The following is a 56,767-nucleotide window of genomic DNA, read 5'->3' as shown; positions in this document are numbered from 1 at the left end:
GACCATGACCCCGCCGGTCTCCAGCGCAGCGTTCCAGGTCAGGCCCCAGTCCGAGCGCAGGATGTCCGCGCTGCCCTCGAAGCCGACGCGCTCGTTGCCGTAGACGTCGGTGGCGGAGCCGTTGAACTCCAGGTCGATGGAGAGCGGGCGCGTGACGTCCTTGATGGTCAGGTCGCCGGTGACGCGGTACGCCTCGCCGCCCAGCTGCTCGGCGCGCGTCGAGCGGAACGTCATGAGCGGGAACTTCTCGGCGTCGAAGAAGTCGCCGCTGACCAGGTGGCCGTCGCGGTCGGCGATGCCGGTGTCGACGCTCGCGATCTTCACGTCGATGGCGGCGGAGGAGTTGGCCGGGTCGGTGCCGTCCAGGGTCAGCGTGCCCTCGTGCTCGCCGAAGGAGCCGCGCACGTTGGTGACCATCGCGTGGCGGACCGTGAAGCCGATGCTGCTGTGGGCCGGGTCGATGGTGTAGGTGCCGGTCAGGGCGGCCAGTGCGGGGTCCACCGCGGGGGCCTCGGCGACGGCGGTCGGGGTGGCGGCGGTCGACTTGCGGGTGAACAGAGCCATGGCTCCTCCTCGGGGGACGTGTGCGAGCGGTGCTGCGCGGGTGTGGCACAGGTGCGTCGTTGTGTCGTTGGCCTTGTTTAACCTTCAACGAGATTGACTCTAATCCCATCTTGTTCAAGTTTCAACCTTTGCCTGTGCCGGGTGGGTGTCGCCCTCTGGCGGACGCGCGTAGAACTCGGGCACCATCTCCCTGTCCGGCGTGCGCGGCCCGTGCCCGTACGTCCTCTGTTTTGTCATGAGCAGGAGGAAAATCCCCATGGTGAACCGCCCACGACTCCGCTCCGCCCTCACCGCCCTGGCCCTCGTCCTCGGCGCGCTCTTCGTCCCCGGCGTCGGCGCCCTCGGCAGCGGCGCCACCGAGGCGCACGCCGTCACCAAGCTGACCCACGCCCAGGCGACCTCCAGGTTCAGCTCCTCCGGGATCACCTGGTCGTCCTCCGGCAACTGCTCCAACCGGAACGTCCCCACCTGCACGTCCTTCGACCAGCTCAACCTGCCGACCGCCCAGGGCGCCCAGACGCTCAGGAGCGCCACCGGCTGCGCGCTCAGGATCACCGGCGGTACGGAGACCGGCCACGCCGGCGGCACGTACTCCCACTGGAACGGGTACAAGCTCGACTTCGCCAAGAGCACCTGCCTGAACAACTACGTCACGGGCGTCTTCACCTACATCGGCGTACGCGGTGACGGGGCCCGCCAGTACCGGTCCGGCTCCGGCAACATCTACGCCGACGAGGGCAACCACTGGGACGTGACCTACTACAACTGCGGAGGCTGCTGAGCCGATGTGTGGGGCCGCCCTGGCGTACAGGGCGGCCCCACACACGTACCCGTTCAGCCGACCGGGTCCACCGTCGGCCCCTCCCGCTCCAGCAGCTCCCGCGCGAACTCCTCCCACTGCGCGTACCGGTCCGGGTACGCCGACCGCTGCACCGCCTGGCACGCCTTGCCCGGCTCCATCGACTCCCAGCCCTTGATCTGGAGCAGTCCGGGATTGCTGGTCGGCGACGGCAGCCCGTAGAAGGACTTCGACGCGGTCGGGACATGGGTGATCTGCTCCGGCGTGCCCCAGCCCATGCTCGGGCGCTGCTGGAAGACGCCGAGCGAGTCGTGGTCCACCGGGGTCGTGTAGTTGACGAACGTCGACTCCTGCATGGCCGTCATCAGGGCGATCACCTGGCCCTGTTCCGGGATGTCCGCCCCCTTCCCGACGCCGATGACCGTACGCGCGTGCGCGAGCTGTTCCGGGCCCAGATCGGACGGGTCGGCGAACGCCGCGCGCAGCTCGCTGTCCGGGGCCGCCTTGAGGAGGTGGGCCGTCGCGGTGTCCAGGCGGCCCGTCGGGGCGAGGCCGTAACCCCGCTGGAAGGCGCGCAGGCCCTCGGCGGTCGGCGGAGGTGTGGGTGCGGAGGCGTGGGCGGCGGCGGGGGCCGTCAGCAGGAATACGGCGGCGAGCACCGCGAGCGTACGGCGGGGGAGCCTGTTCTTTCGCATACGGAACGGTTCCGGGATGCCGGAAGGAATGTCAAGGATGTCGTGAACAGTATGAATTGACGGTGTGTCGAGAGCGCACCCCCCAAGCCGACCCCCCGACAGCCGCCGCCACCCTCCAACGCGCCGCCTCCGCCTCGATCGGCGACGTCGTGGCCACCGTCCTGGACCGGCAGCGCAACAAGGTCACCGTCCGGGACGTCCCGGACGGCACCCTCCCCAGGTGACGCCCCGCGCCGGGCCCTCTGTGACGCGGGCCCGGCGCGAGGTGTTCACCCAAGGGGTCAGGAGCCCACGCTCACCGTGAAGCGGCGCGGGTTCCCGTCGTGCGCCGCGCCCGAGACGTCCGGCTCGCCGTCCGGGCGGACATCGTCGTACGGGAACGCGTAGCCGATCGGGCTGTTGGCGTGCACCACGCGGGACCAGTGGTTGGTCACCTGCGTCTTGTAGTAGTCCGACACCGACGTGCCGTTCGGCTGGCTCGGGTGGCTCAGCATGATCGACCGGTTGAAGCCGGCCGCCAGCCGCGCCAGGATCGCCTTCTTGTCGTCGGAGTCGCCCGGGTTGTTGGTGAACGGCCCGTGGTTGCAGGTGAAGATGTCCTTCGTCTCCGGCTTGGTGAAGGTGTGGCCGCCCTCGAAGGTCAGGGTGTCGCCGCTCACCCGGCCCGCCAGCGTGCCCCGCCCGCCCTGGAGGTCGATCCGCAGGTCCTCCGAGCGGTACTTCTCCCACACCTCGTCGATCTGCGCCTCGAACAGGCCCCGGAACGGCATCTCGGCCGGCCGGTCGAAGTACGGCGCCATGATGTTCTGCGGTGAGACCACCCGCAGCACCTTGCCGTCGTCGCCCCGGGTGACCAGCTGGTCCCACGGCTGCCCGTCGGCGGCGGCCTGGGCGATGAGGTCCTCCGCGATCCGCTCCGCGGCGCCCTCGGGATGCGGGGCCACGACGTGCGTCCCGTCGCCCTCCAGCGTGATGCCGATCGGGAGTGCGGTGATCAGGTCCACGTAGCTGATGTTGGAGTACAGCTGCTCGGTGTTGAAGGTGAACTCGGCGAACGCCCAGGTCCGCCCGTAGTTCGGGTCCGTCGGCGTGGCGAAGGCGGGCTCCACCAGCGAGGGGCCCGGGTTGAGGAAGAAGTCCAGCTTGTCGTCGCGGACGAAGTAGACCCGCGCGCCGTACATCTGCGGCAGGGTCAGCACCACCGGGGCCGCGCCGGCCGCGTTGAGCGGGATCGCGCAGTCCACCGGGAGCGGGGTCTGCGGGGCGCCGGGGGAGTCGGGGCGGTAGACCTCGCCGTTCGGCCGGAGCAGCACCCAGCGGTCGGTGCCCAGCTCATGGCCGGTGACGTACGCGTGCACCGTGCCCGGCAACGACTTGTTCTCCAGGGCGATTTCGCAGGTGGCGGGCGCGGCAGAGGCGCGCGGGCTGAGGGCGGTGCCCCAGGCGGGGTACGTCAGCGCGGCGGCCGAAGCGGCGGCGCCGGTCAGGAACATTCGGCGTGAAATCACGAGGGAACTCCCGAGTGTGTGGGGGCCGCAGACAGGTTGCGGGGTCAGGCCGTGGGGTGGGTGGGGAGAGACCGGACAGTGGGGGTGTCTGCGGGAGTGCGCACCACTCTCGCCAGGGGTGGAGCGGCCGTCAAGACTTATGGCTGAGAGCGCTCTCAAAAACTCCGGGTCTTCACAACTCGACGCCCGGAAGCGGTACTTGCCGGAACCGAGCGGGTGCGAACCGTAACCGTAAGGAGGCGGTGGCAACCGTACGGAGGCGGTGGCGGACAAGAGGTGAACGGGACGCCGGTCGTGGTCGGCGCCCAGGCCACTTGGACTAACGGACCACGGTTGTTGGACGGAGACGGCCCTCGGGACCGGCATGCGTTGACGGTGTCCCGACACGGCGACTACTCAAGGGCCATGTCGCCAAGATTCCCCTCCGCCGGCCCGGTCTCCGTGGCCTCAGCCGTCGCCTCGGCCGCCGTCCTGGCGCTCGTGGCGACCGCCGCCCTCCCCGCCGCAGCCGCCGGTCCGCCCTCCGCACCACCGGCCGGAGCGGCGAAGGCCGCAGCGGCAACGCCCGGTGCGTCGGCCGCCACCATCGGCTCCCCCCACCTCACCGTCGCCGTGGCCCGCGACTTCCCGCGCGTCCTGTCGTACACCGACCGCGCCGGCGGCAAGAGCCTGCTCGGCAGTACGCGGCCGGTCACCGCGATCACCCTCAACGGCACCGCCCACCCGGTGAAGCTCAAGGCCGGGCCGAGGATCAAGGGCTCCTCCGCCCGCTACACCCTCGCCTTCCCCGGCCTGCCCGGCGTGGAGATCGACGCCTCGCTCACCGTCTCCGGCCGGACCACCACCTTCAAGGTGACCGCCGTCCGTGACACCGCCGCCTTCCGGGTCGGGACCATCGACATCCCCGGCCACGACCTGATCTCGGTCGGCTCCACCGAACCCGGCGCCGCCACCGCGTTCACCACGCTGGACCCGGACTCCACCCGGACCGCCGACGTCTTCGCCAAGGTCACCGCCGCCACCCAGCCCGACCCCGCACCCCTCGGCGCCACCTACGCGATCCTCAACACCTCCTCCCTCGCCGCCGCCGTCGAGTCCAACTCCTCCTACGACAAGCCCTCCGGACCCACCGGCGGCGACGACGCCCGCTTCTGGCACCAGGCCCGCACCGAGGCCGACGGCAGCGTCCGGGTCGGCGTCGGCTCCGGCCAGTGGACCTACCGGGGCGAGGGCGCGCCCAAGCCGGAGAGCGGCGAGAACCTGCCGTGGGCCAAGGTCGTCATCACCCCGGACGCCAACGGCGACCGGTCCGTCGACTGGCAGGACGGGGCCGTCGCCTTCCGCTCCATCGGCATCACCGCGCCCGGCAGCGAGCAGACCGCCGAGCGGGTCGTCACCCACATCCCGTTCAACTTCGCCAGCCAGGCCACCCACCCCTTCCTGCGCACCCTCGACGACGTCAAGCGGATCTCCCAGGCCACCGACGGTCTCGGCCAGCTCGCCGTCCTCAAGGGGTACGGCTCCGAGGGCCACGACTCCGCCCACCCGGACTACGGCGGCAACCACAACAAGCGGGCCGGCGGGCTCAAGGACCTCAACACGCTGCTCAAGCAGGGCAAGAAGTGGGGCGCCGACTTCGGCGTCCACGTCAACGCCACCGAGTCCTACCCGGAGGCCAAGGCCTTCAGCGAGCAGCTCGTCGACAAGGCCAAGCCCGGCTGGAACTGGCTCAACCAGAGCTACTACATCGACCAGCGCCGCGACCTCAACAGCGGCGACCTGGCGAAGCGCTTCCAGCAGCTGCGCGACGAGACCGACAAGAACCTCGACTTCCTCTACATCGACGTCTACTACAGCCACGGCTGGATCGCCGACAAGACCATCCAGGCCGTCCAGAAGCAGGGCTGGACGGTCGGCACCGAGTGGGCCGACAAGTTCGAGCGCGCCTCGCTCTGGTCGCACTGGGCCAACGACCTGAACTACGGCGGCGCCACCAACAAGGGCCTCAACTCGCAGATCATCCGCTTCATCCGCAACGGCGAGAAGGACATCTGGAACAACCACCCGGTCCTCGGCCAGAGCGTCCTGGAGGAGTTCGAGGGCTGGACCGGCGAGACTGACTGGAACGCCTTCACCGCCGCGATCTGGCAGAAGAACCTGCCCGCCAAGTACCTCCAGCAGCAGAGGATCACCCGCTGGAACGGCAACGACATCACCTTCACCGAGGGAGTGCGCGGCACGGTCGAGGACGGCAAGCGGACCTTCTACGACCAGGGCCGCAAGGTGCTCAGCGGCACCGACTACCTGCTGCCGTGGGACGGCGGGAAGAAGCTCTACCACTACAGCGAGACCGGCGGCACCAGCACCTGGCGGGTGCCGGGCAAGGGCCCGTACACGGTGTACGCGCTGACCGACAACGGCCGCGCGAAGACCGCCACCGTACGCCCGTCCGCCGACGGGCAGATCACGCTGACCGCCACCGCCGGACAGCCGTACGTCCTCTACCCCGACCAGGCGCCGCGCGCGGCCGACCCCGGATGGGGCCAGGGCACGCCGCTCAAGGATCCCGGCTTCAACGACCGTACGCTGAAGGGCTGGACGAAGACCGGAACCGTCGTACGGGACACCGACGACCAGGGCCGCAACAGCGCCGCCCTCTCCGGCACCGCCACCGCCGCCCTCTCCCAGCCCGTCACCGGCCTCAGGCCCGGTGCCCGCTACACCGCCTCCGCCCTCATCGAGGTGGAGCCCGGCCAGTCCCGTCGTACGGTGCTGAGCGCGGGAGGGAAGTCCGTCGCCGTCGAGCGCTCCACGGCCGAGGACTTCGTCGCCGCCTCCGACTGGCACGGCACCCGCTTCCAGCGCGCCAAGGTCACCTTCACCGCGCCCGCCGACGGCCGCACCACCCTGCGCGTCGAGGCGGCGCCGGGTTCTGCGGCGACGGTCCGCGCCGATGACGTACGGATCGTCGAGAACGCGCCCGCCACCCGGCCCGGCACGCTCGTGTACGAGGACTTCGAGGCGGTCGACCAGGGCTGGGGTCCCTTCCTCAAGGGCGACGCGGGCGGCTCCACCGATCCCCGCACCCACATCTCGCAGCTCAACGCCCCGTACACGCAGTCCGGCTGGAACGGAAAGCTGATCGACGACGTGCTCGGGGGGAAGGAGTCCCTCAAGTCCCACGAGGAGAACACCGGGCTCGTCTACCGCACCGCCCCCTGGACCGTCCCGATGAAGGACGGTCACCGGTACGAGATCGCCTTCGACCACCAGTCCAGCCACGCCGGGGCGTACGCCTGGGTCGACGGCTACGACCGGGTCGCCGACGGCAAGGCGTCGTCCACCGAGACCCGCTCCACGCCGATCGGGCAGCAGCGCACCACCGGCCGCTTCACGCACACCCTCACCGCCGGCTGCGGCGACACCTGGACCGGGCTGCGGAAGCTGGCCGGGGCTCCGGAGGGCGCGGACTTCGTGCTCGACGCCTTCACCGTGACCGACCTGGGCCCCGCGCCCGCCGGACGGGAGGCCGTCTGCGGCACGCTCGGTGTGGCCGCCGACGCCGAGACGCTGGAGCCGGGTGGACCGAACACCGTGAAGGCGACCTTCGGCAACGACGAGGCGACCGCCGCCACCGGTGTGAAGCTGGCGCTGACCGTGCCGGAGGGCTGGCGAGCCGAGCCCGCCGGGGCCGTCGCCTTCGACTCCGTCGCTCCGGGCGCGAAGGTCACCGGCAGCTGGCGGGTCACGCCGCCGGTGGACACCCCGTACGCCACGTACCAGCTCGGCGCGCAAGCCACGTACGCCGCCCAGGGCTCCCCGCGTACGCTCGGCGCGCAGACCTCCGTACGCACGCTGCCGCCGCCGCCCACCGAGGACAGCTGGGCCAGTGACCTCGACTGGACGGCGTCCAGGAACGGCTGGGGGCCTGTCGAGCGCGATCAGTCCAACGGGGAGACCGGAACCGGCGACGGCAGTCCCTTGCGCATCGGCGGGGTCACCTACGCCAAGGGGCTCGGCACCCACGCCCCGGCTACGGTCCGCTACTACCTGGGCGGGAAGTGCACCTCGTTCACCGCGGAGGTCGGGGTCGACGACGTCCAGGCCACGCGCGGCAGCGTCCGGTTCTCCGTCTCCGCCGACGGCACGGAGAAGGTGACGTCGCCGGTGCTCGGGGCCGCCGATCCGGCCTGGAAGCTCACCGCCGACACCACCGGCGCGCGGTACGTCGAACTCGTCGTCGACGACGGCGGTGACGGCAACGGCAACGACCACGCCGACTGGGGCGACGCCCGCTTCCACTGCGGGGTTTGAACCGCCGGCCAACAGCGGTCGCGGTGCGGTGGAGCCGAGCTGAACAATGCTGGGCCATACTGAGGGGGCCTTCGGGCCCCCTCAGCGGCGTGTGGCCCACGGCACACCGAGCCCTTTGTAGGGTTCACACAACGGAGAGCGGCGTTTCGCTGGTGGATCGCGTGCCCGGCGGGATGGTTCTGTTCACTCCCACCACGAAACCGGGCAGGAGACTGTACGGAGTCGACGGCACGATTTCTGGGTCGGGGTTCGTAGGGTCGATGCATGACCGTTGTGGACGAAACCCAGGGTGAGCAGCCGAGCGACGCGCGTGGCCGGGTGGCCGAACTGCTGGCCCTGCGCGAGCAGGCCCGGCGCGGCCCCAGCGAGCGCGCGACCCAGGCGCAGCACGCCAAGGGCAAGCTGACCGCGCGCGAGCGCATCGAGCTGCTGCTGGACGCGGGCTCGTTCAAGGAGGTCGAGCAGCTTCGCCGCCACCGGGCGACCGGGTTCGGCCTGGAGGCCAAGAAGCCGTACACCGACGGTGTCATCACCGGCTGGGGCACGGTCGAGGGCCGCACGGTCTTCGTCTACGCGCACGACTTCCGGATCTTCGGCGGCGCGCTGGGCGAGGCCCACGCCACGAAGATCCACAAGATCATGGACATGGCCATCTCGGCCGGTGCCCCCCTGGTCTCGCTCAACGACGGCGCCGGCGCCCGTATCCAGGAGGGCGTCTCGGCGCTCGCCGGCTACGGCGGCATCTTCCAGCGCAACACGCGCGCCTCCGGTGTCATCCCGCAGATCAGCGTGATGCTCGGCCCGTGCGCGGGCGGCGCGGCCTACAGCCCGGCGCTCACCGACTTCGTCTTCATGGTCCGCGAGACCTCGCAGATGTTCATCACCGGACCGGACGTCGTCAAGGCGGTCACCGGCGAGGAGATCACCCAGAACGGCCTCGGCGGCGCCGACGTGCACGCCGAGACCTCCGGCGTCGCGCACTTCGCGTACGACGACGAGGAGACCTGCATCGCCGAGGTCCGCTACCTCATCGGGATGCTGCCCTCCAACAACCGCGAGAACCCGCCGACGGTCGAGAGCGACGACCCGGCCGACCGCCGCGGTGACGTCCTGCTCGACCTGGTCCCGGCCGACGGCAACCGCCCGTACGACATGCACCAGGTGATCGAGGAGCTCGTCGACGACGGCGACTACCTGGAGATCCACGAGCGCTGGGCCCGCAACATCATCTGCGCGCTGGCCCGCCTGGACGGCCAGGTCGTCGGCATCGTCGCCAACCAGCCGCAGGCGCTGGCGGGCGTGCTGGACATCGAGGCGTCCGAGAAGGCCGCTCGCTTCGTCCAGATGTGCGACGCCTTCAACATCCCGATCATCACCCTTCTGGACGTCCCCGGCTTCCTGCCCGGCGTCGACCAGGAGCACGGTGGGATCATCCGGCACGGCGCCAAGCTGCTGTACGCCTACTGCAACGCCACCGTGCCCCGGATCTCGCTGATCCTGCGCAAGGCCTACGGAGGCGCGTACATCGTCATGGACAGCCAGTCCATCGGAGCCGACCTCACCTACGCCTGGCCCACCAACGAGATCGCGGTGATGGGCGCCGAAGGCGCCGCCAACGTCATCTTCCGCCGCCAGATCGCCGACGCCGAGGACCCCGAGGCCATGCGCGCCCGCATGGTCAAGGAGTACAAGGCCGAGCTGATGCACCCCTACTACGCGGCCGAGCGCGGCCTGGTCGACGACGTCATCGACCCCGCCGAGACCCGCGAGGTGCTCATCGCCTCGCTCGCCATGCTCCGCACCAAGCACGCCGACCTGCCGTCCCGCAAGCACGGCAACCCCCCGCAGTAGTCGCCCCTCCGCAGCGGCGCGATCCGCCGCACGGTCCACGACACCTGCCGAGAAGACGGAGACACCCCACCATGAGCCTGACTTCCGCCGAGTCCGTCCTGCGCGTCGAGAAGGGTCACGCCGACCCCGAGGAGCTGGCGGCCATCACCGCCGTCCTGATGGCCCGCGCCGCCGCCCAGCCGTCCGCCCCCGCCCACCGCGGCCGCGACACGGCAGGCTGGCGCCGCCTGGAGCGCACGCCCGGCTTCCGCGCGCCGCACAGCTGGCAGGGCTGACCCGCCGCACGCCTGGTACGCGAAGGGCCCCGCACTCCTCAGGAGTGCGGGGCCCTTCGCGTACGTGCCTTTAACGCAGGCGGGCCATCAGGGCGTGCTCGACCAGCGTGATGAGCGCGCTCTTGGCGTCGGCGCGGTGGCGGGCGTCCGTCGTCAGGATCGGGGTGTCCGGTCCGATCTGGAGTGCTTCGCGGACTTCGTCGGGGGTGTAGGGCTGGTGTCCGTCGAAGCCGTTGAGGGCGATGACGAAGGGGAGGCCGCTGTTCTCGAAGTAGTCGACGGCGGGGAAGCAGTCGGCGAGGCGGCGGGTGTCGACGAGGACGACGGCGCCGATGGCGCCGCGGACCAGGTCGTCCCACATGAACCAGAAGCGGTCCTGGCCCGGCGTACCGAACAGGTACAGGATCAGGTCCTGGTCCAGGGTGATGCGCCCGAAGTCCATGGCCACCGTCGTGGTGGTCTTGTCCCCGGTGTGGGTCAGGTCGTCGATGCCCGCGGACGCGGACGTCATCACGGCTTCGGTGCGCAGCGGATTGATCTCCGAAACGGCACCGACAAACGTGGTCTTACCCACGCCGAAGCCCCCTGCCACCACGATCTTCGCCGAGGTAGTGGAGCGGGCCGCTCCGCCGCTAGAGCTTGCGAAGTCCACTGAGCACCCTTTCGAGCAGTGTCACATCTGGCTGGCCGCCGGCGGCCTCGTCGCCGCCGGGCTGATGGATGGCGACGAGTCCGGCCTCTGCCAGGTCGGCGACGAGGATCCGGGCAACGCCGAGGGGGATCGAGAGAAGGGCCGAAACCTCGGCGACCGACTTGATCTCGATGCAGAGCCGGCAGATCCGCTGGTGCTCGGGCAACTGCCCTTGCAGCCGGGACGGATCGGCCGTCGTGCTGACCAGCGCCTCGATGGCGAGCTGGTAACGCGGCCGGGTCCGGCCGCCGGTCATGGCGTACGGACGGACCAGCGGGTTGTGCGCCGCCGGCTTGGCGGGCTCGGGGGCCCACCGCTGCTGCACCGGCTGGACACGCTGTTGCTGCGGCGCGTCGTACCGCTGCTGGGGCTGTTGCTGCTGCGGCCACGGCGAACCCGGCTGCTGCTGGGGCCACTCGGACCCCTGCGCACCATGGGCGCCGTGCTGCTGCTGCGGCTGCTGGTATGGCTGATATGCGTTCCCCGGGGCCTGGCCGCCGGATGCTGCGGGGTAGCCGAAACGGTTGTCGCCGTGCTCACCCGGAACCCTCTGTTCACCCTCGTAAGAGTGTCCGCCTGTGGGTGCTGCCACGTTTCCTCCTCCGACTGCCGGTCGCCGATCCCAGTGGGGCCGCGCCACCGCACCTTATGGCCCGGTGGCGAGAAACGCACTGTCTGTCTACTAGTTAAGAAGACTTCCCTGAAGTTCGGCGCGGAGGTCCGGGGTCAGGACACTGCCCGCGCGGTCGACCAGGAGGGCCATTTCGTACCCGACCAGACCGATGTCCGCGTCCGGGTGGGCGAGAACGGCGAGTGACGAACCGTCCGAGATGGACATGATGAAGAGGAATCCCCGCTCCATCTCCACCACGGTCTGGTTCACCGCTCCGCCCTCGAAGATCCGCGAGGCGCCCGCGGTCAGCGACGTCAGACCGGAGGCCACGGCCGCCAGCTGGTCGGCGCGGTCGCGCGGGAATCCTTCGGACATGGCCAGCAGGAGTCCGTCGGCGGAGACCACCACCGTGTGCGACACCCCGGGGGTGTTGTCCACGAAGTTGGTGATCAACCAGTTGAGATTCTGCGCCGCCTGGCTCATCGGGCTCACACTAACGCTCCTGGTTGTAGGTGGTACTGGTGTCCGACCCCGCGTTGCGTCCCCGCTGGATGCCCCGCCGCAGGTTGCTCAACCTGCCGCGGACGTCCTCGGGGGCGCGGGAGACCTGTGGGCCGCCCTGCTGGGTCTGCTCCGCAGTGCCCTCGACCAGGTTGGCCTTGGGCACGCGCCGGGGGAGACCGGAGGGGGTGATTCCGCCCGCCTTCGGCTCACGGAGCTTCTCGGCCCGCTCCCAGCGCTCGTCATTCGTCGAGCGCCAGTCGTCAGTGCCTTCCCCGTCCGTCTGCGGGTCCTGCCGCTCTTCCTGCCGCGGCTGCGGCTGCGGAGCCGGAGCGGGCCGGTCGTTGCCGCGGCCGCTCGGCTGCCAGTGCTGCGCCCCGCCGCGGCGGGGCAGACCGGCATCGGTCAGCTCGTGGCCGACATTCGGGGCGGACCCCGGACGGTCGAAGCCTACGCGCTCCTGTGACGGTGCGGGAACACTCGGAACAGATTCCGCCTCAGCCTGCCGAACCGGCTCAAAAGTGTTCTGAGAACCGCTCTGAACAGGCCAGTCGTCCTGGTGGGACTGGTCGGTCGAGGCAGCGTACCGGTCGGCGGCGTACGCGTCCTGAGGGTTCTCCGGAGCGGCATATGCCGCTTCCGCGTACCCGTTCCGCGGCTGCTCCTGCTGCTGCGGGAAGCCGTTCTCGGAGCCGTAACCCTGCTGCTGCTCGTAGGAGTCGGCGTACGGGGTCTGCTGGGCCTGCTGGGTGGAGGTCTGGCCGTACTGGTCCTGGCCGTAGGACTCCTGGGCGTACCCCTGCGCGCCGTTGCCGCCGTACGGGTCCTGTCCGGAGCCCTGCGCGTCGGCGTACGGCTCCTGGGCGTACTGGTCCTGGCCGTAACCCTGCTGCTCCTGCGAGCCGTCCGGGAACGGGGAGCCGGGGCCGGTCTGGGCCTCCAGCGCCGCCCGGCGCTCCTCGCGCATCAGCGAACGGTTGACCGGGTCCAGCTGGGCCGGGTCCGCCGGGACCTCGTAGCGGGAGTCGTCGAAGCCGAGCTCCGCCGCCGTACGCATCTGGCCGGGTTGCGGCGCCGGGTCGAAGGCGCTCTGCTGCTCGGGAATGATCGAGGAGACGGTGAAGTCGTCCTGCCCGTGCAGGGTCTCGCCACCGCCACCGTGGGTGATCGCGTCCGGGAGCATGACCAGCGACGTCGTCCCGGCCTGCTCGCCCGAGGGGCGCAGCTGGACCCGGATGCCGTGCCGGTCGGCGAGCCGGCCGACCACGAAGAGGCCCATGCGCTGGGAGACGGCGGCGTCCACCGTCGGCGGGTTGGCCAGCTTGTGGTTGATGTCGGCGAAGTCCTCTGCGGTGAGGCCGATGCCCTTGTCGTGGATCTCGACCATGACGCGGCCGTCGGGCAGCCGGGTCGCGGTGACGCGGACCTTGGTCTGCGGCGAGGAGAACGTGGTGGCGTTCTCCAGCAGCTCGGCCAGCAGGTGCACGAGGTCGGTGACGGCCCGGCCGTGGATCTCGGCCTCGGGGACGCCGGACAGCTCGATGCGCTCGTACGACTCCACCTCGGAGGAGGCGGCGCGCAGGACGTCGACCAGCGGCACCGGCTGGTCCCAGCGGCGGCCGGGCTCCTCGCCGGAGAGGACGAGCAGGTTCTCGCCGTTGCGCCGCATACGGGTCGCCAGGTGGTCCAGCTTGAAGAGGCTCTCCAGCTGGTCCGGGTCGGCCTCGTTGTTCTCCAGGTCGGTGATGAGGGTCAGCTGGCCCTCGATGAGCGACTGGTTGCGGCGCGAGAGGTTGGTGAAGATCGCGTTGACGTTGCCCCGCAGCATGGCCTGCTCGGCGGCGAGCCGGACGGCCTCGCGGTGCACCTGGTCGAAGGCGCGGGCGACCTCGCCGATCTCGTCCTGTGTGGTGATCGGGATCGGCTGCACCCTGGTGTCGACCCGGCCCGGATCGGTGCGCGAGAGCTGGTCGACGAGGGAGGGCAGCCGCTGCTCGGCGATGGAGAAGGCGGCGGTCCGCAGCTGGCGCATCGACCGGCTCATCTGGCGGGCCATGAGCCCGGCCAGGACGAAGGCGGCCAGGAGCGCGATGACGACGATGAGACCGTTGACGATGGCGTCGGACTTGGCCTCGGAGGAGATCTTCGCGGCCTCGTCCACCGCCTTGTCGACGAGGTCCTTCTCGACGGTCGCGTACCCCTCGAACTTGGCGGTGGCGGCCGCCATCCAGGTCTCGGGCGTGATGCCCTTCTTCGCCAGCTCCTCCGGGTCCTGGCCCTTGCCGATCTCCTGCACCATGCCGTCGAAGACCGAGCCGTCGATGCTCGGCGGCGCCACGAAGTCCTGGTCGGCGGCGTCGGCCTGCTCACGGGCGGCCTTGAGCTGCCTGGCGCCCTCCTCTGCCTTGCCCGCCATGACCTGCTTGAGGCGGTCCACGTCGGCCTGGGTGCCGCCGGCGTTGAACTCGGCGAGCGCGATCTGCTCCAGGTAGTTGTACGAGCCGAAGGCCTTGACCTGGTCGTTGTAGACGGCGGGCTTCTTGCTCGGGCGCACCAGCAGGTGCATGCCGATCGAGCGCTGAAGCGATTCTGCAGCCTTGGACAGCTCGATCGCGTAGACGGTACGGCCGTAGCTGGTGACGTTGCCGGTGCCGAGGCCGAGCTCGTTGGCGAACTGCATCAGCGAGTGCTGGACCTGGGTGTAGCCCTCTTCGGTCTTCACCGGGTCGAGCGCCTGCGAGTAGGCGGCCTTGCGGAGCTCGGGGAGCCCCGGCTCGTCGACCTTGAAGAGCTTGAGACGGCGCTCCAGGCCCGGCTTGGCGGGCATGTCCTTCACCGAGGCGTCGAAGGCCGCACGCGCCTCGTCCGTGGTCGCCCGGGTCTCCTCGACGATGTCGGCGTCCCGGTCGCCGGAGAGCAGCGGCTGGGCGGTGAGGTCCCGCTCGTTGAGCAGGGCCTGGCCGTAGTCCGAGGCCGCGCGGACGATGCGCGCGATCTTCTCGGCCTCCTGGGCCTCGCTCCAGGTGTCGATGGACCCCTTCACCTGGAAGCCGCCCATGATCAGGCCGATGATGACCGGGATCAGGAGGATCGCGTTCAGGCGGGTGGCCACCCGCCAGTTGCGCGGGGAGAACCGGCTGGTGCTGCCGGCGGCCGGCTCCGGCTCGGGTGCCTGTGCGGGCGACGTCGCAGCGTGCGACGGCGGGGTGAAGTTGCCCCGCTCGGGCTGCGGCGCGGAGCCCTCGTTGCTTCGCCTCACTCGACCAACAACCTCTCGGCGTCGGCACCTACGTTGTGCCGGATTATTCGTTCAGGGCCGTGACTACTCGGGAGTTCGACGAATTGCAGCACGGGGACGGGCCCCCTTCCAAACACTCGGAATCGATCATTCCGAGTGGCCCACGCCTCAGATAAAACGGGCATAAAGAGCGAGCCCCGTCAAAAGGCGGGGCTCATGTGAGCGCAGTGGCACCAGGTGGATGCGTCGGGTGGTGGCGCGGGGGCAATTCTCTGTCGAAATGTTATGAACGCGGGGGCGGATCGTGTCAAACGACACAGGCCGCCCCCGCGTGACTACAACAACTTCCGTATGGCAAAAACGACTTACGCCTACTTGTCGGGACTACTTCAGGCGTGCCATCAGCGCGTGCTCGACCAGGGTGATCAGGCCGCTCTTGGCGTCCGCGCGGTGGCGGGCGTCCGTCGTGATGATGGGGGCGTCCGGTCCGATCTGGAGTGCTTCGCGGACTTCGTCGGGGGTGTAGGGCTGGTGTCCGTCGAAGCCGTTGAGGGCGATGACGAAGGGGAGGCCGCTGTTCTCGAAGTAGTCGACTGCGGGGAAGCAGTCGGCGAGGCGGCGGGTGTCGACGAGGACGACGGCGCCGATGGCGCCGCGGACCAGGTCGTCCCACATGAACCAGAAGCGGTCCTGGCCCGGCGTACCGAACAGGTACAGGATCAGGTCCTGGTCGAGCGTGATACGGCCGAAGTCCATCGCGACGGTGGTCGTCGTCTTGTCCCCGGTGTGGGTCAGGTCGTCGATGCCCGCGGACGCGGATGTCATGACGGCCTCGGTGCGCAGCGGATTGATCTCCGACACCGCACCGACGAACGTGGTCTTGCCCACGCCGAAACCGCCCGCCACCACGATCTTCGCGGAGGTAGTGGCGCGGGCCGTCCCGCCGCTAGAGCTTGCGAAGTCCACTGAGCACCCTTTCGAGCAGTGTCACATCCGGCGCGCCGCCGGCCTCTCCATTGCCCGGCTGGTGGATGGCCACCATGCCGGCTTCCGCCAGGTCCGCCACGAGGATGCGGGCGACGCCGAGCGGCATCGACAGCAGCGCGGAGACCTCTGCCACCGACTTGACCTCACGGCACAGGTGGCAGATCCGCTGGTGCTCGGGGAGCAGTGTCCCCAGATGCGCCGGGTCCGCGGTGGTGCTGACCAGTGCCTCTATCGCGAGCTGGTAACGCGGCCGGGTCCGGCCACCGGTCATGGCGTAAGGACGAACCAGCGGCTGGTCGCCTCCCTCGTCGTACGACGCGTGGTGCAGTGCGCCGTACGGATCGGGTGAGGCGGGTGGCGGGGTCATGAATCCTCCGGGCGTGACAGCAGGTTCTCGGCTTGCCATCTGCAAGGGGCCGGTGAGGGGACTAAGGCGGCCTGGCGGGTGAGGGTTGTGGGCATTACCTGAGGGGATCGTGTCGTGAATCCGCAGGACGGCCGCTTAATGAAGCAGACTGCCCTGGAGCTCGGCGCGGAGGTCGGGCGTGAGGACGGTGCCCGCACGGTCGACCAGGAGGGCCATCTCGTAACCGACCAGACCGATATCGGCGTCCGGGTGGGCGAGAACGGCGAGTGAGGACCCGTCGGAGATGGACATGAGGAAGAGGAATCCCCTCTCCATCTCCACAACGGTCTGGCTGACGGCGCCGCCCTCGAAGATCCGGGACGCGCCGGCGGTCAGCGACGTCAGACCGGAGGCCACGGCCGCCAGCTGGTCGGCGCGGTCGCGCGGGAATCCTTCGGACATCGCCAGCAGCAGGCCATCCGCGGAGACCACCACCGTGTGGGACACCCCTGGGGTGTTGTCCACGAAGTTGGTGATCAGCCAGTTCAGATTCTGCGCGGCCTGACTCATGGGGCTCAACTAACGCTCCTGCTGGTGAGTGGGGCCGAGATGGATACTGCCGGTCGACGGGCCGTTGTTGGCCTGCCGTCCCTGCTGGATGCCCCGGCGGAGATTGGTCAGACGACCGCGTACGTCATCGGGCGCACGCGAAACCTGAGGTCCGGACTGGTGATTCTGCTGCTGAGCGGTCCCCGGAACCAAATTGGCGCGGGGAACACGGCGGGGCAGCCCGGAAGTGGTGACCCCGCCGGCGGCCGGCTTCTTGACCCGTTCGGCCTGGCGTACGAGTTCGTCGTTGGGCGAGGCGCGCCACGAGCTGGTCACCGGAGCCTCGGCCGCACCACGCTGCGGCATGGGCGGAACGGGTACGCCGGTGGGCTCGGGAGCGGCCGGCGCCTGCGGCTCGGCCGCCTGCTGACCGCCCTGGCCCGGACCGTGGAACCAGTTGGTCTCCAGGGTGTCGTACAGCGGCGTACGACCGTCCCCGGGTCCGGCCGGCGGCAGGGCCTCCGGCTGCTGCGGGAGCGCGGGACGGTACGGGGCCTCGCCCGCCGGGGAAGCCGACGGACGCGGGGCACCGAAGCCGTTGCCCTCCGGGCCGCGCTGACGCGGCGCGGGCAGACCCTGGTTCTGGTTCTGCTGGAGCGGCGCGTTGAAGTCGGGCCGGGCGAACTGCGCGGTGGCCGCCGGGTCCTGGGCCTGCTGGCCGTAACCCTGGTTCTGGGCCGGTGCGTTGAAGTCCGGCCGGGCGAACTGCGAGGTGGCGCCCGGGTCCTGGTTCAGCGGCGCGTTGAACGCCTGGTCCTGGCCGGGGCCCGCCGGCCGGGCGAACTGCCCGGTCGCGTCGTGCTCCTCGTGGCCGCGCGGGGCGTCCGCGCCCCAGTTGGCGGCCTGGGGGCGCTGCTGCGGGTTGCCGCCGGGCAGCTCGGCCCGGGGACCGCCGGTCGGCGGCAGCTGACGGCCGGGGCCGCCGGGCTGCTGGAAACCGCCCTGGCCGCCGGGGCCGTTCTGCTCGTGCCGGGCCTGCTGGGGCTGCGGCTGGTGCCGGCCCTGCTGACCCGGACCCTGCTGGCCCTGGTACTGGCCCTGCTGCCCCTGCTGGTTCTGCGGGGCGAACACGTTCGAGCGGCCGTTCTGGCCGGGGGCGGCCGGAGCGCCGTGACCGAACAGGTTCGGCTGACCCGTGTCCGTACGGCCGGGAGCGTCGCCCTGGCCGCGGGCGCCGAGCCGGGCGCCGTTGCCGAAGGCGCCGGAGAGGCCGCCGCCCTGGCGCTGGGGCTCCTGGCCCGGGAAGGGCTGGTTCGGGTTGCCGGTGTTCTGCGGGCGGCCGGAGGCGTTGTCCCGCGCGGGGAGGGCGGCGCGCGGGCCGGAGCCCGCACCGACCTGGCCGCGCTGGCCGCCGGGGCCGGAGCCGAGGCTCTTGGCGCCCGGGCCGCCCGGCCCGCCGCCGATGCCGGGGCGCTGACCGCCGGCCGCGCCGTTGCCGGCGAGGAGGCCGCCGGGAGCGGAGCCGTTCTGCTGGCCGGAACCCTGCTTGGACGGGGGCTGCTTGCCACCGTGGGCGACATCGACGGGCAGCATGACCAGCGCGGTCGTGCCACCGGAGTCGGAGGGGCGCAGCTGGATGCGGATGCCGTGACGCAGCGACAGCCGGCCGACCACGAACAGACCCATGCGGCGCGAGACCGAGACGTCCACGGTCGGCGGCTGTGCGAGCCGCTCGTTGATCGCCGCGAGGTCCTCGGGGGAGAGACCGATACCGGTGTCGTGGATCTCGACCAGCACCCGGCCGTCGGGCAGCGCGTGACCGGTGACCCGGACCTTCGTCTGCGGCGAGGAGAACGACGTGGCGTTCTCCAGCAGCTCGGCGAGGAGGTGCACGAGGTCGTTGACGACGCGGCCGGCGACCTCGGTGGCGGGCACCGCGGAGAGCTCGATGCGCTCGTACTGCTCCACCTCGGAGGCGGCGGCACGGAGCACGTCGACCAGCGGGACGGGGCGGGTCCACCGGCGGCCCGGCTCCTCACCGGCGAGGACGAGGAGGTTCTCACCGTTACGGCGCATACGGGTCGCGAGGTGGTCGAGCTTGAAGAGCGAGGAGAGCTGGTCCGGGTCGGCCTCGCGCGACTCCAGCTCGGAGATGAGCGAGAGCTGGCGCTGGATGAGGCCCTGGGAGCGGCGCGAGAGGTTGGTGAACATCGCGTTGACGTTGCCTCGCAGGAGGGCCTGCTCGGCGGCGAGGCGGACGGCCTCGCGGTGCACGTCGTCGAAGGCCGCGGCCACCTGGCCGATCTCGTCCCGGGAGTGCACACCGACCGACTCGACGGAGGTGTCGACGTCCTGCGGGTCGGTCTCGGAGAGCTGCTTGACGAGCTCGGGCAGCCGGTCCTGGGCGACGCGGGTGGCGGTGTCCTGGAGGCGGCGCAGCGAGCGGATCATGGAGCGGGCCACCACGAAGGCGCCGACGAGCGAGACACCGAGCACGATGAGGATGACCGCACCGTTGATGATCGCCTCGCGCTGGGAGGCCTCGCGCAGTTCGCGCGCCTTGGCCTCCATGTCGCTGAGGAGGGTGGTCTCGATCGTCTTCATCGCGTCGATCTTGGTGGACGACTGGTCGTACCAGTCCATGTACGAGCGCACCTTCGCCCCCTCGATCCCGTTCGGGGTGTCGAGGATGTGCTTGGCGTACATGTTCGCCGCGTTGATCTCGGGGTTGTTCCCGTTGTCCAGCGGCGCCATCAGGTCCACCGCGCTCTCGCCGGTCGACCCGTAGATCGACTTGAACGAGCTGATCGCGCGGGTTTCCTTGTCGAGCGCGTTGGAGCCGAACTGCTTGTCGTTCTCGTTGAGGTGCGGTTCCTTGACCGACCCGCCGGGCAGCGCGGCCGCGATGATCGCGCGCTGGATCGAGGCGTACTCCTTGGCGGAGGAGAACGCCGCCAGCGCACGGGTCCGCTTGATCATGTCCGGGTTGCTGGTCGCCTGGGCCATGTCCTGGGACAGGCTGAGCAGCGAGGTGATCAGCTGGCTGTACTGGTCGATGGTGTTGAGGGACGGCGCGCCGTCCTCGTACGCCGACTTGCGGATCGACCGGATGTCGCCGAGCTGCGAGGCGATCTGGGCGACGCTCGCGTGGATGCTCTCCAGCGCGTCGTCGTTCTCGAAGTCGCCGATCTCGTTGGTCGCGTCCAGGAACGCGTCCTTCGCCCGGTCGGTCTTCTCGCGCGGCTGGGAGACCTTGTAGTCGGTCGCCTTGGAGCCGTTGGAGAGCGGACCGGCGGACTGGTCGCGCTCCACCTGGAGGGCCTGCGCGAGCGAGGTCGCCTGCTTGGTCATCTGGGTCAGCAGCTGCATGTGCTCCAGCTGCTGCATGTCGGTCATGGACTCGTTGATCCTCAGACCGCCCAGGCTGGTCGCTGCGACCACGGGGAGGGCGAGGAGGGAGACCAGTCGCGTACTGATGCGCCAGTTACGGAGCGCTATTCGCGACCCCGTATCGGCCGGGCCGCGGGAAGCGGAAGGCGTGCTCGGCTCGGCTCCGCCGCTCGGCGCGGAGCCCGTGGGCTTGGCTCGGTCGCTGTTGTCGCCGGCAGCGGCCGGCCCGGGGTTCTGGGCGTGCTGGGGCGAGGAACCGCGGTCGGTCCCGCCGCGCGGCTCCTGTTCCGCCGGAGCGCTGCCATCCCTCTTGAAACGTCCCTGCACTAGCGTCGCAACCTCTGGACCAGGCGTTCCACCCGCGAACGGACAGAACGGTGTCGGCGTCGTGGGGCGCTGGACGCGCCCCATGGTGGTCGTTGAGTGACCGGCGTACTTCCCCCTCCCGCCGCCCCTCGGCGCTGCGTCGCGCCCCGGTGCGCCGGCCTCAAACCCGCGGCGGTGCGTGGAATTCCAGCACAGTGCAGGATCTCCAACAAGGGCCATGTACCGGGCTGTGACCTGGGTGACACGTTGTGATGAGCGAGTAACAAGCAGTGGAGAGTGATCGTGGGTAAAAAGGACGATCGGGGAGGAGTCGCTTAGGGGCGGAGGGTGTCCCAGTCGCGATGATCAGGAGCGGAATGATGGATTCAGGGAGGTAATGTCCGTTTCTCCCGCCATGATTGCCTGCCCGGAATGGCCTAATTGTCGATTAGTTCGTGAGCAAACTCACATGATGATCGTCGCCTCATCGCGGCTCCGGTGGGGAATCGGATGTTTAGCCTGACGCTTTACAGGGATGGCGAATCCGACAAGCAGGCGCCGCCGAGGCGGTGCCCCTCACCGACAGGGTCCTGACGGCAGATGAAGACGACGACGATCCGCAACATTGCCAACCCCCGGCGCACCACGCTGGCGCACCTCCAGGACGCCGAGGCCCTGCAGACGCCGTTCCTGCCGGAGCACGCCGCCGAACTGCCCACCGTCACGGCCAACCCGCGCCGCACCATCCTCATGGAAGCCCCGGTCGCGACCGCTCAGTAGCACCCCGTCGTACGCGTGGCTGTCCCCCTCATCGGCGTTAGCCTGGAGCGTCAGTCTTCAGCCAGCCAGCAAGTGAGGGGCGACAGCATCCCGTGCGCATCGCCAGGTTCTCCATCGACGGCAATGTCGCCTTCGGCGCCGTCGAGGGACAGGGCACCGTGGAATCCGGTGACCTCGTCCTCGACATCATCAAGGGCATCCCGTACGCCGACTTCGAGCTCTCGGGCACCAAGGTCCCGCTGAACAAGGTCCGGCTGCTGCCTCCGGTGCTCCCCAACAAGGTCGTGGCCATCGGCCGCAACTACGCGGAGCACGCCGCCGAGCTCGGCCACGAGGTCCCCGACGCGCCGATCACCTTCTTCAAGCCCACCACCTCGGTGATCGGCTCCGGCGACGCGATCGAGTACCCCTCCTTCTCCAGCGACCTCCACCACGAGGCCGAGCTGGCCGTGGTCATCGGCCGCATGTGCCGCGAGGTCCCGCGCGAGCGTGTCAAGGACGTCATCCTCGGCTACACCTGCGCCAACGACGTCACCGCCCGCGACGTGCAGGCACGCGAGAAGCAGTGGGCCCGCGCCAAGGGCTTCGACACCTCCTGCCCGCTGGGCCCCTGGGTGGAGACCGACGTGGACCCGCACGACCTCACCATCCAGGCGACGGTCAACGGCGAGCAGCGGCAGCTCGGCCGTACGAGCGACATGGTCCGCTCCGTCGAGGACCTGATCGTCCACATCACGGAGGCCATGACGCTCCTCCCGGGCGACGTGATCCTCACGGGCACCCCCGCAGGGGTCGGACCCCTGCACGTCGGCGACGAGGTCGCCGTCACCATCGAAGGCATCGGCACTCTCACCAACAAGGTGATCAAGCGTGGCTAACGCACCTGTACGCGTCCGTTTCTGTCCCTCCCCGACCGGCAACCCGCACGTGGGCCTGGTCCGGACGGCGCTGTTCAACTGGGCCTTCGCCCGGCACCACCAGGGCACCCTGGTCTTCCGGATCGAGGACACCGACGCCGCGCGCGACTCCGAGGAGTCCTACCAGCAGCTGCTCGACTCGATGCGCTGGCTCGGCCTGGACTGGGACGAGGGCCCGGAGATCGGCGGCCCGCACGCGCCCTACCGCCAGTCGCAGCGGATGGACCTGTACAAGGACGTCGCCGAGAAGCTGCTCGCCGCCGGGTACGCGTACGCCTGCTACTGCACCACCGAGGAGCTGGACACCCGCCGCGACGCCGCCCGCGCCGCAGGCAAGCCCTCCGGCTACGACGGCCACTGCCGCGACCTCACGGCCGAGCGGAAGGCGGCGTACGAGGCCGAGGGCCGCACCTCGATCGTCCGCTTCCGGATGCCCGACGAGGCCATCACCTTCACCGACCTGGTCCGCGGCGACATCACCGTCCAGCCGGAGAACGTCCCGGACTACGGCATCGTCCGCGCCAACGGGGCCCCGCTCTACACGCTGGTCAACCCGGTCGACGACGCGCTGATGGAGATCACCCACGTCCTGCGCGGCGAGGACCTGCTCTCCTCAACCCCGCGCCAGATCGCGCTGTACCGGGCGCTCATCGAGCTGGGCATCGCCAAGGAGACCCCGGCCTTCGGCCACCTGCCGTACGTCATGGGCGAGGGCAACAAGAAGCTCTCCAAGCGCGACCCGCAGGCCTCGCTCAACCTCTACCGCGAGCGCGGCTTCCTCCCCGAGGGCCTGCTGAACTACCTCTCGCTGCTCGGCTGGTCGATCGCCGAGGACCGCGACATCTTCTCGGTGGACGAGCTGATCGCCGCGTTCGACATCGAGGACGTCAACGCCAACCCGGCCCGCTTCGACCTCAAGAAGGCCGAGCACATCAACGCCGAGCACATCCGCATGCTCGATGTGAAGGACTTCACCGAGGCCTGCGGCCCCTGGCTGAAGGCCCCGTTCGCCCCCTGGGCCCCGGAATCCTTCGACGCGGAGAAGTGGACGCGGATCGCCCCGTACGCCCAGACCCGGGTCACGGTGCTCTCCGACATCACGGACAACGTCGACTTCCTCTTCCTGGACGAGCCGGTGGAGGACGAGGCGTCCTGGACCAAGGCGATGAAGGGCGAGCCGGCCGCGCTCCTGACCACGGCCCGCGCCAACCTGGAGGCGGCCGACTGGAGCGATGCGGAGTCGCTGAAGAACGCCGTCCTCACCGCCGGCGAGGCGCACGGCCTCAAGCTCGGCAAGGCCCAGGCCCCGGTCCGCGTCGCCGTCACCGGCCGTACGGTCGGCCTGCCGCTCTTCGAGTCCCTGGAGATCCTGGGCCGCGAGAAGAGCCTGGCCCGCATCGACGCGGCGCTCGCCAAGCTGGCCGCGTAAGCGCACGAAGCACCCCGCGGAGGGCCGCAGCCGACCGGCTGCGGCCCTCCGGCTTTTACCGCTAACGTGACGTACATGCCGATCCGAGCCGTGCTCTGGGACATCGACGACACGATCTTCGACTACGCGGGCGCCGACCGCGCCGGCATGCGGCTCCACCTGGAAGGCGTGGGACTGCCCGAGGCGTACGCGACGGTCGACGAGGCCCTCGCCGGCTGGAAGGCGATCACGGTCCGGCACTGGGCGCGCGTCGCGGCCGGCGAGACGGACTTCCTCGGCCAGCGCCGGGACCGGGTGCGGGAGTTCCTCTCGCGGCCGCTGACGGACGCCGAGGCCGACGCGTGGTTCGCCGGCCACCTGTCCCACTACGAGGCCGCCTGGGCGCTCTTCCCGGACGTGCTGCCCGTCCTGGACCGGCTGGTACCGGCCTACCGGCACGCGATCCTCTCCAACTCCAGCACCGACCACCAGCACCGCAAACTCACCGCGCTCGGCGTCCGGGACCGCTTCGAGGTGATGGTCTGCGCGGTGGAGCTGGGAGTCTCCAAGCCCGAGCCCGGCGCCTTTCACGCGGCCTGCGAGGCGCTCGCGCTGGCGCCGCACGAGGTGGCGTACATCGGTGACGAGCCGGACATCGACGCGAGCGGGGCCGTGGCCGCCGGGCTGACCGGGATCTGGCTCGACCGGCGGGGGAGGGGCGGGCGGACGGACCTCGTGACGATCACCGGCCTCGACCAGCTCCCGGGCCTGCTGGCGGGAGATACCCGTTTTGGAGCGCCGGACACCTTCGGGTAATGTTCTTTCTGCGCCGCCCGAGCGGGCCGAAAGATCCGGCCGGGAAGCGCAGACAGAAGTGAAGCCCCCACCAGGGGTTGCATTTCAGTGGGCTATGGTGTAATTGGCAACACTACGGTTTCTGGTACCGTCATTCTAGGTTCGAGTCCTGGTAGCCCAGCGCAGTACCGAGCAAGACCAGCAGTATCCAGCAGGACAAGCCCCCGTTGTGTAGCGGCCTAGCACGCTGCCCTCTCACGGCAGTAGCGCCGGTTCGAATCCGGTCGGGGGTACAGATCCTTCCCGCGAGAACATCATGGGTCGCACCCATCGCTCTCGATGCAGGATCGCTAGGGCCCCCGTTGTGTAGCGGCCTAGCACGCTGCCCTCTCACGGCAGTAGCGCCGGTTCGAATCCGGTCGGGGGTACTTGTCACACCATGGGCTATGGTGTAATTGGCAACACTACGGTTTCTGGTACCGTCATTCTAGGTTCGAGTCCTGGTAGCCCAGCGCAAGTCAGCAGTAACCACGCCCCCGTTGTGTAGCGGCCTAGCACGCTGCCCTCTCACGGCAGTAGCGCCGGTTCGAATCCGGTCGGGGGTACAACAGAGCGGTACGGAAGGGCCCTTCACCTCGGTGAAGGGCCCTTCCGCTTGTCCGGGCCGGGGCGCTCCGACCCAAGTCGCCTACCCCACACCGCTGTTGGCCGGGAAAGAAAAAGGGCCGCCACGGCGCTGGGGCGGCCTTCCGGAACAGGGGGAGAGGTGGTGCGGTGCGGGCGGGTCAGCCCGTGCGGCGCAGGGCCTCGCTCAGGCGGGCCGCCGAGTCGATGACCGCCTGGGCGTGCATCCGGCCCGGGTGGCGGGTGAGGCGCTCGATGGGGCCGGAGACCGAGACGGCGGCGACCACCCGGTTCGACGGGCCGCGCACCGGGGCCGAGACCGAGGCCACGCCCGGCTCCCGCTCGCCGATCGACTGGGCCCAGCCCCGCCGCCGTACGCCGGAGAGCGCCGTCGCCGTGAACCGGGCCCCCTGGAGGCCCCGGTGCAGGCGCTCCGGCTCCTCCCAGGCCATCAGGATCTGGGCCGAGGAGCCCGCCTTCATGGTGAGCGTCGAGCCGACCGGCACCGTGTCCCGGAGTCCGGACAGCCGTTCCGCCGCCGCCACGCAGATGCGCATGTCGCCCTGCCGGCGGTAGAGCTGCGCGCTCTCGCCGGTGATGTCCCGCAGATGGGTGAGTACCGGTCCGGCCGTCGCCAGCAGGCGGTCCTCGCCCGCCGCGGCCGCCAGTTCCGACAGCCGGGGGCCGAGGATGAACCGGCCCTGCATATCCCTCGCCACCATCCGGTGGTGTTCCAGTGCCACGGCCAGACGGTGGGCCGTGGGCCGTGCGAGCCCGGTCGCCGCGACCAGCCCGGCGAGGGTGGCCGGACCGGACTCCAGGGCGCTCAATACCAGAGCTGCCTTGTCGAGAACGCCGACGCCGCTAGAGTTGTCCATACGACGATACTCCCGTCTCACTCTGTGAAACGCAAGTTCAATTTTCAGCGGAAGTTGCGAACCTGTAGAGGCGGCCCCACAACGGCCCGCGGCCACCGCCCCGCACGGGGATCCGGACGGCGGCGCACCGAATCTCTAGTTGGGCCGGCGAAGACGCCGGCCGGAGGGAAAGCGATGGGTAGGACACTCGCGGAGAAGGTCTGGGACGACCATGTCGTCCGGCGCGCGGAGGGCGAGCCCGACCTCCTCTTCATCGATCTGCACCTGCTGCACGAGGTGACCAGCCCGCAGGCCTTCGACGGTCTGCGCCAGGCCGGACGTCCGGTGCGGCGCCTCGACCTCACCATCGCCACCGAGGACCACAACACCCCGACCCTCGACATCGACAAGCCGATCGCCGACCCGGTCTCCCGCGCCCAGTTGGAGACCCTGCGCAAGAACTGCGCGGACTTCGGCGTACGGCTGCACCCGCTCGGCGACGTCGAGCAGGGCGTCGTGCACGTGGTCGGCCCGCAGCTGGGGCTGACCCAGCCCGGCACCACCGTGGTCTGCGGTGACTCCCACACCTCCACGCACGGGGCGTTCGGCGCGCTGGCGTTCGGTATCGGCACCAGCCAGGTGGAGCACGTCCTGGCCACCCAGACGCTGCCGCTGGCCCGCCCCAGGACCATGGCCATCACGGTCGACGGCGAACTGCCGGAGGACGTCACCGCCAAGGACCTGATCCTGGCGATCATCACCCGGATCGGCACCGGCGGCGGCCAGGGCTACATCCTGGAATACCGCGGCTCCGCCATCGAGAAGCTCTCGATGGAGGCCCGGATGACCATCTGCAACATGTCGATCGAGGCCGGTGCCCGCGCGGGCATGATCGCCCCGGACGAGACCACCTTCGCCTATCTGGAGGGCCGCGACGCCGCCCCCAAGGGCGAGGAGTGGGACGCGGCCGTCGCGTACTGGAAGACCCTGCGCTCCGACGACGACGCGGTGTTCGACGCCGAGGTCGTCATCGACGCCACCGAGCTGGCCCCGTTCGTCACCTGGGGCACCAACCCCGGCCAGGGCGCGCCGCTCTCCGCGCACGTCCCCGACCCCGCTTCGTACGAGGACGCCTCGGAGCGCCATGCCGCCGAAAAGGCCCTGGAGTACATGGGGTTGACCGCCGGGCAGCCGCTGCGCGAGATCAGCGTGGACACCGTCTTCGTAGGTTCGTGCACCAACGGCCGCATCGAGGACCTGCGCAACGCCGCCGCGATCCTGGACGGCCGCAAAGTCGCCGAGGGCGTACGGATGCTGGTCGTGCCGGGCTCCGTCCGGGTCGCTCTCCAGGCCGTCTCCGAGGGCCTGGACAAGGTCTTCACCGGGGCCGGCGCCGAATGGCGGCACGCGGGTTGCTCGATGTGCCTCGGTATGAACCCCGACCAGCTGGCGCCCGGCGAGCGCTCCGCCTCCACCTCGAACCGCAACTTCGAGGGCCGGCAGGGCAAGGGCGGCCGCACCCACCTGGTCTCGCCCCAGGTCGCCGCAGCCACCGCCGTGCTGGGCCATCTGGCCTCGCCCGCCGACCTGTCCGACACCCGTACCCCCGCCGGAGTCGCATAGCCATGGAAGCCTTCACCACACACACCGGCCGGGCCGTCCCGCTGCGCCGCAGCAACGTCGACACCGACCAGATCATCCCCGCCCACTGGCTGAAGAAGGTCACCCGCGACGGGTTCGAGGACGGGCTCTTCGAAGCCTGGCGCAAGGACCCGGACTTCGTCCTCAACCGCCCCGAGCGCCAGGGCGCCTCGGTCCTGGTGGCCGGTCCCGACTTCGGTACGGGCTCCTCCCGCGAACACGCGGTCTGGGCCCTGCAGAACTTCGGCTTCAAGACCGTCATCTCCGCCCGCTTCGCCGACATCTTCCGGGGCAACTCGCTGAAGAACGGCCTGCTGACGGTGGTCCTGGAGCAGAAGGTCGTCGACGCGCTGTGGGAGCTGAGCGAGACCGACCCGAACGCCGAGATCACCGTCGACCTGGAGACCCGCCAGGTCCGCGCCGAGGGCATCACCGCCGACTTCGAGCTGGACGAGAACGCTCGCTGGCGCCTGCTCAACGGCCTCGACGACATCAGCCTCACCCTTCAGAACGAAGCGGACATCGCGGCTTACGAGGCGGCCAGGCCGTCCCACAAACCGCGTACAATTGACGCCTGAGCAGCGCTTTTCCATGACTGCGCCCCCTGCCTCCAGGCAGGGGGCGCAGTCGCTTGTTGAGCCCCCCTCGGGCGACAACTCGCCCCAGATGGCACAATCGGTGCATGGAACGCGACAGCCAACTCAAGCTCTATGGCCAAGTCGCCGACCAGTTGAAGGAAGCGCACGCGAAGGTGCGTGCACTGCAAGTCCCGGAGGGCGTACGGATGGCGCTCTCCCGGAAGCTGCTGGTCGTCACGGCCGCGGCGAAGCACGATCTCCCGGACGCGGCAAGGCGTCTGGACCGGTTGATGAAGGACCTCGATGAGGGCCGATTCCCCGAAGGTAACTGACACGTGGAACTGCGCATCGGTCGACTTCGTTGCGGCACTAGGGTGATTAGCCCGTTTCGTGTTTGATTTGCGGTATATATCTGCCTAACGTGCGAAAAAGCCTGAACACTTTCGTTCCGGCAATGTCTCCGAAGGGGAAGACGTGAACAAGGCGCAGCTCGTAGAAGCGATTGCCGACAAGGTCGGCGGCCGCCAGCAGGCCGCAGACGCCGTCGACGCGGTACTCGACGCGATCGTCCGTGCCGTTGTCGCCGGGGACCGTGTCTCGGTCACCGGCTTCGGCTCGTTCGAGAAGGTCGACCGCCCCGCCCGGTATGCCCGCAACCCGCAGACGGGTGAGCGCGTCCGGGTCAAGAAGACCTCGGTGCCCCGCTTCCGCGCGGGTCAGGGGTTCAAGGACCTGGTGAGCGGCTCCAAGAAGCTCCCCAAGAACGACGTGGCCGTGAAGAAGGCCCCCAAGGGCAGCCTCTCGGGCGGATCTTCCGCCGCCCGCACGACGGTCAAGGCCGCCGCCGCCAAGAAGTCGGCCGCCAAAAAGGCCACGGCGAAGAAGGCCACCGCGACCGCCAAGAAGACCGCGCCCGCCAAGAAGACCACGGCGAAGAAGGCCACCGCCACGGCGAAGAAGGCCACGCCGGCCGCGAAGAAGGCGGCCACGGCGAAGAAGGCCACCGCGACCGCCAAGAAGACCGCGCCCGCCAAGAAGGCCACGGCGAAGAAGGCGCCCGCGAAGAAGACCACGGCGCGCACCACCACGGCCAAGAAGGCCACCGCACGCAAGAAGTGAGACCGGGCAACCGCTCGCTTCGAGGAAACGCGCCGGGCCGGGCTCCCCTCCGGGGGAGCCCGGCCCGCGGGCTGTCCGGGACCCGTTTCGCCCCTCGCGCGGTCCGCGACCCCCGTACGGTCTAGAACGTCTGCAGCGTCACCAGCGTGATCCGCAGGGCGGCGCCCTGACCCTCGCCCTCGATCCGCACCCGCTGCCCCGGACGCAGCAGCAGCAGGCCGCCCGCGTCGAAGGCCGGGGCGTCGAACCCCACCGGGGTGCCGTCGTCCAGCAGCACACTGCCGGTCCGGGTCTCGGGGTCGTACGTGTACGAGGTCGCCTGCATGGGCGGCAGCCTATCGGTCCGGCGTCAGGGCCTCGCGTTTGAATCAGGGCCGGGCCCGCGGGCTCCGGCACGCGCATCCGCGGCGTTGTCGTCACTCACCGACGCTCCGCGCTGCCTCAATCCTCCGCCTTGCAGCTGCACGCACCGGAGCCCGCTCCCTGATCCGGCCTGACCCAAACGCGAGGCCCCATGGCCGGCGCGAGAGCGAGCCGCTCCGTGTGCGGCCCCGTCCCGAGGGCCAGGGCCACCGCCAGGTCCTCGCCCGTATCCACGTCCCGGCGCACCGAGTCGACGCCGGGCAGCGTTATTTCCACCGCGCCCGAAGCGAGGTGCCGGGCGGCGGAGGGGCCGCCGAAAGCGGGGCGCAATTCCGTGTCCCCGGCGCAGGACAGAAATGTCGTTCCGATTCCCGCCGCGTCACGGAGAAATGCCCTGGGAAAAGTGGAGGCAAAATCGAGCACGCGAGCCAATTCGCCGGCGCGCAGAGCCGGCAGATCCGCGTTGAGGGCCGCCACCGGGGCGGCGGGCGTGAGGGCCCGCACCGAACGGGCCCCGTACGCCAGCGCGGCGTTGAGCCCGGCAGCCGGAAGGTCCGCCACGATCCGCGCGCCGAGCGCCGAAAGGGCCGCGCCGGCCGCCTGATCGCCCGTGACGACCACCACATCCCGCACCCGGTCACAGGAGAGCGCCGCCGCCACCGTGTCCTGGGCGAAGGCCAGCGCCAGGCGCGGCCGGGCGAGCTCGCCCGCGGCCCGCCCCAGGCGGCTCTTGGCCCGCGCGAGCGGCTTCAGCGGAACGACCAGGGACCAGGACCCCGCCGGATCGGTGTTCGTGGCGATCTCCCCCTCCGTGACCATGAGGACTTATTCTCGCCTGCCGGTACGACAACCCGGAGGTCCGGGCCCGGGAGTGAGGCGTACGGTGTTCTCGACAGAGGAGGGGCCTGGGGCGAGACTTGACCGTCGGTAGCCGGTAACAGGTCGAGAGTTCCGATGAGGTCCTTAGAGGAAGGTGTCCGAGTGTCCCGCCGCAGAATCGGCTTCTGGTACCGCCTGGCGGCGGTTATCGCCAAGCCGCCATTGGTGGTTCTGTTCAAGCGCGACTGGCGGGGGATGGAACACATTCCGGCCGGCGGCGGATTCATCACCGCCGTCAATCACAACTCCTATCTGGACCCGCTCTCCTACGCGCACTTCCAGTACAACACCGGACGCGTGCCCCGGCTCCTGGCCAAGGCCGGCCTCTTCCGCACCCCCTTCGTCGGGATGATGCTGCGCGGCACCGGCCAGATCCCCGTCTACCGCGAGACGACCAACGCGCTGGACGCCTTCCGGGCCGCCGTCGACGCCATCGAGCGCGGCGAGTGCGTCGCCTTCTACCCCGAAGGCACCCTCACCCGCGACCCCGACATGTGGCCGATGGCCGGCAAGACCGGCGCGGCCCGGGTCGCGCTGATGACCAGGGCCCCGGTCATCCCGGTCGCCCAGTGGGGCGCGAACCTCGCGATGCCGCCGTACGCCAAGGAGAACAAGCTCCAGCTGTTCCCCCGCAAGACGCTGACGGTCCAGGCGGGTCCGCCCGTCGACCTCAGCCGTTTCTACGATGTCGAGCCGACGCCCGACGTCCTGCGCCAGGCGACCGAGGTCATCATGGCCGCGATCACCAGCCAGCTGGAGGACGTCCGCGGGGAGAAGGCCCCCGCCGAGCTCTACGATCACCGCAAAGCCCGTGCTGAACAACGGCGCAGGGCGCAGGGAAAGGGATCCACGTGACGCACCCCGTAAAAGCAGCCGTCTTCGGAACCGGCTCATGGGGTACGGCGTTCGCCGTGATCCTCGCCGACGCGGGCTGCGAGGTCACCCTCTGGGGACGCCGCGCCGAGGTCGCCGAGACCGTCAACACCACGCACACCAACCCGGACTACCTGGCGGGCATCGAGCTCCCCGCCTCGATCCGCGCCACCACCGACCCCGCCGAGGCCCTGCGCGGCGCCGAGTTCGCCTTCCTCGTCGTGCCCTCCCAGACACTGCGCGCCAACCTCGCCGCCTGGGCCCCGCACCTGGAACCCGACACCGTCCTGGTCTCCCTGATGAAGGGCGTCGAGCTGGGCACCGCCGAACTGATGAGCGAGGTGATCGCGGACGTCACCAAGGTCTCCGCCGACCGCATCGCCGTCGTCTCCGGACCCAACCTCGCCAAGGAGATCGCCGAGCGCCGCCCCGCCGCCGCCGTCGTCGCCTGCGCCGACGAGTCCGTCGCCCAGCGCCTCCAGGCCGCCTGCCACACCCCGTACTTCCGGCCGTACACCAACACCGACGTCGTCGGATGCGAGCTCGGCGGTGCCGTGAAGAACGTCATCGGCCTCGCCGTCGGCATCGCGGACGGCATGGGGCTCGGCGACAACACCAAGGGCTCCCTCATCACCCGGGGCCTCGCCGAGACCACCCGGCTGGGCGTGGCCATGGGTGCCGACCCGCTGACGTTCTCCGGACTCGCGGGCCTGGGCGACCTGGTGGCCACCTGCTCCTCGCCGCTCTCCCGCAACCACACCTTCGGCACCAACCTCGGCCGCGGCATGACGCTCCAGGAGACGATCGCCGTCACCAAGCAGACCGCCGAAGGCGTCAAGTCCTGCGAATCGGTCCTCGACCTGGCCCGACGCCACGGCGTCGACATGCCCATCACGGAGACCGTCGTCTCCATCGTCCACGAGGGCAAGTCACCGGTCGTCGCCGTCAAGGAGCTGATGTCGCGGAGCGCCAAGGCCGAGCGGCGCTGACTCCTCCCTTACCAGCAGGTACGCTCATCGCGATATGAGCAGCGAGAACCTCCCCCAGAGCCCTGAGCGCCCCGAGAGCCCTGAGCAGCAGCGCCGCAAGCCGCGTGTGGCTGTCGTGTTCGGCGGCCGCAGCTCCGAACACGGCATCTCGGTCGTCACGGCCGGCGCCGTCATGAAGGCCATCGACCGGACGAAGTACGACGTCCTGCCGATCGGCATCACGACGGACGGCCGCTGGGCGCTGACCGCGGACGATCCCGAACGCATGGCCATCGCCGACCGCAAGGTCCCCGACGTGGACCGGCTCACCGAGTCCACCGAGGGAAGCGTCGTGCTCTCCGTGGACCCGAGCAGCCGCGAGGTCGTCTACACCGAGCCCGGCTCGGTGCCCAAGGCGCTCGGCGAGGTCGACGTCGTCTTCCCCGTCCTGCACGGCCCGTACGGCGAGGACGGCACCCTCCAGGGGCTGCTCGAACTCTCCGGTGTGCCGTACGTCGGCGCGGGCGTCCTCGCCTCCGCCGTCGGCCAGGACAAGGAGTACATGAAGCGCGTCTTCCTCTCCTTCGGGCTCCCGGTCGGACCGTACGAGGTCGTCCGGCCCCGAGAGTGGGACCGCGACCCCGCCGCCGTACGCAAGCGGATCGTGGACTTCGCCGGTGAGCACGGCTGGCCGCTCTTCATCAAGCCCGCGCGCGGCGGCTCCTCGATGGGCATCACCAAGGTCGACGACCTCTCCGGCCTCGACGCGGCGATCGAGGAGGCCCGCCGCCACGACCCCAAGTTCCTGGTGGAGTCGCTGCTGCGCGGCCGCGAGATCGAGTGCGGCGTGCTGGAGTTCGAGGACGGCCCGCGCGCCAGCGTGCCCGCCGAGATCCCGCCGGTCACCGCGCACGAGTTCTACGACTTCGAGGCGAAGTACATCGACTCCGCCGCCGGTCTGGTGCCCGCGCCGCTCACCGCGGAGGAGACCGCCGAGGTCCAGCGGCTCGCCGTCGCCGCCTTCGACGCCACCTCCTGCGAAGGGCTGGTGCGCGCCGACTTCTTCCTCACCGAGGACGGCACCTTCGTCATCAACGAGATCAACACCCTGCCGGGCTTCACCCCGATCTCCATGTACCCGCGCATGTGGCAGGAGAGCGGCGTGAGCTACCCGGAACTGGTCGACCGGCTGATCCAGGCCGCGTTGACCCGCTCCACCGGACTGCGCTGAGAGACCCGGAAGGCCGGGACGGCGGTGGCCGTCCCGGCCTTCGGCCATGGGGCATCCGTCTTCGGGGACGGGGGAGCGCCGCAGCGCAGTACGATCGCCCCGTCAGCGCGCGGAGAGCACGGTGCGGGGGCGGGAGAACCGCGGTCACAGTCCGCGCGTCCCGCGCGCGGCACCGGACGGGGGTCAGAGGTGGACGACCGGACAGGTCAGGGTGCGCGTGATGCCGTCCACCTGCTGCACTTTGGCGACCACCATGCGGCCGAGCGCGTCGACCGTGTCGGACTGGGCCCGCACGATCACGTCGTACGGACCGGTGACGTCCTCTGCCTGGATGACTCCCGGAATCTTGGAAATGGTCTCGGCGACGATCGACGCCTTGCCCACCTCGGTCTGGATGAGGATGTACGCCTGTACCACGGAACCTCCAGGGCGGCCACGAGGATCATGTGGGGGAAAGGGACGCCACGTTATCGCGTCGCCGAGGGTGACGGGGAGACCTATGGGCCGTGTGACGTCCACAGCGTGGCGTGCGGAGTGCGGAAGTTGACGTATCCCTTGACGGTACCGACGGTCCTCCCGACGGTACCGACAGCAGTGACGGCTCGCGACCGGGGGCCCGGACGGGTGTCCGGGGCGATAGATGAGAGGTGAGACTCGGTGAAGGGAACCGTGGGCGAGTTGGGGGAGTTCGGGCTCATCAGAGAGCTCACGTCCCGGCTCACCACCACTCCGGCGGTACGGCTGGGGCCCGGCGACGACGCCGCGGTCGTGGCCGCTCCCGACCGCAGGGTCGTGGCCAGTACGGACATCCTGCTGGAAGGGCGGCACTTCCGCCGCGACTGGTCGACGGCGTACGACGTCGGCCGCAAGGCGGCGGCGCAGAACCTCGCCGACATCGCCGCCATGGGCGCCGTGCCCACCGCGCTGCTCCTCGGCCTCGTCGTCCCCGCCGACCTCCCGGTCACCTGGGCCGCCGAGCTGATGGACGGGCTGCGGGACGAGTGCCAGGTGGCGGGCGCGGCCGTGGTCGGCGGCGATGTGGTCGGCGGCGACACCATCACCGTCGCCATCACCGCCCTCGGCGACCTGCGCAACCACGAACCGGTCACCCGCGCCGGCGCACGCCCCGGCGATGTCGTCGCCGTCACCGGCTGGCTCGGCTGGTCCGCCGCCGGGTACGCCGTGCTCTCCCGAGGCTTCCGCTCGCCCCGCGCCTTCGTCGAGGCCCACCGCCGCCCCGAACCGCCGTATCACGCGGGCCCCGCCGCCGCCGGACTCGGCGCCACCGCGATGACCGACGTCAGCGACGGCCTCGTCGCGGACCTTGGGCACATCGCCGAGGCCAGCAAGGTCCGGATCGACCTGCGCTCCGGCCTCATCGACATCCCCTCGCAGATGTCCGACATCGGCCAGGCCGTCGGCGTCGACCCGCTCCAGTGGGTGCTGACCGGAGGAGAGGACCACGCGATCGTGGCGACCTTCCCGCCCGACGCGAAGCTCCCCGCCCGCTGGAAGGTGATCGGCGAGGTCCTGAACCCCTCCGCCCTGCCCCAGGTCACCGTGGACGGGGCGCCCTGGACCAGCAAGGGCGGCTGGGACCACTTCGGCGCGATCGAGGACACCTACTAGGACGTCGCGGGAGAGCACAGGGCTCACGCGTGAACCTATGGCTCGCGCGTGCGCGTACTAGATTGCTGCGTATGCCCATACGTACCGCTGCACCGCCCCGCGTCCTCACCGTCGCCGGATCCGACTCCGGCGGCGGTGCGGGGATCCAGGCCGACCTGAAGACCATGCTCGCCCTCGGCGTCCACGGCATGAGCGTGCTCACCGCCGTCACCGCGCAGAACTCCCTCGGCGTCCAAGGCGCGTGGGAGCTGCCGGTGGACGCCGTCCGCGCCCAGTACCGCAGCGTCGTCGACGACATCGGCGTCCAGGCGGTGAAGACCGGAATGCTCGCCTCGGCCGCGCTCGTGGAGACCGTCGCCGAACTCCTCGCCGGGACCGACGCCCCGGTCGTCGTGGACCCGGTCGGCGTCTCCAAGCACGGCGACGCGCTGCTGGCCGCCGAGGCGCTCGACTCCGTACGGACGAAGCTGCTGCCCGTCGCCACGGTGGCCACCCCGAACCTGGATGAAGTGGCGCAGCTCACCGGCGTTCAGGTCACCGACGAGGACGGAATGCGCCGGGCCGCGGAAGAGATCCTCGCGTTCGGACCGAGGTGGGCGCTGATCAAGGGCGGGCACCTGCCCGGCGAGGCGGTCGACCTGCTCACCGACGGGAGCGCGGAACACTGGCTGCGCGCCCCCCGCCACGACAACCGGCACACCCACGGCACCGGCTGCACCCTCGCCTCCGCCATCGCCGCCGGGCTCGCGCTCGGCCAGGACGTGCCCACGGCGGTGGAGGGCGCGAAGGAGTACGTCACCGGCGCGATCCGGGCCGGATTCGCGCTCGGCGGCGGCATCGGCCCGGTCGACCACGGCTGGCGGACCCGTTCAGCCGGGTGACCGGCTCGCAGAGCACAGCAAAAAGCCGGTCCACCGAGGTGGACCGGCTTTTTGGGCAACCGGAAGGCTGCGCTACGACGGAGACGTCAGCGCGCGACCTTGCCGGCCTTGATGCACGAGGTGCAGACGTTGAGCCGCTTCGGCGTCCGACCGACCACGGCACGCACGCGCTGGATGTTGGGGTTCCAGCGACGGGACGTACGGCGGTGCGAGTGCGAAATGCTGTTGCCGAAGCTCGGCCCCTTGCCGCAAACGTCGCAGTTGGCAGCCACGGGTCACTCCAAAGACTTCAGATGCACTTACAGTGAATTCCGGCGCGCCGGAATCATTGAATGAAGTGGCGGTACCGGAGGAATGGCCCGACTCTCATCGGGCAACCGAAGCAGCATACAACGCCTGCTTCGGAGATACGAAACTACCACGGGTTGGCCCACCGCCCTCCCGCCCCCTGTCCCTGCCCGGGCCCCGGCAGGCGGGCTAACCTGCGGTGCAGCCCGTTGCCACGGCCGCTTCAAGGAGGACCATCGGTGCCGCAGCTCCCCGACGATCTGGACGCCGTCGCGGTGCGCACCTGGTGCTCACTGGCCCTGGAGGCCCTGGGCAGGGAGCGCGCGGAGATCGACGCGATCAACGTCTATCCCATCGCCGACGGGGACACCGGCACCAACCTCTATCTGACCGTCGAGTCCGCCGCCGCGGCCGTCGAAGCCGTCTTCGCCGCCCATGAGACCGGCACCACCGCGCCCGCCACCGCCGACGCCGTACACGCCATGGCGCACGGCGCCCTGATCGGCGCGCGCGGCAACTCCGGCACGATCCTGGCCCAGCTGCTGCGCGGGATGGCCGGAGTGCTGGCCGACGGCGGTGACGCGGCCCATCTGCGCCTCGCCCTGACCCGGGCCGCCGCCGTCGCCCGGCAGGCCGTCGCCCACCCGGTGGAGGGGACGGTGCTGACCGTCGCCACGGCCGCCGCCGAGGCCGCGCAGGGCGAGGAGCGGGAGGTGCGCGCGGTGGTGAGCGCCGCGTACGAGGGGGCGCGCGCGGCGCTGGCGAGGACCCCGGAGCAGCTCGCCGTGCTCGGCCGGGCCGGGGTCGTGGACGCCGGAGGCCGCGGACTGGTGGCAGTCCTGGGCGCACTGGTGGAGGCGATGACCGGGCAGGCTCCGGTACGAGGGCCTCGTACCGGGACCGGGAAGGCGGCCGCGCCCGTGGACGGCGGGTCGGTGGTGGGGGTTCCGGTGGACGGCCTGCCTGCGGGGGAGAGGCCGCTCGACTGTCCCGAGGACGCGGACGGCGGGCCCGCCTTCGAGGTGATCTACCTCCTGGAGGCCCGCGACGAGCAGGTGGACCGGCTGCGGACCCGGCTCGACGCGCTCGGCGACTCCCTGGTCGTGGTCGGCGGCGACGGGCTCTGGCACGTGCACGTCCATGTCGACGACGCCGGGGCGGCCGTGGAGGCGGGCGTCGAGGCCGGGCGGCCGTACCGGATCCGGATCACCCACTTCGCCACCGAGAGCGGCCACGACGTCCGCGTCCAGGCCGAGCCGGCCCAGCGCGCGGTGGTCGTCGTGGTCCCCGGCGACGGCCTGGCCGGGCTCTGCACCGAGGCCGGCGCCACCAGCGTGATCGCCCGCCCCGGCGAACCCCCCGCCAGCGGGGAACTCGTCGACGCCATCCGCCGCGCCCACGCCCGCGAGGTGGTGCTGCTGCCCAACGACGCGGCCCTGCGCCACACCGCGGCCGCCGCCGCCGAACAGGCCAGGACCGAGGGGGTCCGGGTCGCGCTCGTCCCGACCCGCGCCGCCGTCCAGGGCATCGCCGCCCTCGCCGTCCACGAACCGGACCGCGGCTTCGACGAGGACGTGGTCGCCATGACCGCCGCCGCCGGCGCCACCCGCTACGCCGAACTGGCCGTCGCCGAGCACCGGTCGTGGACCATGGCGGGCGTCTGCCAGGCCGGGGACGTCCTCGGCCTGATCGACGGCGACGTGGCCGTGATCGGCGCCGACGTCCCGGCCACCGCCCGCACGGTGCTGGACCGGATGCTGGCGGCCGGTGGCGAACTGGTCACCCTGGTCCTCGGCGAGGACGTCCCGGACGCGTTGGCCGACGCGCTGGAGGAGTACGTACGCGAGGGCCACCTCGCCGTCGACACCGTGGTCTACCGGGGCGGCCACCAGCGCGCACCGCTGCTGATCGGCGTCGAGTAGCGGACCTACCGCCGTGCCCGGCCGACGGTTGTCAGTGCCGTGGTGTGCAATGGACCGCGTGTCCTCGTTCGATGAACCTCTGAAAAAGCTGCTCGGCGGAGCCACCGCGAAGGTGATGGCCGAACACCTCGACCTGCACACGGTCGGTGATCTGCTGCACCACTACCCGCGGCGGTACGAGGAGCGCGGCAAGCTGACCGCGCTGGCCGACCTCCCGCTGGACGAGCACGTCACGGTCGTCGCCCAGGTCGCCGACGCCCGGATCCTGATGTTCAACAACGGCCGGGGCAAGCGCCTGGAGGTCACCCTCACCGACGGCAGCGGCCGCCTCCAACTGGTCTTCTTCGGCCACGGCGTCCACAAGCCGCACAAGGAGCTGCTCCCGGGCCGCCAGGCGATGTTCGCGGGCAAGGTCTCCGTCTTCAACCGGAAGATGCAGCTGGCCCACCCTACGTACCAACTGCTCGACGCCTCCGACGCCGACGAGGCGACCGAGGCCGTGGACGCCTTCGCCGGACGGCTGTTGCCGATCTACCCGGCCTGCAAACAGCTCGACTCCTGGCGGATCGCCAAGGCCGTGGACGCCGTGCTGCCGAGCGCGCGGGACGCGGTGGACCCGCTGCCCGCCGCCCTGCGCGAGGGGCGCGGCTTCACACCGCTGCCCGAGGCCCTGCTGAAGGTCCACCGGCCGCAGACGAAGGCGGACATCGAGGACGCCAAGGCCCGGCTCAAGTGGGACGAGGCGTTCGTCCTCCAGGTCGCCCTGGCCCGCCGCCGGTACGCCGACACCCAGCTGCCCGCCGTGGCCCGCCGCCCGGTCGCCGACGGCCTGCTGGACGCGTTCGACGCCAAGCTGCCGTTCACCCTCACCGAGGGCCAGGAGAAGGTCAGCAAGGAGATCTTCGACGACCTGGCCACCGAGCACCCGATGCACCGCCTCCTCCAGGGCGAGGTGGGCAGCGGAAAGACGATGGTGGCCCTGCGCGCCATGCTCGCCGTGGTCGACGCGGGCGGCCAGGCCGCGATGCTCGCGCCCACCGAGGTCCTCGCGCAGCAGCACCACCGCTCGATCACCGAGATGATGGGCGAGCTGGCCGAGGGGGGCATGCTGGGCGGCTCGGACCGGGGCACCAAGGTCGTCCTGCTCACCGGCTCCATGGGCATGGCCGCCCGCCGCCAGGCGCTGCTGGACCTGGTCACCGGCGAGGCCGGAATCGTCATCGGCACCCACGCGCTGATCGAGGACAAGGTCCAGTTCCACGACCTGGGCCTGGTCGTCGTCGACGAACAGCACCGCTTCGGCGTCGAACAGCGCGACGCCCTCCGCTCCAAGGGCAAACAGCCGCCCCACCTCCTCGTCATGACCGCCACCCCCATCCCGCGCACGGTCGCGATGACGGTCTTCGGCGACCTGGAGACCTCCGTCCTGGACCAGCTCCCGGCCGGCCGCTCCCCGATCGCCAGCCATGTCGTCCCCGCCAAGGACAAGCCGCACTTCCTCGCCCGCGCCTGGGAGCGCGTCCGCGAAGAGGTGGAGAACGGCCACCAGGCGTACGTGGTCTGCCCCCGGATCGGCGACGACGCGGAGGAGGAGGGCAAGAAGGGCAAGGCCAAGAAGAAGGCCGCGGAGGACGAGCCGGAGAAGCGGCCGCCGCTCGCCGTTCTGGAGACCGCCGACGAGCTCCGCAAGGGCGCGCTGGCCGGGCTGAGCGTCGAGGTGCTGCACGGGCGGATGCACCCGGACGAGAAGGACGACGTCATGCGCCGGTTCGCCGCCGGTGACGTCGACGTCCTGGTCGCCACCACTGTCATCGAGGTCGGCGTCAACGTCCCCAACGCCACCGCCATGGTGATCATGGACGCCGACCGGTTCGGCGTCTCCCAGCTCCACCAGCTCCGCGGCCGCGTCGGCCGTGGCTCGGCGCCCGGGCTCTGCCTGCTGGTCAGCGAGGCCCACGAGGCGAGCCCCGCCCGCGCCCGCCTCTCCGCCGTCGCCGCCACGCTCGACGGCTTCGAGCTCTCCCGTATCGACCTGGAGCAGCGCCGCGAGGGCGATGTGCTCGGCCAGGCCCAGTCCGGGGTGCGCTCCTCGCTGCGGATGCTCACCGTCATCGACGACGAGGAGGTCATCGCCGCCGCCCGCGAGGAGGCCGTCGCGGTCGTCGCCGCCGATCCGGAGCTGGAGCACCTGCCGGAGCTGCGGACGGTGCTGGCCGCGCTGCTGGACAAGGACCGGGAGGAGTACCTGGACAAGGGCTGAGCGCACGGGGCCGCCCTGCCGGTGCGGGCCGCACGCCATATCGTGGACGGACAGCCCGTACCCGCCGCGTACGGACAGCCCGTACCCGTCGGCGTACGCAGGGCACGCGCCCGCCGCGAGCCCCCGCACACGCCCCCGACCCCGAGGACCCGACACCCATGACCCGCGTGATCGCCGGATCGGCCGGTGGACGCCGCCTGGCCGTACCGCCCGGCACCGGCACCCGCCCCACCTCCGACCGTGCGCGGGAGGGCCTCTTCTCCACCTGGGAGGCGCTGCTCGGCTCGCTCGAAGGCGTCCGCGTCGCCGATCTGTACGCCGGATCCGGTGCCGTCGGCCTCGAAGCGCTCTCGCGCGGCGCCGTTCACGCGCTGCTCGTCGAGGCGGACCAGAAGGCGGTGCGCACGGTCCGGGACAACGTCCGCACCCTCGGCCTGCCCGGCGCCGAGGTACGCACCGGCAAAGCCGAGCAGATCGTGACAGGACCCGCGCCCTCGGACCCGTACGACATCGTCTTCCTGGACCCGCCGTACGCCGTCACCGACGACGATCTTCGCGAGATCCTGCTCACACTCCGTGCTCAGGGGTGGCTCACGGACGATGCGCTCGTCACGGTGGAACGCAGCACCCGGGGCGGAGAATTCGGCTGGCCCGCCGGATTCGAGCCACTGCGGGCCCGTCGCTACGGCGAGGGAACGCTTTGGTACGGTCGCGCCGCCGCTACGTGCGAAGACGCACGATGACCGGACCGGAGAGCGAGGGAATCACAGTGCGCCGCGCCGTCTGTCCGGGGTCTTTCGACCCCATCACCAACGGACATCTCGACATCATCCAGCGAGCCTCCAGGCTGTACGACGTGGTGCACGTCGCGGTGATGATCAACCAGTCCAAGAAGGGGCTGTTCACCGTCGACGAGCGGATCGACCTGATCCGCGAGGTCACCGCCGGCTTCGGCAACGTCGAGGTCGAGTCCTTCCACGGCCTGCTGGTCGACTTCTGCAAACAGCGGGAGATCCCGGCGATCGTGAAGGGCCTGCGAGCCGTCAGCGACTTCGACTACGAGCTACAGATGGCCCAGATGAACAACGGCCTCTCGGGCGTCGAGACGCTCTTCGTGCCGACCAACCCGACGTACAGCTTCCTGTCGTCCTCGCTGGTCAAGGAGGTCGCGACCTGGGGCGGCGACGTCTCCCACCTGCTGCCGCCCACCGTCCACGAGGCGCTCACGAAGCGGCTGGGCGAGCGCTGAGAACCTGACGGGCCGTCACCAGGTGTCGGGCGGTGGCCGACTGGCCTTACAGTCGTCCCGTCCGTCTCCAACGGAGCAGCAGCTTCAACAGAGCAGCAGAGAGTGGCGAGCACACGGTGGACGTGCAGAAGAAGCTCGACGAGATCGTCGAAGCGGTCGGGAACGCCCGCGCCATGCCCATGTCGGCCTCGTGCGTGGTCAACCGCGCCGAGCTGCTCGCCATGCTCGAAGAGGTGCGCGAGGCCCTGCCCGGCTCCCTCGCCCACGCCCAGGAGCTGATCGGTGGCCAGGAGCAGTTCGCCGAGCAGGCCCGCCAGGAGGCCGACCGGATCATCCAGTCCGCCCATGCCCAGCGCTCCTCGCTGATCGCCGAGACCGAGATCGCCCGCCAGTCGCAGAGCGAGGCCGACCGGATCCTCTCCGAGGCCCGCCGCGAGGCCGAGGAGGTCCGCGCCGAGGCCGACGACTACGTCGACAGCAAGCTCGCCAACTTCGAGGTCGTCCTCACCAAGACCATCGGCTCCGTCGACCGCGGCCGCGAGAAGCTCCTCGGCCGGGGCCAGGGCCTGGACGAGCAGGGCTACGAGGACCCCGACTTCACCGAGGCCCCCGAGCGCAGCGCCGACCCCGAGACGCTGAAGCAGCGGGCCGACGCGTACGTGGACGCCAAGTTCGGCGCCTTCGAGGCGGTCCTCGCCAAGACCCTGGAAGCGGTCGGCCGGGGCCGCCAGAAGCTGCACGGCCGGGTCGCCTCCGACGACCTCGGGGCCCACATGGCCGCCCAGGACGCGGCGGGCGCCCAGGGCCACACCAGCGACGCCGACTACCTGGCCGGCCTCGCCGAGCTGGCCACGCCGGAGCCGCCGCAGGCGCCTGCGCAGCCGCTCTACCAGGAGCAGCCGCAGCACGCTCAGGCCGAGCCGGGCTACGCGCAGCCGGAGTACGGACAGGCCGAGTACGCGCAGGCGTCGTACGGCTACCAGGAGCAGCAGGCGCAGGACCCGTACGGCTACCAGCAGGTGCCGGATCCGTACGCGGCCTACCAGCAGCCCGCCTACGACCCGAACCAGTACGCGCAGCAGCAGCCGCAGCAGGCCCAGCCCGACTACGGCTGGCAGCAGCAGCCCCAGGTGCCCGCCCAGCAGAACCAGGGCGCACTGGACGAGACCAGCCTCTTCGACACCAGCATGATCGACCTGGAGCAGCTGCGCCGCTACGAAGAGGGCCGCTGACCGCAGGGGCTCCGGCCAGGGGCTCGGGGAAGGTTCTGGGCCGATTGGGTGCTGAGCGGTCCGTCCAGTATCCTGAATCCTCGGTCGCACATAGGTCCGCGATCTCGGCTGCCCGCTTCGTCTGCGAATCGGGACGATTTGACTCCGGACCGTAGACGGTGACCCCTCCCCTCAGCAGCAAGCGCGACACCCATGATCCGAAAGCAGGAGAAGCCCTGAACGGCAACCTCGACCACCGCAACCCTCTCGTGTTCGATACGCGCGAGCTGGGTCGGCGTCCTGGTGCCATGAAGCGGCTCTCCCGCACGGTGGACGCACCCGGTTCACCGGTCCTCGGGATCGACGGCGTCATCGGTGTGCCGGAAGGCGCGCCGCTGGAGCTGGACCTCCGGCTGGAGTCGGTCATGGAAGGGGTCCTCGTCACAGGGACCGCCCGTGCGAGCGCCGAGGGAGAGTGCGTAAGGTGTCTGGAGCCGCTGACCGTCGAGGTCGACGCGGATTTCCAGGAGATGTTCTCGTACCCTGACGCCGATGACCGGGGCCGCCCTGCGGACCCGGCCGACGACGCCGAGGACGACGAGGACAGGTTCTTCCTCGAGGACGGCTTGTTCGACCTCGAGTCAGTGCTGCGTGACGCGGTAGTGCTCGCACTGCCCATGCAGCCGGTGTGCAAGGAGACCTGTGCCGGTCTGTGTTCCGAATGCGGAATCAGGCTGGACGAGAACCCGGACCACCACCACGACGCCGTCGACATCCGTTGGGCGGCACTGCAAGGACTCGCCGAGACCGTTCAGGACGGCGAGAAGGACAACATGGGCGGCGCCGAACCTGGCGTCGACGAGAAGCAGGAGAAGTAGCCGTGGCTGTTCCGAAGCGGAAGATGTCGCGCAGCAACACGCGCCACCGCCGGTCGCAGTGGAAGGCTGCGGTCCCCACCCTGGTTTCGTGCGAGCGTTGCCAGGAGCCGAAGCTCCAGCACATTGCGTGCCCGAGCTGCGGCACCTACAACAAGCGCCAGGTCCTCGAGGTCTGAGCGGCTGGTGAGAGGCCCGATGTCTGAGTTGTCCAGCGCCAAGAAGCAGGCAGACAACGTCAACACAGCCTCGTCCCACACGCTTCTGGAAGGGCGGCTCGGGTATCACCTCGAGTCCGCCCTTCTGGTGCGTGCGCTGACCCACCGTTCGTACGCGTACGAGAACGGCGGTCTGCCCACCAACGAGCGGCTCGAATTCCTCGGGGATTCGGTGCTCGGCCTGGTGGTCACGGACACGCTGTACCGCACCCACCCCGACCTGCCCGAAGGCCAGCTGGCCAAGTTGCGGGCCGCGGTGGTCAACTCGCGGGCGCTTGCGGAAGTGGGCCGCGGCCTCGAACTCGGCTCCTTCATCCGGCTCGGCCGCGGTGAAGAGGGCACGGGTGGCCGGGACAAGGCTTCCATCCTCGCCGACACACTGGAAGCAGTGATCGGCGCGGTCTATCTCGACCAGGGCCTCGGCGCGGCCTCGGAGCTGGTCCACCGGCTCTTCGACCCGCTGATCGACAGGTCCTCGAACCTCGGTGCCGGCCTGGACTGGAAGACCAGCCTCCAGGAGCTCACCGCGAGCGAGAGCCTCGGAGTCCCCGAGTACCTCGTCACGGAGACCGGCCCGGACCACGAGAAGACCTTCACTGCTGCTGCTCGCGTCGGTGGTGTCTCGTACGGCACCGGCACCGGCCGTAGCAAGAAGGAAGCGGAGCAGCAGGCGGCCGAGTCCGCCTGGCGTGAGATCAGCGCCGCCGCTGAGGCACGGCAGGCCGCGGAGAAGTCCGCCGCGGCCGACGGAGGGGCCGCCGACACCCCTGCCGACCCGTCGCCCGATACGGACGCCGCTCCGGCCTGAAGCAGAACCCCGAACCCCTCGGTGCGCACGCGCACCGAGGGGTTCTCCCTGTCCCGGGGAGCCGGTCCCGCGCCCCCGTACTACCGTCGTCGTGTCTGGAGTGGTGCACCGTGCCCGAGCTGCCCGAGGTCGAAGTCGTACGCCGGGGCCTGGAGCGCTGGGTCAGCGGCCGGACCGTCACCGAGGTCGAGGTCCTGCACCCGCGCTCGGTCCGCCGGCATCTGGCGGGCGGGGTCGACTTCGCGGCCCGGCTGCGCGGGGTCCGGTTCGGTACGGCGATGCGGCGCGGCAAGTACCTCTGGGTGCCGATCGACGAGGCCGCCTCCTCCTTGCTGGGCCACCTCGGCATGAGCGGCCAGCTGCTGGTGCAGCCCACGGACGCGCCCGACGAGAAGCACCTGCGGATCCGGCTGCGGTTCGACGACGCGCTCGGCACCGAGCTCCGCTTCGTCGACCAGCGCACGTTCGGCGGGCTCTCGCTCCACGACCTCACCGCCGACGGCCTGCCCGACACCATCGCGCACATCGCCCGGGACCCGCTCGACCCGCTCTTCGACGACGCCGCGTTCCACACGGCCCTGCGCCTGCGCCGTACGACGGTCAAGCGCGCGCTCCTGGACCAGTCGCTGATCAGCGGCGTCGGCAACATCTACGCGGACGAGGCGCTCTGGCGGTCCAAGCTCCACTACGACCGGCCGACCGCCACCCTCACCCGACCCAAGTCCGCCGAGCTGCTCGGCCACGCCCGGGACGTCATGAACGCGGCCCTCGCCCAGGGCGGCACCAGCTTCGACAGCCTGTACGTCAACGTGAACGGCGAGTCCGGCTACTTCGACCGGTCGCTCGACGCGTACGGCCGGGAGGGCGAGCCGTGCCGCCGCTGCGGGACACCGATGCGCCGCCGCGCCTGGATGAACCGCTCCAGCTACTTCTGCCCGCGCTGTCAGCGGCCGCCGCGCGCCTCGTCGTAACGCGTCCGGGCGGCGAGTACGTCGTCCATCCGGCCCTCGACGAGATGGATCAGCCCGAGGAGCCTGTCCGCGACCTCGCGGCCGAGCGGGGTCAGCTCGTAATCCACCCGTGGCGGGTTGACCGGCTGCGCCTCCCGCAGGACGAGGCCGTCGCGCTCCAGGGCGTGCAGCGTCTGGGAGAGCATCTTCTCGCTGACCCCGTCGACCCGGCGGCGCAGCTCGTTGAACCGGAGGCTCTCCTCGTACAGCGCGCCCAGCGTCAGACTGCCCCAGCGGCCGGTGGCGTGCTCCAGCGTGGAGCGTGAGGGGCACTGCCGGGAGAAGACGTCGAAGGCGAGATCGTCCGTGTCGCTGGCCATGTCAACAGCTTACGCCCGTACAGCGCTCACCTTGAGGGAGCGCTGTACGGGCGTAAGCGGTGGTCGGGTACCCGCGCCTGTGCGGGTCAGAAGCCGAAGTTCTGGACCCACCACGGGCCGCCGGAGCCCTCGTGGATGCCGATGCCGATGGTCTTGTAGTCGCAGTTGAGAATGTTCGCGCGGTGGCCTTCGCTGTTCATCCAGCCGTCCATCACGGCCTGGGCGTCGGCCTGGCCGCGGGCGATGTTCTCCGCGCCGAGCCCCTGGACACCGGCCTGCGCGGCCCGGTCCCAAGGGGTGTCGCCGTCCGGGTCGGTGTGGTCGAAGAAGCCGCGGGCCGCCATGTCCTCGCTGAAGTTCTGCGCGAGCGAGGTGAGTGCGGTGCTGGTGGTCAGCGGGGAGCAGCCGACCTTCGCGCGCTCCTGGTTCACCAGGGCCAGCACCTCGGCGCGGGCGGAGGTGTCGGAGGGCGAGGGGGCGGGCTTCTTGCTGGGCGGCGGCGGGGCCACGGTCTTCTTCGGCGGGGCCGGGGCCTTGGCCGCCGGGGCGGTGCTCTTCTCCGGGGCCGCGGTGGGCGCCTTCGACTCCTTGGACGGCGTGGCGGCCGGCTTCTCGGAGGGCGTCACGGAGGAGGGCGCGGCCGACTTCGAGGGGCTCTTCGAGGCGCCGGTGGAGGGCGACTTGGAAGGGGTCGTGGAGGGCGACTCCGAGGCGGCCTTCGACGGGGCCTCGGGGCGCTCGCTGCCCCGGCTGGCGGGGGAGGAGGAACGGTCGGCCGGGGCGCTGGAGCCGCCCTGCTGCGTCAGCAGGTCCGGTGCGCCGCCGGTGCGCACCTGGTCGGCGGCGGTGGAGCCGCCCGAGGTGTAGGTGTCGCCGCCGGGGAGCAGGCCCGAGGCGACGGCGACCGCGCCGACCGCCATCGCGGCCGAGGCGCCGAGGAGTCCGGTGCGCACGGGCACCGCGGACTTCTTCTTCCGGCGCGTGCCCCGGTGCCGCGAAGCCGCTCCGGCCGCGGGCTCTTCAGCGGCGGGGCCTGCGGCGGATCGTCGGTGGCGTCCCATGCGCTGTGCCTTCCTGATGCTCCGGACGTCGCATCGACGTCACCCGATCACCGGTCGGTTCACCGGTCGATCTTGGTCCCCGTGCTCACCCGAACGAGTGAGGCTATTGCGACGGGACTGTACGCCATGGCTCAAAGGGGCCGCCGTGCTCTTGGAGCAATTGGCCGGTTAGCGTTCGGGCATGAACGAAGAGGCACGGCTGGTCATCTGGGTACGCGGCCGAGTACAGCAAGTAGGCTTCCGCTGGTTCACCAGGGCAAATGCTTTGGAGATCGGCGGACTCGTGGGCTTTGCACTGAATCTCGACGACGGCCGGGTGCAGGTGGTCGCCGAAGGATCACGTGACAATTGCCACCGTCTGCTGGATTGGCTGCGCTCCGCCGACACACCCGGACGCGTGGACGGAGTCACTGAGATCTGGGACACCCCGCGCGGCGGTTACGACGGATTCGCCATCCGCTGACAGAGGCTCGCGCGGGCGCCCTCGATCCGCTCGGTGAACGCACCGGAGCGAACGGTCACGGTCCGGCCCGCCGGACCCTCGCACCCGAAATGACCTGCGAAAGGACCGCCCGGCGACCGATGGTTGCCAGATGCGGAATGTCGTGCAAGGCTGCGGCATTGACGAAGATCCTCACCCCCGTCGGGGTCCCGCAGGAGAGTCGCGCCGCATGATCATCCGGCCGCGCGCCCCCGGGACGCCTGGCTCCCCAGGGTGTGATCGTGTTGACCGTCAAACTTTTTGGTGAGACGCTGAAAACCCCGCGCACCTTAGCTGTTCGGTAGAGCTGATATGCAGCAGAACCGCAGTGGTGACAGAGCCCTGCCGAGCACCGCGGGTGCGATCCCCTGACGACCCACACCGCATCGGTCGGTCACTCATTGTGGAGGACCATCCATCATGGCAAAGGCGCTTCTCGGTTACGTCGGCGGTTCCGACCCGCGACTCCTCGCCGAGATGCGACGGCTCCAGCAGCGCGTCCAGGACCTGGAATCCGAGCTCAACCGGATCCAGGACGAGAACGACGCGCTCAACGCCGCCGCTCAGCACCAGGAATCGTTGCTCGACAGCATCGACATCGACGTACCCCAGGGCGAGCCCGCGCTGACCTGACCGGTGGCCCCATCGGGCCGGTCGGGCTGAGCAGTGCTCATCAGCCTCGGAACATCTCTTCATAGCTGATCCGTCCTGCGTCACGGATCGCCGTCCCCGGACGACCGGGTCCCTGACCGACAGGGACGCCTGTGTCCGGACACCGGTAGCGCTTCCGCTCGGTTGCCGTGGCGATACGTCGTGCAGGACCGCACGGATCGTTCAACAGGATCACGCACCAGGATCCTCGCACCAAGATCTACAGGGACGCCTCGGCGTCCCTTTTTTCTTTGCCCGGACCCCCCGGCCCCCGCCGTACCCCCCTCGCTTACCGTCTGATGTGCCCTGCACCTTCATCACCGAAACCGAGAGGGAAAGGTAGAGTCCGGCGGCGTGCACCTCAAGGCCCTGACCCTGCGTGGTTTCAAATCGTTCGCGTCCGCCACCACCCTGCGGTTCGAACCGGGGATCACCTGTGTCGTCGGCCCCAATGGGTCGGGGAAATCCAATGTGGTCGACGCCCTCTCCTGGGTCATGGGAGAACAGGGAGCCAAATCCCTGCGCGGCGGCAAGATGGAAGACGTGATCTTCGCCGGGACGACCGGGCGGCCTCCGCTCGGCCGCGCCGAAGTCTCGCTGACCATCGACAATTCCGACGGCGCACTGCCCATCGAGTACGCCGAAGTGACGATCACGCGGATCATGTTCCGTAATGGCGGCAGTGAATACCAGATCAATGGTGACACCTGCCGGCTGCTGGACATCCAGGAACTCCTCTCCGATTCCGGTATCGGCCGCGAGATGCACGTCATCGTGGGCCAGGGCCAGTTGGACTCCGTCCTGCACGCCGACCCGATGGGCCGCCGGGCCTTCATCGAGGAGGCCGCGGGTGTCCTCAAGCACCGCAAGCGGAAGGAGAAGGCGCTCCGCAAGCTGGACGCGATGGGCGCCAACCTGGCCCGCGTCCAGGACCTCACCGACGAACTGCGCCGCCAGCTCAAGCCGCTCGGCCGGCAGGCCGCCGTCGCCCGCCGGGCCGCCGTCATCCAGGCAGACCTGCGCGACGCCCGCCTACGGCTCCTCGCGCACGACCTGGTGACCCTGCGGGACGCGCTGCGCGACGAGATCGCCGACGAGGCCGAGCTGAAGAAGCGGAAGGACGCGGCGGAGGCCGAGCTGAAGGCCGCGCTGGCCCGGGAGGCGGAGCTGGAGGGCGAGGTGCGGCGCCTGGCGCCGAGGCTCCAGCGCGCCCAGCAGACCTGGTACGAGCTGTCGCAGCTGGCCGAACGCGTACGCGGCACGGTCTCGCTGGCCGACGCCCGCGTCAGGAGCGCCACGGAGGCCCCTGCCGAGGAGCGCCGGGGCCGTGACCCCGAGGACCTGGAGCGCGAGGCCGCCCGCATTCGCGAGCAGGAGGCGGAGTTGACGGCGGCTTTGGAGGCGGCCGAACACGCGCTGGAGGACACCGTCGCCCACCGCGCCGACCTGGAGCGCGAGCTGGCCGCCGAGGAACGCCGGCTCAAGGACGCCGCCCGCGCCATCGCGGACCGCCGTGAAGGGCTGGCCCGCCTGAACGGCCAGGTCAACGCCGCCCGCAGCCGCGCCGGTTCGGCGCAGGCGGAGATCGACCGGCTGGCCGCGTCGCGCGACGAGGCCCAGGAGCGCGCGGTGACCGCCCAGGAGGAATACGAGCAGCTCAAGGCCGAGGTCGAGGGCCTGGACGCGGACGACGAGGAGCTGACCGCCCGCCATGAGGAGGCCAAGCGGGCGCTGGCCGAGGCCCAGGCCGCCCACGGCACCGCCCGCGAGGAGGCGACGGCCGCCGAGCGCAGGCGGGCGGCGGTCGCGGCGAGGCACGAGGCGCTGGCCCTGGGGCTGCGCCGCAAGGACGGTACGGGAGCGCTGCTCGGTGCCCGGGACCGGCTGGCGGGCCTGCTGGGTCCGGCCGCCGAACTGCTCACGGTCCGGGCCGGCTACGAGGTCCCGGTCGCCGCCGCACTCGGCGCGGCGGCGGACGCGGTGGCGGTGACGGACCCGGCCACGGCCGCCGAGGCGATCCGCCTGCTCCGGGACCGGGACGCGGGGCGCGCGGCGATGCTGTTGGGCGGCGGTTCGGCGGAGAGCGCCGGGTCCGGTCAGGTACCGGGGCAGGGTCGCGAGTTCGTCCGGGACGAGACTCCTGGGGCGGCCCCCGGCCCGCTGCCCGCACAGGGCGGCACACCCGGCGGTGCGGGGTCCGCGCCCGACGGCGCTGACGTCCTCGCGCTGCCGCACGGCCGCACCGGAGCCGTCGCCGATCTCCTCACCACCAACGCCCCCGCCGTCGTCGATCTCCTCACCGGCCCCGCGCCCCTCATGGACGCCGTCCGCCGCCTCGTACGGGACACCGTCGTCGTCCCCACCCTGGAGGACGCCGAGGCGCTCGTCGCCGCGCACCCCGGGCTCACCGCCGTGACCGGTGAAGGGGACGTGCTCTCCGCGCACTTCGCGCACGGCGGGTCCGCCGGGGCGCCCAGCCTCCTGGAGGTGCAGGCCTCCGTGGACGAGGCCGCCGCCGAGCTGGCCGAGCTGGCCGTGCGGTGCGAGGAGCTGGCGCAGGCGCAGCGGCTGGCGGGGGAGCGGCGCACGGAAGGGGCCGCGCTCGTCGAGGAGCTGGGGGAGCGGCGGCGGGCGGCGGAGCGGGAGAAGTCGGGCATCGCCCAGCAGCTCGGCCGGCTCGCCGGGACGGCCCGGAGCGCGGCGGGCGAGGCCGAGCGGATGACCGCCTCCGCCGCCCGCGCCCAGGAAGCGCTGGAGCGGGCGGTGGAGGAGGCGGAAGAGCTGGCGGAGCGGCTGCTGGTGGCCCAGGAGGCGCCGGTGGAGGAGGAGCCCGACACCTCCGTACGGGACCGGCTCGCCGCCGACGGTGCCAACGCGCGACAGACCGAGATGGAGGCCCGGCTCCAGGCCCGTACGCACGAGGAACGCGTCAAGTCGCTGGCCGGACGCGCCGACGGGCTCGACCGGGCCGCCCGCACCGAACGTGAGGCCCGCGCCCGCGCCGAGCAGCGCCGGGCCCGGCTGCGCCACGAGGCGGCCGTGGCCTCCGCCGTCGCCTCGGGCGCCCGTCAGCTGCTGGCGCACGTCGAGGTCTCCCTCGTACGGGCCGACCAGGAACGCACCTCGGCCGAGGCGGCGAAGGGAGAGCGGGAGCGCGAGCTGGCCGCCGAGCGGGGCCGGGGCCGCGACCTCAAGGGCGAGCTGGACAAGCTCACCGACTCCGTCCACCGCGGCGAGGTGCTCGGTGCCGAGAAGCGGCTGCGCATCGAACAGCTGGAGACGAAGGCGTTGGAGGAGCTGGGCGTGGAGCCGGCCGGGCTCGTCTCCGAGTACGGCCCGGACCAGCTCGTGCCGCCGTCGCCGCCCGCCGAGGGCGAGGAGCTGCCGGAGGACCCGGAGCACCCCCGTAACCTGCCGAAGGCGTATCTCCGCACCGAACAGGAGAAGCGGCTGCGGTCGGCCGAACGGGCGTACCAGCAACTCGGGAAGGTGAATCCGCTCGCCCTGGAGGAGTTCTCGGCGCTGGAGGAACGGCACAAGTTCCTCTCCGAGCAGCTCGAAGACCTGAAGAAGACCCGGGCCGATCTGCTCCAGGTGATCAAGGAGGTCGACGAGCGGGTGGAGCAGGTGTTCACCGAGGCGTACCGGGACACCGCCCGCGAGTTCGAAGGCGTCTTCGCGCGGCTCTTCCCGGGCGGCGAGGGGCGGCTGCTCCTGACCGACCCGGAGAACATGCTCGCCACCGGAGTGGACGTGGAGGCCCGTCCGCCGGGCAAGAAGGTGAAGCGGCTCTCGCTGCTCTCGGGCGGTGAGCGGTCCCTGACGGCCGTGGCGTTGCTGGTCTCCATCTTCAAGGCCCGCCCCAGTCCCTTCTATGTGATGGACGAGGTCGAGGCCGCGCTCGACGACACCAACCTGCAGCGGCTGATCCGGATCATGGAGGAGCTCCAGGAGAGCTCCCAGCTGATCGTCATCACCCATCAGAAGCGGACGATGGAGGTCGCCGACGCGCTGTACGGCGTCTCCATGCAGGGTGACGGCGTGTCGAAGGTGATCAGTCAGCGGCTCCGCTGACCCGGTCGGCGCAGCCGTCGACTTTTTACCGAATCATCAGAGGTTCGACGCACCATTTGTGCGGACCTGGGTACACGTGGCTCCGACCCGCTGTTTGACTTCGTTTCTTGAACACATAACCTCTGCAAAGTTGATTTCGCCTTCAAGTGGTGGTGGGCCGGATGTTGTGTCCCACTGGGAAGGCTCACCCCCCACGTCTGACTTGCGGCCAGGCATCAGGAGTTCATGTGACCAGCGCAGCGAACGGACCGGCGTCCGGAGCCCGAGAGGCCCATCCGGACCACCTCGGCCATGTCATCTTCATCACGGCGGCCGCGGCGATGGGCGGCTTCCTCTTCGGCTACGACAGTTCCGTCATCAACGGGGCCGTCGAGGCGATCCGCGACCGGTACGACATCGGCTCCGGCACCCTTGCCCAGGTCATCGCCATCGCGCTGATCGGCTGTGCGATCGGCGCCGCCACCGCCGGCCGGATCGCGGACCGGATCGGCCGCATCCGCTGCATGCAGATCGCCTCGGTGCTCTTCACCGCCAGCGCCATCGGCTCCGCGCTGCCGTTCGCCCTCTGGGACCTGGCGATGTGGCGCATCATCGGTGGCTTCGCCATCGGCATGGCCTCCGTGATCGGCCCGGCCTACATCGCCGAGGTCTCCCCGCCGGCCTACCGCGGCCGGCTCGGCTCCTTCCAGCAGGCCGCGATCGTCATCGGCATCGCCGTCTCCCAGCTGGTCAACTACGCCGTCCTGCAGATCGCCGACGGCGACCAGCGCGGCAAGATCCTGGGCCTGGAGGCCTGGCAGTGGATGCTCGGCGTGATGGTCGTCCCGGCCATCCTGTACGGGCTCCTCTCCTTCGCCATCCCCGAGTCCCCGCGCTTCCTCATCTCGGTCGGCAAGAAGGCCGAAGCCCGCAAGATCCTCGAAGAGGTCGAGGGCGACAAGATCGACCTCGACGCCCGCGTGACCGAGATCGAGACGGCCATGCACCGCGAGCACAAGTCCTCCTTCAAGGACCTGCTCGGCAACCGGTTCTTCTTCCTGCCCATCGTCTGGGTCGGCATCGGCCTGTCGATGTTCCAGCAGCTCGTCGGTATCAACGTGGCGTTCTACTACTCGGCGACGCTGTGGCAGTCCGTCGGCATCGACCCGACCGACTCGTTCTTCTACTCGTTCACCACCTCGATCATCAACATCATCGGCACGGTGATCGCGATGGTGCTGGTGGACCGGGTGGGCCGCCGGCCGCTCGCCCTGGTCGGCTCGGTCGGTATGGCGGTCGCGCTCGCCTTCGAGGCCTGGGCTTTCTCCGCCGACCTGGTCGACGGCAAGCTGCCCACCACCCAGGGCGTCGTCGCCCTGGTCGCCGCTCACGTCTTCGTGCTCTTCTTCGCGCTGTCGTGGGGTGTCGTCGTCTGGGTCTTCCTGGGCGAGATGTTCCCGAACCGCCTGCGGGCCGCGGCCCTCGGCGTCGCCGTCTTCGCGCAGTGGATGGCCAACTGGGCCATCACCGCCAGCTTCCCGAGCCTGGCCGACTGGAACCTCTCGGGGACGTACATCATCTACGCCTGCTTCGCGGTGCTCTCCATCCCCTTCGTGCTCAAGTTCGTGAAGGAGACCAAGGGCAAGACGCTGGAGGAGATGGGCTAGCGGCCCCCTTTCTGCTCACGCGCTGCCCTGGTTCATGGCCGAACCGGGGCAGCCGGCGTTTCCAGCGCCTCGCAGAACAGCCGCAGGCTCCGCCACCCCTCCTCCACCGGCATCCCGCCGCAGAGCGGATGCAGCACCAGCGAGTCCGCGTCCAGCGCCTTGAGCTCCTCCGGAGTGACGATCCGGTAGACGCCCTCCTCGCGCAGCTCCGCCACCGTCGTGGCGGCCGAGCGCACCGCCGAGCGGATGTCCTTGGACTGCCAGGAGGCGTACGTCCGCGCCTCGTGCAGCAGGTGCTCCCCGTACAGCGCCCACGTCCGCTCCGGGTCCTCGGAGACCTGGAGCAACGGCGTCCGGGCCGCGGGCATCATGCAGAACCCCTCCGTCTCGTACGCCTCCCGCTGCTGGTGGTAGTACGCCTCCAGCTCCGGCAGGTGCGCGCTCGGGAAGAGCGGCAGCCCCAGCCGTGCCGCCCGCCGCGCCGCCGCCCGTGAGCTGCCGCCCACCAGGAGCATGGGGTGCGGCCGCGTGTACGGACGCGGCGTGACGCGTACCGTACGGCCCCGGTACGGGAACGGCTCCCCGGTCCACGCCGCCAGCAGCGTCTCCAGCAGCTCGTCCTGGAGCTTTCCGCGCCGCCCCCACTCCACGCCCGCCCGCTCGTACTCCTCGGGCCGGTAGCCGATCCCCGCGACCGTCACCAGCCGCCCCGCGCTCAGCAGGTCCAGCACCGCGACGTCCTCCGCCAGCCGCAGCGGATCGTGCAGTGGGCCGATGATCGCCGACACCGTCACCGCGATCCGCCGGGTGGCGCCGAAGACCGCGCCGGCGAAGGTGAAGGGGGAGGGCAGCCAGGAGTTCGCCACCCCGTGGTGCTCCTCGGTCTGCACCGTGTCGACGCCGTGCTCGTCCGCGTACGCCGACATCTCCAGGGCGGCGCGGTAGCGCGCCGAGAGGGTCATGGGGGTGGCTTCGGGATCGACGAGATTGAACCGGACCACGGTGAAGGCCATGACGGGTGTCCCCTTTCGTCGGATGCCTCAAGGGCGGAGCGGGGTGCACCGTAACTGGCGTACCGTCAGAAAGGTAGGGGCGGGGATCGGTCATTACCGCCAAAAGGTGCATCCGGATCCGGTGGATCGCCGGGCGGCGTGCGGGGCCGTGCCCGTACGGCGGACGTGGCCGATACTGGACGGGTTATGGAACTCGTCGAAATCGTCATCCTCGCTGTAGTCATCGCCCTGGCCGCCGTCGGCCTGGTCGGCGGGCTCGTGGTCGGCAGCCGCAAGAAGCGGAAGCTGCCGCCCCCGCCGCCGTCCACGCCGACCATCACTCCTCCCGCCGAGCCGAAGGTCGGCGAGGAGGCCGAGACGCCGCGCGACGAAGCGCGGCGCACCATCGACGATGTCGGCCTCCCGGACGCCACCGCGCCGGTCGAGGAGGCCCCGGTCGTCGAGGCTCCGGCGCCGCCCGCGCTGGAGATCCCCGAACCCACCGAGGGCCGGCTCGTCCGGCTCCGGGCCCGGCTCGCCCGCTCGCAGAACTCGCTCGGCAAGGGGCTGCTCACGCTGCTGTCCCGGGACAACCTGGACGAGGACACCTGGGAGCAGATCGAGGACACCCTCCTCACCGCCGACGTCGGCGTCGCCCCCACCCAGGAACTGGTCGAACGGCTCCGCGAGCGCGTCCGCGTGCTCGGCACCCGCACGCCCGAAGAGCTCCGCGCCCTGCTGCGCGAAGAGCTGATCACCCTGCTCGGCCCGGACTTCGACCGCGAGGTCAAGACCGAGGGCGGCGCCGAGACCCCGGGCGTCGTCATGGTCGTCGGCGTCAACGGCACCGGCAAGACCACCACCACCGGCAAGCTGGCCCGGGTGCTCGTCGCCGACGGCCGCAGCGTGGTCCTCGGCGCGGCCGACACCTTCCGCGCCGCCGCCGCCGACCAGCTCCAGACCTGGGGCGAGCGCGTCGGAGCCCGTACGGTCCGCGGGCCCGAGGCCGGCGACCCGGCCTCGATCGCGTACGACGCGGTCAAGGAGGGCATCGCCGAGGGCGCCGACGTGGTCCTCATCGACACCGCCGGACGGCTGCACACCAAGACCGGGCTCATGGACGAGCTGGGCAAGGTCAAGCGGGTCGTGGAGAAGCACGGTCCGCTGGACGAGATCCTCCTCGTCCTGGACGCCACCACCGGACAGAACGGCCTCGTCCAGGCACGGGTCTTCGCCGAGGTCGTGGACATCACCGGCATCGTCCTCACCAAGCTCGACGGCACCGCCAAGGGCGGCATCGTCATCGCGGTCCAGCGCGAGCTGGGCGTGCCGGTGAAGCTGATCGGGCTCGGCGAGGGTGCGGACGACCTGGCTCCGTTCGAGCCGGGTGCCTTCGTGGACGCGCTGATCGGAGACTGACGCGCACCACCCCGTACGGCGGGCCGCGGGCGGGGGCCCGCCCCGACGGGCGCGCCCACAGCCGCGCCGACGGCCGCCGGCGGGTCGGGCGCGCCCCCCGGGCGGCGGGCGC

General features: G+C 70.6%; 51 protein-coding genes and 5 tRNA genes (1 of these 56 only partly in view). 37 read left to right on the top strand and 19 right to left on the bottom strand.

Annotated elements, in window-relative coordinates; translation table 11 throughout:
- Positions 1-564 carry the 5' portion of a YceI family protein gene (locus tag ACIRR8_RS04985; RefSeq protein ID WP_404059056.1) on the bottom strand. 63 nt of this gene lie to the left of the window's left edge, so the window shows 564 of its 627 coding nt (coding positions 1-564); it begins with the start codon at positions 562-564; the stop codon falls past the left edge of the window.
- A gap of 256 nt (positions 565-820) precedes the next feature.
- On the opposite strand from ACIRR8_RS04985, the gene ACIRR8_RS04980 reads away from it, so the two are divergent.
- Positions 821-1,345, top strand: coding sequence for a hypothetical protein (locus ACIRR8_RS04980; protein ID WP_404059054.1), 525 nt, complete (start codon positions 821-823; stop codon positions 1,343-1,345).
- A gap of 53 nt (positions 1,346-1,398) precedes the next feature.
- On the opposite strand, the gene ACIRR8_RS04975 is transcribed toward ACIRR8_RS04980, so the two are convergent.
- Positions 1,399-2,058: a peptidoglycan-binding domain-containing protein gene (locus ACIRR8_RS04975; protein WP_404059051.1), complete on the bottom strand. Its 660-nt coding sequence runs from the start codon at positions 2,056-2,058 to the stop codon at positions 1,399-1,401.
- Positions 2,059-2,114: 56 nt separating this feature from the next.
- Here ACIRR8_RS04975 and ACIRR8_RS04970 point away from each other — a divergent pair, with 56 nt between their 5' ends.
- Positions 2,115-2,282, top strand: coding sequence for a hypothetical protein (locus ACIRR8_RS04970; RefSeq protein WP_404059049.1), 168 nt, complete (start codon positions 2,115-2,117; stop codon positions 2,280-2,282).
- A 57-nt stretch (positions 2,283-2,339) separates the two neighbouring features.
- Here ACIRR8_RS04970 and ACIRR8_RS04965 read toward each other — a convergent pair whose 3' ends face one another.
- Complete coding sequence (locus ACIRR8_RS04965; RefSeq protein ID WP_404060649.1) at positions 2,340-3,551, bottom strand: glycoside hydrolase family 64 protein; 1,212 nt, start codon at positions 3,549-3,551, stop codon at positions 2,340-2,342.
- Between the two features lie 420 nt (positions 3,552-3,971).
- Between ACIRR8_RS04965 and ACIRR8_RS04960 the strand changes: the two genes are divergently transcribed.
- The 3 genes from ACIRR8_RS04960 to ACIRR8_RS04950 all read left to right on the top strand — a co-directional run bounded on the left by ACIRR8_RS04960 (position 3,972) and on the right by ACIRR8_RS04950 (position 10,006).
- Positions 3,972-7,880: an endo-alpha-N-acetylgalactosaminidase family protein gene (locus ACIRR8_RS04960; protein WP_404059046.1), complete on the top strand. Its 3,909-nt coding sequence runs from the start codon at positions 3,972-3,974 to the stop codon at positions 7,878-7,880.
- Positions 7,881-8,144: 264 nt separating this feature from the next.
- Complete coding sequence (locus ACIRR8_RS04955) at positions 8,145-9,731, top strand: acyl-CoA carboxylase subunit beta (protein WP_404059043.1); 1,587 nt, start codon at positions 8,145-8,147, stop codon at positions 9,729-9,731.
- A 71-nt stretch (positions 9,732-9,802) separates the two neighbouring features.
- Positions 9,803-10,006, top strand: coding sequence for an acyl-CoA carboxylase subunit epsilon (locus ACIRR8_RS04950; protein WP_093692620.1), 204 nt, complete (start codon positions 9,803-9,805; stop codon positions 10,004-10,006).
- A gap of 70 nt (positions 10,007-10,076) precedes the next feature.
- Here the strand turns inward: ACIRR8_RS04950 and ACIRR8_RS04945 are convergent, their stop codons facing one another.
- From ACIRR8_RS04945 to ACIRR8_RS04910, 8 genes are all read right to left on the bottom strand, one after another.
- A complete protein-coding gene (locus tag ACIRR8_RS04945; RefSeq protein WP_014048542.1) occupies positions 10,077-10,658 on the bottom strand; it encodes an ATP/GTP-binding protein in 582 nt (193 codons plus the stop codon).
- Positions 10,639-11,289, bottom strand: a complete 651-nt coding sequence (locus ACIRR8_RS04940; RefSeq protein WP_404059039.1) for a DUF742 domain-containing protein — start codon at positions 11,287-11,289, stop codon at positions 10,639-10,641. Before ACIRR8_RS04940 ends, ACIRR8_RS04945 begins: the two co-directional genes overlap by 20 nt.
- Positions 11,290-11,379: 90 nt before the next feature.
- The gene (locus tag ACIRR8_RS04935; protein ID WP_006127847.1) at positions 11,380-11,793 is read right to left on the bottom strand and encodes a roadblock/LC7 domain-containing protein; all 414 of its coding nucleotides are present in this window, start codon (positions 11,791-11,793) and stop codon (positions 11,380-11,382) included.
- 10 nt (positions 11,794-11,803) lie between these two features.
- A complete protein-coding gene (locus ACIRR8_RS04930; RefSeq protein ID WP_404059036.1) occupies positions 11,804-15,070 on the bottom strand; it encodes a nitrate- and nitrite sensing domain-containing protein in 3,267 nt (1,088 codons plus the stop codon).
- 363 nt (positions 15,071-15,433) lie between these two features.
- Positions 15,434-16,015, bottom strand: a complete 582-nt coding sequence (locus ACIRR8_RS04925; RefSeq protein ID WP_015611636.1) for an ATP/GTP-binding protein — start codon at positions 16,013-16,015, stop codon at positions 15,434-15,436.
- Positions 15,996-16,403 (bottom strand): DUF742 domain-containing protein, encoded by a 408-nt coding sequence (locus tag ACIRR8_RS04920; RefSeq protein ID WP_015611637.1) that lies wholly within the window; start codon positions 16,401-16,403, stop codon positions 15,996-15,998. The genes ACIRR8_RS04925 and ACIRR8_RS04920 overlap by 20 nt, the downstream gene beginning before the upstream one ends.
- 135 nt (positions 16,404-16,538) lie before the next feature.
- Positions 16,539-16,952, bottom strand: coding sequence for a roadblock/LC7 domain-containing protein (locus tag ACIRR8_RS04915; RefSeq protein ID WP_006127850.1), 414 nt, complete (start codon positions 16,950-16,952; stop codon positions 16,539-16,541).
- Between the two features lie 9 nt (positions 16,953-16,961).
- Positions 16,962-20,648, bottom strand: a complete 3,687-nt coding sequence (locus tag ACIRR8_RS04910) for a nitrate- and nitrite sensing domain-containing protein (protein WP_404059033.1) — start codon at positions 20,646-20,648, stop codon at positions 16,962-16,964.
- A gap of 579 nt (positions 20,649-21,227) precedes the next feature.
- Here ACIRR8_RS04910 and ACIRR8_RS04905 point away from each other — a divergent pair.
- From ACIRR8_RS04905 to ACIRR8_RS04865, 9 genes are all read left to right on the top strand, one after another.
- Positions 21,228-21,407: a hypothetical protein gene (locus ACIRR8_RS04905; protein ID WP_404059030.1), complete on the top strand. Its 180-nt coding sequence runs from the start codon at positions 21,228-21,230 to the stop codon at positions 21,405-21,407.
- Between the two features lie 92 nt (positions 21,408-21,499).
- A complete protein-coding gene (locus ACIRR8_RS04900; RefSeq protein ID WP_404059027.1) occupies positions 21,500-22,285 on the top strand; it encodes a fumarylacetoacetate hydrolase family protein in 786 nt (261 codons plus the stop codon).
- A complete protein-coding gene (gene gltX / locus ACIRR8_RS04895) occupies positions 22,278-23,753 on the top strand; it encodes a glutamate--tRNA ligase (RefSeq protein WP_404059024.1) in 1,476 nt (491 codons plus the stop codon). Before ACIRR8_RS04900 ends, gltX begins: the two co-directional genes overlap by 8 nt.
- A gap of 75 nt (positions 23,754-23,828) precedes the next feature.
- Positions 23,829-24,548 (top strand): HAD family hydrolase, encoded by a 720-nt coding sequence (locus ACIRR8_RS04890; RefSeq protein ID WP_404059021.1) that lies wholly within the window; start codon positions 23,829-23,831, stop codon positions 24,546-24,548.
- An 88-nt stretch (positions 24,549-24,636) separates the two neighbouring features.
- A tRNA-Gln gene (locus tag ACIRR8_RS04885) sits at positions 24,637-24,708 on the top strand.
- A 39-nt stretch (positions 24,709-24,747) separates the two neighbouring features.
- A tRNA-Glu gene (locus ACIRR8_RS04880) sits at positions 24,748-24,820 on the top strand.
- Between the two features lie 62 nt (positions 24,821-24,882).
- Positions 24,883-24,955 (top strand) — tRNA-Glu (locus ACIRR8_RS04875).
- 12 nt (positions 24,956-24,967) lie between these two features.
- A tRNA-Gln gene (locus tag ACIRR8_RS04870) sits at positions 24,968-25,039 on the top strand.
- Between the two features lie 20 nt (positions 25,040-25,059).
- A tRNA-Glu gene (locus ACIRR8_RS04865) sits at positions 25,060-25,132 on the top strand.
- A 180-nt stretch (positions 25,133-25,312) separates the two neighbouring features.
- Here ACIRR8_RS04865 and ndgR read toward each other — a convergent pair.
- Positions 25,313-26,029 (bottom strand): IclR family transcriptional regulator NdgR, encoded by a 717-nt coding sequence (gene ndgR, locus ACIRR8_RS04860; RefSeq protein WP_003966003.1) that lies wholly within the window; start codon positions 26,027-26,029, stop codon positions 25,313-25,315.
- Positions 26,030-26,203: 174 nt separating this feature from the next.
- On the opposite strand from ndgR, the gene leuC reads away from it, so the two are divergent.
- The 4 genes from leuC to ACIRR8_RS04840 all read left to right on the top strand — a co-directional run bounded on the left by leuC (position 26,204) and on the right by ACIRR8_RS04840 (position 29,346).
- Positions 26,204-27,631: a 3-isopropylmalate dehydratase large subunit gene (gene leuC / locus ACIRR8_RS04855; protein ID WP_404059018.1), complete on the top strand. Its 1,428-nt coding sequence runs from the start codon at positions 26,204-26,206 to the stop codon at positions 27,629-27,631.
- A gap of 2 nt (positions 27,632-27,633) precedes the next feature.
- The gene (leuD, locus tag ACIRR8_RS04850; RefSeq protein ID WP_404059015.1) at positions 27,634-28,227 is read left to right on the top strand and encodes a 3-isopropylmalate dehydratase small subunit; all 594 of its coding nucleotides are present in this window, start codon (positions 27,634-27,636) and stop codon (positions 28,225-28,227) included.
- Between the two features lie 104 nt (positions 28,228-28,331).
- Complete coding sequence (locus ACIRR8_RS04845; protein WP_404059012.1) at positions 28,332-28,559, top strand: hypothetical protein; 228 nt, start codon at positions 28,332-28,334, stop codon at positions 28,557-28,559.
- Between the two features lie 142 nt (positions 28,560-28,701).
- Positions 28,702-29,346 (top strand): HU family DNA-binding protein, encoded by a 645-nt coding sequence (locus ACIRR8_RS04840; RefSeq protein WP_404059009.1) that lies wholly within the window; start codon positions 28,702-28,704, stop codon positions 29,344-29,346.
- Positions 29,347-29,467: 121 nt separating this feature from the next.
- On the opposite strand, the gene ACIRR8_RS04835 is transcribed toward ACIRR8_RS04840, so the two are convergent.
- Together ACIRR8_RS04835 and cofC are read right to left on the bottom strand one after the other, a co-directional pair.
- Entirely contained in the window at positions 29,468-29,671 is a 204-nt protein-coding gene (locus tag ACIRR8_RS04835) for a hypothetical protein (protein WP_404059007.1), read from the bottom strand.
- Positions 29,672-29,787: 116 nt separating this feature from the next.
- Positions 29,788-30,528, bottom strand: a complete 741-nt coding sequence (gene cofC, locus ACIRR8_RS04830) for a 2-phospho-L-lactate guanylyltransferase (RefSeq protein ID WP_404059004.1) — start codon at positions 30,526-30,528, stop codon at positions 29,788-29,790.
- A 162-nt stretch (positions 30,529-30,690) separates the two neighbouring features.
- On the opposite strand from cofC, the gene ACIRR8_RS04825 reads away from it, so the two are divergent.
- Genes ACIRR8_RS04825 through ACIRR8_RS04815 form a run of 3 tightly spaced genes read left to right on the top strand, consistent with a single transcriptional unit; the run spans position 30,691 to position 33,660 of the window.
- Positions 30,691-31,443, top strand: coding sequence for a lysophospholipid acyltransferase family protein (locus ACIRR8_RS04825; protein WP_404059001.1), 753 nt, complete (start codon positions 30,691-30,693; stop codon positions 31,441-31,443).
- Positions 31,440-32,450: an NAD(P)H-dependent glycerol-3-phosphate dehydrogenase gene (locus tag ACIRR8_RS04820; RefSeq protein ID WP_404058999.1), complete on the top strand. Its 1,011-nt coding sequence runs from the start codon at positions 31,440-31,442 to the stop codon at positions 32,448-32,450. Before ACIRR8_RS04825 ends, ACIRR8_RS04820 begins: the two co-directional genes overlap by 4 nt.
- A gap of 34 nt (positions 32,451-32,484) precedes the next feature.
- On the top strand, positions 32,485-33,660 hold the full coding sequence (locus ACIRR8_RS04815; RefSeq protein WP_404058996.1) for a D-alanine--D-alanine ligase family protein: 1,176 nt from the start codon (positions 32,485-32,487) through the stop codon (positions 33,658-33,660).
- A 183-nt stretch (positions 33,661-33,843) separates the two neighbouring features.
- On the opposite strand, the gene ACIRR8_RS04810 is transcribed toward ACIRR8_RS04815, so the two are convergent.
- Positions 33,844-34,077 (bottom strand): Lrp/AsnC ligand binding domain-containing protein, encoded by a 234-nt coding sequence (locus ACIRR8_RS04810; protein ID WP_018488685.1) that lies wholly within the window; start codon positions 34,075-34,077, stop codon positions 33,844-33,846.
- A gap of 240 nt (positions 34,078-34,317) precedes the next feature.
- Here ACIRR8_RS04810 and ACIRR8_RS04805 point away from each other — a divergent pair, with 240 nt between their 5' ends.
- Both ACIRR8_RS04805 and thiD read left to right on the top strand, forming a co-directional pair.
- Complete coding sequence (locus ACIRR8_RS04805) at positions 34,318-35,289, top strand: thiamine-phosphate kinase (RefSeq protein WP_093694863.1); 972 nt, start codon at positions 34,318-34,320, stop codon at positions 35,287-35,289.
- 71 nt (positions 35,290-35,360) lie between these two features.
- Positions 35,361-36,170, top strand: coding sequence for a bifunctional hydroxymethylpyrimidine kinase/phosphomethylpyrimidine kinase (gene thiD, locus ACIRR8_RS04800; protein WP_404058993.1), 810 nt, complete (start codon positions 35,361-35,363; stop codon positions 36,168-36,170).
- A gap of 86 nt (positions 36,171-36,256) precedes the next feature.
- Here the strand turns inward: thiD and rpmB are convergent, their stop codons facing one another.
- Positions 36,257-36,442: a 50S ribosomal protein L28 gene (rpmB, locus tag ACIRR8_RS04795; RefSeq protein ID WP_003965989.1), complete on the bottom strand. Its 186-nt coding sequence runs from the start codon at positions 36,440-36,442 to the stop codon at positions 36,257-36,259.
- 255 nt (positions 36,443-36,697) lie between these two features.
- Here rpmB and ACIRR8_RS04790 point away from each other — a divergent pair, with 255 nt between their 5' ends.
- From ACIRR8_RS04790 to mutM, 9 genes are all read left to right on the top strand, one after another.
- Positions 36,698-38,380, top strand: a complete 1,683-nt coding sequence (locus ACIRR8_RS04790; protein WP_404058990.1) for a DAK2 domain-containing protein — start codon at positions 36,698-36,700, stop codon at positions 38,378-38,380.
- A 49-nt stretch (positions 38,381-38,429) separates the two neighbouring features.
- A complete protein-coding gene (gene recG / locus ACIRR8_RS04785; protein WP_404058988.1) occupies positions 38,430-40,640 on the top strand; it encodes an ATP-dependent DNA helicase RecG in 2,211 nt (736 codons plus the stop codon).
- 158 nt (positions 40,641-40,798) lie between these two features.
- Positions 40,799-41,383: a 16S rRNA (guanine(966)-N(2))-methyltransferase RsmD gene (rsmD, locus tag ACIRR8_RS04780; RefSeq protein ID WP_404058986.1), complete on the top strand. Its 585-nt coding sequence runs from the start codon at positions 40,799-40,801 to the stop codon at positions 41,381-41,383.
- A gap of 26 nt (positions 41,384-41,409) precedes the next feature.
- On the top strand, positions 41,410-41,889 hold the full coding sequence (coaD, locus tag ACIRR8_RS04775) for a pantetheine-phosphate adenylyltransferase (RefSeq protein ID WP_381006969.1): 480 nt from the start codon (positions 41,410-41,412) through the stop codon (positions 41,887-41,889).
- A 116-nt stretch (positions 41,890-42,005) separates the two neighbouring features.
- Positions 42,006-43,121, top strand: a complete 1,116-nt coding sequence (locus tag ACIRR8_RS04770; protein WP_404058984.1) for a cell division initiation protein — start codon at positions 42,006-42,008, stop codon at positions 43,119-43,121.
- A 287-nt stretch (positions 43,122-43,408) separates the two neighbouring features.
- Positions 43,409-43,978, top strand: a complete 570-nt coding sequence (locus ACIRR8_RS04765) for a YceD family protein (RefSeq protein ID WP_404060646.1) — start codon at positions 43,409-43,411, stop codon at positions 43,976-43,978.
- A gap of 2 nt (positions 43,979-43,980) precedes the next feature.
- The gene (rpmF, locus tag ACIRR8_RS04760) at positions 43,981-44,154 is read left to right on the top strand and encodes a 50S ribosomal protein L32 (RefSeq protein WP_003965982.1); all 174 of its coding nucleotides are present in this window, start codon (positions 43,981-43,983) and stop codon (positions 44,152-44,154) included.
- Between the two features lie 19 nt (positions 44,155-44,173).
- On the top strand, positions 44,174-45,001 hold the full coding sequence (gene rnc, locus ACIRR8_RS04755) for a ribonuclease III (protein WP_404058982.1): 828 nt from the start codon (positions 44,174-44,176) through the stop codon (positions 44,999-45,001).
- Between the two features lie 110 nt (positions 45,002-45,111).
- Positions 45,112-45,972, top strand: a complete 861-nt coding sequence (gene mutM / locus ACIRR8_RS04750; protein ID WP_404058979.1) for a bifunctional DNA-formamidopyrimidine glycosylase/DNA-(apurinic or apyrimidinic site) lyase — start codon at positions 45,112-45,114, stop codon at positions 45,970-45,972.
- On the opposite strand, the gene ACIRR8_RS04745 is transcribed toward mutM, so the two are convergent.
- Both ACIRR8_RS04745 and ACIRR8_RS04740 read right to left on the bottom strand, forming a co-directional pair.
- Positions 45,945-46,331, bottom strand: coding sequence for a winged helix-turn-helix transcriptional regulator (locus ACIRR8_RS04745; protein ID WP_404058976.1), 387 nt, complete (start codon positions 46,329-46,331; stop codon positions 45,945-45,947). The genes mutM and ACIRR8_RS04745 overlap by 28 nt on opposite strands.
- Positions 46,332-46,417: 86 nt before the next feature.
- Positions 46,418-47,392, bottom strand: a complete 975-nt coding sequence (locus ACIRR8_RS04740) for a CAP domain-containing protein (RefSeq protein ID WP_404058974.1) — start codon at positions 47,390-47,392, stop codon at positions 46,418-46,420.
- Between the two features lie 181 nt (positions 47,393-47,573).
- Here ACIRR8_RS04740 and ACIRR8_RS04735 point away from each other — a divergent pair, with 181 nt between their 5' ends.
- The 4 genes from ACIRR8_RS04735 to ACIRR8_RS04720 all read left to right on the top strand — a co-directional run bounded on the left by ACIRR8_RS04735 (position 47,574) and on the right by ACIRR8_RS04720 (position 54,244).
- Positions 47,574-47,855, top strand: coding sequence for an acylphosphatase (locus ACIRR8_RS04735; RefSeq protein WP_404058972.1), 282 nt, complete (start codon positions 47,574-47,576; stop codon positions 47,853-47,855).
- Positions 47,856-48,293: 438 nt separating this feature from the next.
- Complete coding sequence (locus ACIRR8_RS04730; protein WP_003965973.1) at positions 48,294-48,506, top strand: hypothetical protein; 213 nt, start codon at positions 48,294-48,296, stop codon at positions 48,504-48,506.
- A 372-nt stretch (positions 48,507-48,878) separates the two neighbouring features.
- Complete coding sequence (locus tag ACIRR8_RS04725) at positions 48,879-52,598, top strand: chromosome segregation SMC family protein (protein WP_404058970.1); 3,720 nt, start codon at positions 48,879-48,881, stop codon at positions 52,596-52,598.
- Between the two features lie 227 nt (positions 52,599-52,825).
- Positions 52,826-54,244, top strand: coding sequence for a sugar porter family MFS transporter (locus ACIRR8_RS04720; RefSeq protein WP_404058967.1), 1,419 nt, complete (start codon positions 52,826-52,828; stop codon positions 54,242-54,244).
- A gap of 32 nt (positions 54,245-54,276) precedes the next feature.
- On the opposite strand, the gene ACIRR8_RS04715 is transcribed toward ACIRR8_RS04720, so the two are convergent.
- Positions 54,277-55,257: an LLM class flavin-dependent oxidoreductase gene (locus ACIRR8_RS04715; RefSeq protein WP_404058964.1), complete on the bottom strand. Its 981-nt coding sequence runs from the start codon at positions 55,255-55,257 to the stop codon at positions 54,277-54,279.
- A gap of 186 nt (positions 55,258-55,443) precedes the next feature.
- Between ACIRR8_RS04715 and ftsY the strand changes: the two genes are divergently transcribed.
- A complete protein-coding gene (ftsY, locus tag ACIRR8_RS04710) occupies positions 55,444-56,655 on the top strand; it encodes a signal recognition particle-docking protein FtsY (protein WP_404058961.1) in 1,212 nt (403 codons plus the stop codon).
- Positions 56,656-56,767: the final 112 nt, after the last annotated feature.

Origin of the sequence: Streptomyces sp. NPDC101178 (assembly GCF_044767965.1) — a bacterium.
Taxonomy (GTDB): Bacteria; Actinomycetota; Actinomycetes; order Streptomycetales; family Streptomycetaceae; genus Streptomyces.
The sequence above is the reverse complement of the archived record's forward strand: the minus strand, read 5'-3'. Positions and strand labels throughout refer to the sequence as shown.

What these genes read in the sequence shown, in the direction of transcription:
- recG (WP_404058988.1), top strand. Translation starts at nt 38,430, where the DNA reads ATGGACCGCGTGTCCTCGTTCGATGAACCTCTGAAAAAGCTGCTCGGC.
- rnc (WP_404058982.1), top strand. Translation starts at nt 44,174, where the DNA reads ATGTCTGAGTTGTCCAGCGCCAAGAAGCAGGCAGACAACGTCAACACA.
- ACIRR8_RS04920 (WP_015611637.1), bottom strand. Translation starts at nt 16,403, where the DNA reads ATGACCCCGCCACCCGCCTCACCCGATCCGTACGGCGCACTGCACCAC.
- ACIRR8_RS04950 (WP_093692620.1), top strand. Translation starts at nt 9,803, where the DNA reads ATGAGCCTGACTTCCGCCGAGTCCGTCCTGCGCGTCGAGAAGGGTCAC.
- ACIRR8_RS04715 (WP_404058964.1), bottom strand. Translation starts at nt 55,257, where the DNA reads ATGGCCTTCACCGTGGTCCGGTTCAATCTCGTCGATCCCGAAGCCACC.
- ACIRR8_RS04955 (WP_404059043.1), top strand. Translation starts at nt 8,145, where the DNA reads ATGACCGTTGTGGACGAAACCCAGGGTGAGCAGCCGAGCGACGCGCGT.
- ACIRR8_RS04730 (WP_003965973.1), top strand. Translation starts at nt 48,294, where the DNA reads ATGGCAAAGGCGCTTCTCGGTTACGTCGGCGGTTCCGACCCGCGACTC.
- ACIRR8_RS04965 (WP_404060649.1), bottom strand. Translation starts at nt 3,551, where the DNA reads ATGTTCCTGACCGGCGCCGCCGCTTCGGCCGCCGCGCTGACGTACCCC.
- ndgR (WP_003966003.1), bottom strand. Translation starts at nt 26,029, where the DNA reads ATGGACAACTCTAGCGGCGTCGGCGTTCTCGACAAGGCAGCTCTGGTA.
- ACIRR8_RS04905 (WP_404059030.1), top strand. Translation starts at nt 21,228, where the DNA reads ATGAAGACGACGACGATCCGCAACATTGCCAACCCCCGGCGCACCACG.
- ACIRR8_RS04960 (WP_404059046.1), top strand. Translation starts at nt 3,972, where the DNA reads ATGTCGCCAAGATTCCCCTCCGCCGGCCCGGTCTCCGTGGCCTCAGCC.
- leuC (WP_404059018.1), top strand. Translation starts at nt 26,204, where the DNA reads ATGGGTAGGACACTCGCGGAGAAGGTCTGGGACGACCATGTCGTCCGG.
- ACIRR8_RS04745 (WP_404058976.1), bottom strand. Translation starts at nt 46,331, where the DNA reads ATGGCCAGCGACACGGACGATCTCGCCTTCGACGTCTTCTCCCGGCAG.
- ACIRR8_RS04915 (WP_006127850.1), bottom strand. Translation starts at nt 16,952, where the DNA reads ATGAGTCAGGCCGCGCAGAATCTGAACTGGCTGATCACCAACTTCGTG.
- rsmD (WP_404058986.1), top strand. Translation starts at nt 40,799, where the DNA reads ATGACCCGCGTGATCGCCGGATCGGCCGGTGGACGCCGCCTGGCCGTA.
- ACIRR8_RS04845 (WP_404059012.1), top strand. Translation starts at nt 28,332, where the DNA reads ATGGAACGCGACAGCCAACTCAAGCTCTATGGCCAAGTCGCCGACCAG.
- cofC (WP_404059004.1), bottom strand. Translation starts at nt 30,528, where the DNA reads ATGGTCACGGAGGGGGAGATCGCCACGAACACCGATCCGGCGGGGTCC.
- ACIRR8_RS04765 (WP_404060646.1), top strand. Translation starts at nt 43,409, where the DNA reads ATGAAGCGGCTCTCCCGCACGGTGGACGCACCCGGTTCACCGGTCCTC.
- ACIRR8_RS04815 (WP_404058996.1), top strand. Translation starts at nt 32,485, where the DNA reads ATGAGCAGCGAGAACCTCCCCCAGAGCCCTGAGCGCCCCGAGAGCCCT.
- leuD (WP_404059015.1), top strand. Translation starts at nt 27,634, where the DNA reads ATGGAAGCCTTCACCACACACACCGGCCGGGCCGTCCCGCTGCGCCGC.
- ftsY (WP_404058961.1), top strand. Translation starts at nt 55,444, where the DNA reads ATGGAACTCGTCGAAATCGTCATCCTCGCTGTAGTCATCGCCCTGGCC.
- ACIRR8_RS04740 (WP_404058974.1), bottom strand. Translation starts at nt 47,392, where the DNA reads ATGGGACGCCACCGACGATCCGCCGCAGGCCCCGCCGCTGAAGAGCCC.
- thiD (WP_404058993.1), top strand. Translation starts at nt 35,361, where the DNA reads ATGCCCATACGTACCGCTGCACCGCCCCGCGTCCTCACCGTCGCCGGA.
- ACIRR8_RS04890 (WP_404059021.1), top strand. Translation starts at nt 23,829, where the DNA reads ATGCCGATCCGAGCCGTGCTCTGGGACATCGACGACACGATCTTCGAC.
- ACIRR8_RS04975 (WP_404059051.1), bottom strand. Translation starts at nt 2,058, where the DNA reads ATGCGAAAGAACAGGCTCCCCCGCCGTACGCTCGCGGTGCTCGCCGCC.
- ACIRR8_RS04735 (WP_404058972.1), top strand. Translation starts at nt 47,574, where the DNA reads ATGAACGAAGAGGCACGGCTGGTCATCTGGGTACGCGGCCGAGTACAG.
- ACIRR8_RS04835 (WP_404059007.1), bottom strand. Translation starts at nt 29,671, where the DNA reads ATGCAGGCGACCTCGTACACGTACGACCCCGAGACCCGGACCGGCAGT.
- ACIRR8_RS04935 (WP_006127847.1), bottom strand. Translation starts at nt 11,793, where the DNA reads ATGAGCCAGGCGGCGCAGAATCTCAACTGGTTGATCACCAACTTCGTG.
- ACIRR8_RS04980 (WP_404059054.1), top strand. Translation starts at nt 821, where the DNA reads ATGGTGAACCGCCCACGACTCCGCTCCGCCCTCACCGCCCTGGCCCTC.